The sequence below is a fragment of the Streptomyces sp. NPDC059816 genome (assembly GCF_042732055.1).
Lineage (GTDB): Bacteria > Actinomycetota > Actinomycetes > Streptomycetales > Streptomycetaceae > Streptomyces.
Genome location: NZ_JBHWIQ010000001.1, coordinates 218,995 through 273,088 on the forward strand (window position 1 = coordinate 218,995; position 54,094 = coordinate 273,088).

Consider the following 54,094-nt stretch of genomic DNA (forward strand, 5'->3'; position numbering starts at 1 on the left):
GCTGGAACTCGGGCGCGACGGCGTCGACCTGCGCGCGATCGCGACCGTCAACGGACTGATCACCGGCCGACCGGGCGAGGCGGCGCGCATCCGCTGCCCGGTGTGGGCCGGGGTCGGGTCGGAGGACCCGATCATGCCGCCCGCACAGCGGGAGGCGTTCACCGCCGAGATGCAGGCCGCGGGCGTCGACTGGCGCCTGGTGGTCTACGGCGGCGCCCTGCACGCCTTCCACCACCCGCCGGTCGACCACACCGTGCTCCCCGGCGTCGGGTACCACCCACGGCATGCGCAGCGCGCCTGGCGTGACGCCGTCGACCTGCTCGCCGAGTGCCTGCCCGTGCCGGAGTGACCTGGCCAGTCAGCAGAAAGGGCCGTGCTGCGCTGCTCCGCGCGGGGCGGAAACCCCCGGAGCCGACCGTACGGTCAGCTCGTCGGCGTCTGCTGCCCCGTGATCTCCCACTCCTGGTGCGCGGTGCGGACCCGGTGCCACAGCGCCGACCGCTCGGGGGCGGCGACGTCGCTCAGGTTCAGATGGAACACGTCGGCCAGGACGCCGTACCAGTCGTCGGCCGACTCGATGGTCCGCTCGTACGTGCCTTCGGCGTCGATCCGGCGCAGCACGCAGCCGCGCAGCATGTCCACGCCCTTGGCGTCCCGGAGTTGGGCCTGAAGGACCCGGACGAACCCGGACTCGGGGGAGGTGGACAGCCGTTCGTGCTCCGCGGCGAAGGAGGACAGTTCCACGGGCTCCGGCGCGAAGACCATCGCCGTGAACGCGCCGCGGGGGTCATGGGCGAACCGCCAGCCGCCGGGCACCACCGTCGACGGCGCCATCCCGTAGGTGAACGGCCCCTGGGTGTAGGTGCCTTCGCGCAGCGGCAGGGGTTCGTACATTCCGCCGGCGAGACCGGTGTCGACGAACCACCGTTCACCGTCGAGCCCCACGGTGAGCGCGAGATGGTCGCCGCCCGGGCCCTCGGGGTCCTCCACCTCGTCCTGCACCCCGCCCCGGTGCAGGGTCACGTCGTAGCCGAGGGCCGTCAGCAACGCGGCGAAGGCTCCGTTGAGGTGGAAGCAGTAGCCGCCGCGCCCGCGCAGGACCCGGGCCACGGATTCGGCGGCGCCGATGCCCGACGGCCGTCCCAGCTGGTTGTCGAGGGTCTCGTAGGCGACCCGCTCCACCTGCGCCCGGTGCAGCGCCCACAGCGCCTCGGTGCTCGGGCCCGCCGGCCGCTCCACCCCCAGCACGGCCAGGTACCCGTCAACGTCCATCATGCGATCAGCCTAATCGCCGGTGCCCCCCGCGCCCATGGGCGAACGCGCGGCGGCGGCAGCCCGGGCGCGCACCACCGGCTCCGTGGCGGCCCTCGCTCCCGACGGCGATCGACTGCGCGTCCGACAGGCCGGACCCCTCCGCCTCTGGGACCGCGCCGAAGAGGTCCTCGCCGCGCACGCCGTGGCGGGCCACCCCGGCCCGGAGGCGTTCCGGCTCACCGTCGACGCGGCCGGGCAACACCACCTCCGGCACCCCGAGATGCCGGTCGTCACGTGGGGTGCACGCCCCTGCTAAGAGGGAGGGGGCTCCTGCCGCTCGTGACCCGTGCGGCGGACGTGCACCGTGCCGGTGTCCAAGTCCACCCGGAAGGGCGGGTCCTGCGCCGGCCTGACGTTCTTGCGCACGCGTTCCTGGTCCATGGCCCGCTTGACGGCCTGCGCCCCTGGGTCGCCCTCCTGGATGAGGTCCACGCCGATGGACGACAGCCCCTTGGTCTTACGCCAGTAGATCCAGCCGCGGGCCTCCATCGCCAGCAGCACCCGGTCCGCCAGGAACCCGGCCAGACCGAGCCCGACGACCACTCCCGCAACCACCCACACCGTGCCCACGGTCAACGCCCGCGGCTCGGATGCGATAAGAACGCGCCCATGGGCGGGAGCCTACCCGCTGGACCTCCGACCCCTCCGGGCGTCAGCCATCGCGACGCCGAGCGCGTACCCGCACGGACACAGCGAACTCAGCGCACGGCCAAGGTCGTTGGGGCTGCGCCCCGCCAAGCACCCCGTCCGTTCGTTGCTCCCCGTCACGGGCGGACGGGGCCACACACGCCCGCTGACTGCCGTGCGGCAAGGCCCTGCAACCTCATGCAACATCGTGGCGACCCGGTGTCGCCACGTCATATCGTCTGTGCACACCGAACCACCCGGCGCCTGCGGCCAAACGGAGGAGTGATGTCACACCCGGTGCTTGATGGGCTGGCCCGGGCCCGGCACTCCGCCGTGCACCTGGAGATGCGGGACGCGTACCAGCCCGACGACCCGGAGTTCCGGGCGTGGCAACACGGCAAGCGCCTCGACCCGGCCGCCGATCGGTCCACGTGGTGGAGGCCGTTCCTGAACGTGGTGGTCGACACGACGGCCCGCGGCGTGGCCATGCGGAGGGCCAGGATCGTGTCCGAGCCGGTGACGGACTACATCCGCTACGAGTACGACGTGACGTTCCCGAACGTCGAGGCGGGCGAGTCGGTCCGCTGGCTGCCCCGGCGCGACGCATCGAACATCGCCCTCCCGGCAACGGACCTGTGGATGTTCGACGACGAGACGGTGTTGTTCACCCACTTCTCCGGAGTCGGGGAGGTGGTCGACCGCGAGCTGCGTACCGATGCGGCTGTGGTGGACCTGGTCCGCAGCGCATTCGAGAAGGTCTGGGAACGAGCGATCCCGCACGCCGACTACCAACCCCCTCAGGGACCCGACCGGAATCGAGCAGCTTCCCCCGCTCCCGCCCGTGTTCCCGCCGCCCACGGTCACCCCGCCGGCGACTCTGCCTTATGAAGGAGGCACATCATGTCCTTGCGCTTCATTGGTAAGGACCCCGAATCCGGGGACCACGGATCGCCCGCGGTGTGGGTGGACGAGAGCGTGAAGGACCTCGTCATCCAAGGGCTGACGGCGGACGAGGAGACCTCGACCACGTGTGCAGGGGACGTTCCCCTCCCCAGCCACGAAGCGGTCATCAGGGTTCCGAAGCAGATGATTCCGCTCCTCCGGGAGGCGCTCGGTGTCGCAGAGTCTGACTGACTTCTCCGACCTCATTCGCTCGGCTCGGGAATCCGCCGTCCATCTGGAGCTTCGAGACGAGTACCGGGTGGAGAACGAGGTCGACCGGTTCGCTGCATGGCAGCGGGGGCATCGTCTCGACGTGGACGACCGCGCTTCGTGGTGGCGGCCGTGGCTCGACCTCGTGCAAGAGGTCACGGCGAAGGGAGTGGCCGTCCGGAGGGCCCGGATCGTCTCGGAGCCCGTCAGCGAGTACATCGCCTTCGAGCACTCCGGGACGTTCACCAACGTCGCCGCAGGTGAGGAGGTCCGCTGGCTTCCTCGGAGTCGGGCCTCGGACCTGCTGCTGCCGGGCAACGACTACTGGCAGTTCGACGGGCGACTCGTCCAGTTCAACATCTTCGACGGCTCCGGCAACTGGGTCCGCACGGACCAGACGGACGATCCGGTCATCACGCGACGGTGCGCGAGCGCGTTCGACGTTGTCTGGGAACGTGCCGTCTCCCACGAGCAGTTCACCGTCTGAGTACTGACCAGCCAGCTCATGTCCTCCTCACCACTTTCAAGCGCCCGGGCTGCGAGGCAAGCAGTCGCGGTGCGTCTGCACGAGCTGATGCAGGACGCCGGACTTTCCGGGCACGAGCTGGCTGGTCGGTGCGGCTGGCACCGGTCCAAGTCGTCGCGCATCGCACGAGGCGTCACACCACCCTCGGACGCTGACATCCGTGCCTGGTGTGCGGCCTGTGGGGCCGATGACCAAGCATCCGACATCATCGCGGCCTCGCGTCATGCCGACTCCATGTACGTCGAGTGGAAGCAGATCCACCGGGACGGCATGCGGCGTGTACACGAGAGGACCGTTCCCCTCTACCAGCGAACGCGCACCTTCCGTGTCTACGCATCGAACGTGATGCCCGGCATGATCCAGACCGCCGGATACGCCACCGGACTGCTCCGGTCCATCACCGACTTCCAAGGGACTCCGGACGACGTGTCCGATGCGGTCCGAGCGAGATTGGACAGGTCCCGCGTCATCAGGAATGGCGATCACCGCTTCGCGCTCCTCATCGAGGAGGCCGTGCTCTACTACCCGGTCTGCCCGGATGAGGACATGGCGGAGCAGCTCGACCATCTGCTGACCGTCATGAGGCGGCCGAACGTCTCGCTGGGCGTCATTCCGAAGCGGTCCCCCAGGACAGTGTGGCCACTCGAAGCGTTCTACGCGTTCGATGACCAACGCGTGGCCGTCGAAACGCTCACCGCGGAGATCAACCTGACCGCTCCCGGCGAGATCCACACGTACCTACGGGCCTTCACCGAACTGTCGCGGATCGCCGTGCACGGCTCCTCGGCGCGCGACCTGATCCGAGAGGCGATCGCCGCGCTCGGGTGAATGTCTGCAACTCCGTGCAACACGGTGGAGCACCCGCGAACCCCCTCCGTAGCGTCATCGGCACACCGAGCGACATGGAGGTTGCGACATGGTGCAGACCGGCACGACGACATCCGACGACTTGTACGAACTCTCCATCGAGGGAGCCGAGTTCACTGCGGCGTGCGGCGGCAACACGCATCCGGACGGCGAGTCTTGCGTGACGCTCGCCCGCATCGGCACGGACGCCTGGGCCGTGGGCGACAGCAAGCGGCCGGACGCGCAGCCGCTCCGCTTCACGACGGCGGAACTGGACGCGGCCGGCATCGACCCGGCCAGGTTCGGCCTGTCCGCCTGAGCGGTTCCCCGATCGCCCCGCCCCGATGCAGCGCCGTCCTGCTGCGTCCGGGCGGGGCGACCACTTCCCCGGAAGGGAGCGCCCGTGCACGTCCACGGCTACGCGTGGCTCGGAGAGAAGGCCGTGTTCGACAGGGAGAGCCTGCGACGGCCGCCGGGCGAACCGCCCTCGCCGACCAGCCCCCAAGACCTGCTGGAGCGGCACCGCCGGGCAGCGGTCGAGTTCCCCACGACCGACGTTCCGCCGATCCAGACCGCCCACTGGCTGACGAAACCCCCGTCGATGGTGCGGGGAACCTGGCAGGAGCCCAAGGAAGCCGCCGAGTGGCTCGGACGACAGTTGGCGGAGTTCGCTCCCCGCTTCGCGTCCGAGGCCGAGCGGGAGGAAGCCCGGCTGACCCTCCTGGTGAAGGCAGCCGCCGAGCGCGTCATGTGCGGCGACGACGTGTCCCTGGGGCACTACCTCAAGGGCACGGTGTTCCACTCGGTCGCATTGGTGACGTGCTCCCCGAACCGGGCCGGCCCCGAACTCCCCTGCCCGACCCGGTGACCGGTGCTCCCGCTCAGGCGCGGCGGGCCCGCCAGAGCCAGGCTGCCGCGCCGGCCATCAGGGCGAACATGCCCAGGTTGGCGAGGAGCGCCGGAGTGCCGACCTCCGGGCCGCCGCCGGAGAGGTTCGCCGCGCCGAAGACCACGCTCGGCAGGACGGCGACGAGCAGCACGCCGGTGGTCTTCTGGACGGCGTTCCAGTGCACCGAGGTGCAGAGCAGCACCGCGCCGGTGATGCGGAACAGGACGCCGAGCACCGGCCCGGGCTGGTCGGGGAAGACCAGGATGAAGGGCAGCGACAGGGTGAGCATCAGCAGCGGGACCAGGGGGTGCACCTTGCCGCGCCGGGCGGGTGCGTCGCCGGTGCCCGGCACGCCCGGTGCGGCCGGGGTCCCGGCGGACCCGTGCCCCGCCTCCGCCAGCGCCGTCGCGGCGATCGTGCGGGGGTCCCCCAGTTCCGTCAGGATCTCGCTGATCGACGCGTCGGGGCGTTCCGCGAGCGTCACCTCCACGTGTTCGATGAGGTCGGCGAGGAGTTCCTGGCGGCGGTCGGCGGAGAGGGCGGAAGCCTCGCGTTCGACGACGGACAGGTAGTCACGGACGGGGTCGGCGGTGGTCTTCATGCGAGGTCTCCGGTGGCAGGGTGCGGGGCGGCCGGGGAGGCCGGGGCGGTCAGGAAGGCGTCGACGGCGTTGCGGAAGCCGGGCCAGACGCGGGTGAACTCGTCGAGTGCGGCCCGACCGCTGTCCGTGAGCGCGTAGTAGCGACGGGGCGGACCGGAGAGGGACTCCTGCCAAGTGGTGGTGACCAGGTCGTCGCGGCGCAGCCGGGAGAGCAGCGGGTAGACCGTGCCCTGACTGGTGGCGAGGGCGCCGGACTCCTCCAACGCCTGGAGGAGTTCCACGCCGTAGCGGGGGCGGTCCCGCATCAGGGCGAGTACGCAGTACTCCAGGACCCCCTTGCGCAGCTGGGCGGCTGCCCGGGCCTGCTTGGTCGACTCACCTGGTTCCATGCGATGCAAGATACCTGGTTCGGCAAGTTAACGCGAAACCGTACTCCGGAGCGCACCCGTACGGACCGTCTAGCGCAACGGTCAGGCCACGAGGAGGCGCAGGCCCAGCTCCGCCGCGTCGAGGCCGACGAGCTCGCGATTGCGTTCGGCCCACCGGCCCGAGGCGAGGTCGTCGCGGAGCCGGCCCACCGCCCGGTGCTCGGCCTGCGGCCCGACCCTGGTCCACGCCGACACCGCACGGCGCACGTGTTCCTCCAGATACGCCTCGGGTCGGCGCCAGTAGGCCTCCAGGAAACCGTCGGCGCAGTCCCACGGGACGAGCACCGGCTCCAGGCGGGCCCCGATCGCGCCGGCCAACTCGTCCATCGGGGGCCGGCCGGCGACCAGGCCGGCGATCTCGGGCAGGTAGTCGCGGGTGAGCCAGAACCGGTGGCGCCACCCGGTGTCACTCGCGTCGTGCGTGAACACCACCACCCGGCGGGCCACCCGCCGCATCTCGCGCAGCCCGGCGATCGGATCCTGCCAGTGGTGGACGGTGCTGAAGGCCATCGCGGCGTCGAAGGTCCGGTCGGCGAACGGAAGCCGTTCCGCACGCGCGGCCACGCACGGCGCCGCGTCCGCGGGGCGTTGCGCCCGCATCACCGCCGACGGTTCCACCGCCGTCACCTCCCGGTCGGCGGGCTCGTAGGAACCGGTACCGGCCCCGACGTTCAGCACCGTGCGGGCGTCCCCGAGCGCTGCCCAGACCTGCGCGGCGATCCGCGGCTCGGTGCGCCGCGTCGCCGGGTAGTCGGACCCGATGGCCTCGTACAACTGCGCCCCGAACGGCTTCAGTTGGTCCTCCGGTGTGGTGTTGATCCCCATGGCCCGTGCCTCCAGTTCTCGATCCAGAGCGGTCACCATGGCGGCGGCCCGGTCGCGCTGGTCCAGCAGCAGGCCGCGGAGCCGGTGCAGGTGGGCGACCGCGTCGGTGGTCGGGTCGTCCACCAGGTCCGCGATCTCGCGCAGGCCGAAGCCCAGCCGCCGGTACGCGAGCACCTCCCGCAGCCGCTCCACGTCGCCCGCCGCGTAGGCCCGGTACCCGGCCGCGGTCCGCGCGGACGGCCGTACGAGGCCGATCTGGTCGTAGTGGTGCAGCGTGCGGACGCTCACCCCGGCCAGCTCGGCCACGCGTCCCACGGTCAGGTGCCCTCGCCCTCGCATGGCACCGACGATGCGGCATGACGTCACGTGAGGGTCAACCGCTCCGCCCCCGACGACGAAACGAACAAACGGGGCGACCGCGCACCGCACCCCCCACTACCGTGCCCCGCATGACTCCCGCATCCCGCCCGCAGGCACGCCCCGCGCGCCCCGCGCTGCTCGTCATCGACATGCAGAACACCCTGGTGGGCATCGCGCACCGCCCCGTGGAGACGGTGACCGCCATCGCGGGGCTCCGTGCGCGGGCCAGGGCGGCGGGCGTGCCGATCGTGACCGTGCAGCACCAGGACGGCGAGCTGGTGCCGGGCACGGACGGCTGGCGGATCGCACCGGAGCTGACGCCCGGGGACGACGAGGTGGTCGTCCCCAAGTCCACCCCGGACAGCTTCCTCGGTACGGAACTCGACCGGACGCTGCGGCAGCTGGACGTCACCGAGGTCGTCGTCACCGGGTTCGCCACCGAGATCTGCGTGGACACGACCGCCCGCGCGGCCCTCGGACTCGGCTACGACCTGTTGTTGGTCGAGGACGGGCACACCACCTCCGTCCGACCGGACACCGGCCCCTACGCCGCGCCGGACCCGTCGATCGCGCACCACAACGAGATCTTCCGGAACCTCCACTACCCGGGCCGCCGCAGCCGGGTGCTGCCCGCCGCACGGGTCGACTTCGACGCCCGTTAGTCTGATCCGCCCAGGTCAGTGACCGCCCCCACGCGCTCGGCCGCCCTGGAAGCGTTCCGAACCGAGGGGGCCGTCCGTATGCGACGCACCGTTTTGACCACGCTGAGCTGTCTGCTGCTGGGCACCGCCCTGGCCGGCTGCACCGACACCGTGCCGGAGAAGATGGAGAAGGAGCGCTCGGCGCGGCAGCTGCTGGACGAGGCGAACGAGACGATGACCGCGCTGGACTCGGTGACCGTCACCATGGACACCTCGATGACGAGCGGCATAAGCGTCACCGGTCATGTCACGACCGACCTCAAGCGGCGGTGCACGGGCGGGACCGACTTCGGAGCGGGCAAGCACCTCGAAGAGATCCGGATCGACAACACCGGCTACTTCCGGCCGAACCGCGCGTACCTCAGGGAATGGGCCGAGGAGCGGGGCATGGCCGACGTCGCGGGGAAGAAGCCCTGGGTCAAGGCCGCGGCCGACGGCACGGGGGGCATCACCTGCACCCGGGAGTTCGCCTTCTTCGGAAAGGCGAAGAAGGGCGAGCCCGGCGAGGTGAACGGGGTCCCGACGATCACCCTGGTGGTCACCGACAAGGCCGACAAGGGCGGGGCCTACACCTTCCACGTCGCCACGGAGGGCAAGCCGTACCTGCTCAAGGTGGCGTACGAGGGCGACGACTACCGCAGCACCACCACGTTCAGCGACTTCGACGAGCCGTTGGACGTACGGCCCCCGAACCCGTCCGAGGTCATCGACCCGACGTCCCGCCGTTAGCCATCCCTTCGGACCCGCGGCGCCGAACCTCCGGCCGCCCGCTCAGATGAAGTTGTTCGGCCAGATCATGGTGCGCCACATGTGGGCCACCGGGGAGTCGTCGAAGCCCAATCCCTGCGCGGGCTGGGCGAAGTGGCGGCCCACCACGTCCTCGAACTCTTCGAACTCGATGTCGACCTCGGAGTCGAAGGTGTACACGTCGTTGATGGTGACCATGCGGGCCGACATGTACCAGCGGTGGCGGCGGGCCTTCGCGTAGGCGGCCCGGGTGTGGGCCGGCGGCTGATAATCGGCCCCGAAGAAGTCCCGGTACGCCTCCGGGTAGCCGTATCCCACGCTCTCGTCGGGGAAGTAGCGCAGGACCTCGTGCTGACGGATGGCCCAGGCCACTTCCTCGTCGACGTACGGCCCCACCAGTTGGGCCCCCCAGTGACCGTGCTGGCTGCGCAGCAGACCGGCGAGCGCGATGTCGTGCAGGAGGCAGGCCAGCACCACCTTGTCGCCCATGCCCTGCTCCCGGGCCCGGCGCGCACTGTGCAGCATGTGCCGCACGGCGAACGGGTCGAGCGCGAACCGCAGCCGGAAGAAGTCGGCGAGCGTCGGCCGTTCGGGCATCACGGGGAGGGCGGGGTTGTCTCCCATCATGAACACCTGTCCCGGCCGGCGCGAGGACAGCCACTCGCTGCCGGAACGGTGATCGTCGGTGCCGAGGGTCGCGACGGCCGGCGGACAGATGACGCGGAGGTGCTCGGGCTGACCCTGGGACATCTACGACCTTCCTGAGGGGGGCACCGGGCCCGGGCACCGGGCACCGGAGCTCCGATCCCATCAGGCGGAACCGCGCGCAGCGCTCCGCGTTCACCCGTGCGGCGGAGCGTGCGACGGGAAAGCCCCCGGCGCGGTGGAGCCCGGGACGCGCGGGTGCGCCACGCCGCGCCCTACTCCCTACTCCCTACTCCGCGTACACCGAAGTGTTCTGATTGGCCGTCAGCAGCCACCTCCCGTCCTCCTGCTTGGTCATCACGTAGAGCGGGCTGCCCTCCTGCGGGCCCTCCGCGTGGTGGTAGACCTGCTTGACCTTGACGGCCGCCACGTCGGGCCGCAGGAACTGGAGGTGCACCACCTCGTAGGTGACCTCGCCGTCCTGGGGCGCGCCGGGCAGCACGGAACGGGTGAACTCGGCGATCGTGTCGAACCCGATCAGGACCTTGCCGTGTCCGGTGGTCCACAGGGCGTCGGGGTGGAAGAGCGCGAGGAAGCCCTCGACGTCCCGGGCGCGCTGGGTGCGCTCGACGGTGGCGACGACCTGCTCGATGGCCTTGATGTCTTCGGTTTCCGTGGTCATGGGCATCAGCCTGCTCCCTCAGGTTTGGTTGAGGTCAAGCCCCGGTCCAGAACGAGGTACGGCTCCGCAACCACCAGGAACAATCACCCATAAGGGTTGCATCTGCGGCGTGATTCTCCATAACGTGGCGCACATGCCGTCGTACACCATCGGGCAGGCCGCCCGTCTCCTGGGCGTCAGCCCCGACACCGCCCGCCGCTGGGCCGACGCCGGGCGCGTCGCCACCCACCGCGACGAGAGCGGGCGCCGCCTCGTCGACGGCGTGGACCTGGCCGCCTTCTCCGTCGAGCTGGCCCAGGGCACCGGCACCGACGAGGAGGTCCCGTACACCTCCGTCCGCAATGCGTTCCCCGGGATCGTCACGGCCGTGAAGCTCGGGGACGTCGCCGCACAGGTGGAGATCCAGGCGGGGCCGCACCGGCTGGTCTCCCTCCTCACCCGCGAAGCCGTCGAGGAACTGGCCCTGGAGGTCGGCGCGCAGGCCACCGCCCGGGTCAAGTCCACCAACGTCCACATCGACCGCACCTGACGCCCCCTGCGCCGCCCCTCGCCCACCGCACCCCACCCTCGTCCAAGGAGCCCCATGTCCCGCGCCGCCCGCGCCCCGCACCCCCGGCCGCTGCGCACCCGCGCCCGGATCGCCGGACTCACCGCGACCGCCGCCCTGCTCGTCCCGCTCCTCGCGGCCTGCGGAAGCGACGACAAGAACGACGGCGCCGGCGACAAGAAGGACGGACAGGGCGGCGGCAGCGCGGGCCCGGCCTCCTCCAGCAAGCTGACCGTCCTCGCCGCCGCCTCCCTCACCGACGTGTTCAAGACGGTGAAGACCGCGTACGAGGACACCCACCCCGGGGTGAAGCTCACCTTCTCCTTCGCGGGCTCCCAGGAACTCGCCGCCCAGGTGCGGCAGGGCGCACCCGCCGACGCGATCGTCACCGCCGACACCAAGACCATGGACGGACTGCGCGCCGAAACCGGCACCCCCTCCGTCATCGCGAAGAACCGCCTGGTCATCGCCACCCGCGAGGGCAACCCCGACGACGTCAAGACCCTCAAGGACCTCGCCGACCCGAAGCTGAAGGTCGTCCTCGCCGCCGAAGAGGTCCCCGTCGGCCGCTACAGCCGCCAGGTGCTCGACGCGCAGCAGGTCGACGTCAAGCCGGTCTCCGAGGAGCCGAACGTCCGGGCCGTGCTCAGCAAGGTCGAACTCGGCGAGGCCGATGCGGGCATCGTCTACAAGACCGACGCCGACACCAAGCCCGACAAGGTCGACGCGATCGCCATCCCGGACGGACAGAACGCCGTCGCCCAGTACCCGGCCGCCGTCCTCAAGGAGTCCGGCGACAGCCCCTCCGCCCAGGCGTTCGTGGAGTGGCTGTCCTCGCCGCCCGCGCAGAAGATCCTGCGGGACGCGGGCTTCCAGAAGCCGTGACCGGGGCCGCCACCCGGCCCGCCCGTCCGCCACTGGCCCTGGCCCTCCTCGCCCTGCTCGCGGTCGCGTTCCTGCTCGTCCCCCTGCTGGGCGTGCTGGTGCGCACCCCGTGGGACGACCTGGGCACCCACCTGACCGCACCGGAGTCCGTCACCGCGCTCAAGCTGTCCCTCGTCGTGTCGCTGAGCGCGCTCGGCGTCTCGCTGGTGCTCGGCGTGCCGCTCGCCTGGCTGCTCGCCCGGGTCCCGTTCCGCGGCAAGGCGCTCGTCCGCTCGCTGGTGCTGCTGCCGATGGTGCTGCCGCCCACCGTCGGCGGGGTCGCCCTGCTGCTCGGCTTCGGCCGGCGCGGGCTGCTCGGGCCCTGGCTGGAGGACTGGTTCGGCGTCACCCTGCCCTTCCACACGGCGGGCGCGGTGGTCGCCGCCACGTTCGTCTCGATGCCGTTCCTGGTCATCAGCCTGGAGGGCACGCTCGCCGCGCTCCACACCCGCTACGAGGAGACCGCCGCCTCGCTCGGCGCGAGCCCGCTGCGGGTGTTCCGCACGGTCACCCTGCCGATGGTCGCCCCCGGCCTGGCCGCCGGGGCGGCGCTCACCTGGGCCCGGGCGCTGGGCGAGTTCGGCGCCACGATCACCTTCGCGGGCAACCTCCCGGGCACCACCCAGACCCTCCCGCTCCAGGTGTACCTGCTGCTCCAGGACGACCCCGAGGCGGCGACCTCGGTGTCCCTGCTGCTGCTCGCCGTCGCCATGGCCGTCCTGATCGCCCTGCGCGGACGCTGGACCACCGCCCCCACCAAGACCGCACCGGCCGGGGCCGCCCCCGCCGAGGCCCCCGCCCCGCAGCCCCCCGCTCCCCGGAAGACGGCGGACGACCCGCCGCGCCGCGCCCCCTCGGCCGCGCGCCTCGACGCCCGCCTCACCGGCTACACCGACCTCGCGCTCACCGCGCCCGGCGGCACCACCCTCGCCGTGGTGGGCCCCAACGGCGCCGGGAAGACCACCCTGCTGCGCGCCCTGCTGGGCCTGCCCACCCAGTCCGCCGCCCGGCTCGCCCTCGGCGGCACCGACCTCTCCGCCGCGCCCCCGCACCGCCGCGACACCGCCTGGGTGCCACAGGACCCGGCCCTCTTCCCGCACCTCACCGCCCTCGCCAACACCGCCTACGGCCCCCGCGCCCACGGGGTGCCGCGCGCCGAGGCGCTGCGCACCGCGCGGGAGTGGCTCGACCGGCTGGAGGTCGGCCACCTCGCCCACCGCAGGCCCGGCGAACTCTCGGGCGGACAGGCCGGCCGGGTCGCCCTGGCCCGCGCGCTCGCCTCGCGCCCCCGGCTGCTCCTCCTGGACGAACCGCTGGCCGCCCTCGACCAGACCACCCGCGGCCGGGTCCGCCACACCCTGCGCCGCCATCTGGACGCGTTCGACGGGGTCTGTCTGATCGTCACCCACGACCCGGTGGAGGCGGTGTCCCTCGCCGACCGGGTGCTCGTCCTGGAGGACGGCCGCACCGTGCAGGACGCCCCGCCCGCCGAGGTGGCCCGACACCCCCGCTCCGCCTGGGTGGCCCGGATGCTCGGCGCCAACGCCTGGCCGGGCACCGCCACCGCCGACGGACTGGTCACCGCCGCAGGGACCCGGGTGATCGCCGCCGAACCCCTCGCCCCCGCCGCGGACGCGCTCGCCGTCTTCGCCCCGGAGGCCGTGGCCCTGCACCGCGAGCACCCCTCGGGCAGCCCCCGCAACGTCTGGCCCGGCACCGTGCGGGAACTGACCGCCGTCGGCAGCCGGCTCCGGGTCCTGGTCACCTCCGACGGGGCCCCCGACCTGGTCGCGGAGGTCACCCCGGGCGCCGCCGCCGACCTCGGGCTGCACGACGGCAGCGCCGTGTTCACCAGCGTCAAGGCCACCGAGATCACCCTCGTCGCCCGCTGAAGCACCCGACCGGCGGGGCACGGCGCCTTTCCCCGGGGCGAGGGATGACAAACCGTGACCCCGGCCGCCTCCTGACGTTGAAGGGGGCGTGCGGACGTCATTCCCCCCGACACCCCGCACGGACCACCGCACAACCCAACTGAAGGAGTACGTGATGTCTCGCATCGCGAAGGCGGCCGTCCTGGCCGTCAGCTCGGGCGCCGTGATGCTCGGTGGCGCGGGCATGGCCACCGCCGACGCGGGTGCCGCCGCCGAGGCCATCGGCTCGCCGGGTGTCCTGTCCGGCAACATCGTGCAGATCCCCCTGCACGTCCCCGTCAACGTCTGCGGCAACACCATCGACGTGATCGGCATCCTGAACCCGGCGTTCGGCAACACCTGTGTCAACGGCAGCGGCCCCGCCGGCTACGGATACTGAGCACCGCGTACGGAGACCTCCGTCCCCGTAACGCACCCGCCCCCGTCAGCAGGCCGGCCGACGGGGGCTCCGCCGTTCCCGCGGCCCGTCACGCGTAGCGGTAGATCCCGCCGTGCTCCTCCAACGAGGCCGGGGTGACGTCCCAGGGCGGCATCCGCTCGTTGCGGGCGACGATCCGACCGCGCTCCAGCGAACCGAACCCGGGCGGCTCGGCCGGCTCGTACGCACCGTCCGGATGCGCCTTGCGCCAACGCGACCACAGCAGGTCGACGAACGAGTGGTGCAGCCAGAACACCGGATCGTTGACGGACGCACCACCGAGCATGGTCCCGCCGACCCAGCGGTGCACCCGGTTGTGGTTGCGCCACCGGCCGTCCCCCGTCCGGGCGCCCGTCCAGCCCTCCAGGCCGTTGCGGAAACCGGACGACACGGTGGAGTTCCAGGGCTCCACGTCGTACACCGACTCCCGCATCGCCAGGGCGAGTTCGTCCTGCGAGGGCAGGGGGAACGGGTTGGACGGACGCCCCAGGTCCCGGACCAGGAAGTCGTCGTCCGTGATGTTCTCGCGGACGATCCAACCGTTGGCCCGCGCGAACGGACCGGTCGCCACCTGGCGTTCGGTGCCCCGCCCGGTGCCGCCGAGGAGGTCGTCCGTCCACGGGGACCCCACCGGGGAGCGCGCCGCCGTCCAGTCCCAGTACGGGACGGTGACCCCGGGGGCCTCCCGCTGGAGTGCGCGTTCGAACTCCAGCAGGAACCTGCGGTGCCACGGCAGGAAGGACGGCGCCATGTGGGCGACCCGGCGGTTGGTGTCCCCGTCGGCGACGTAGTAGTCGATGTGGACGCGGACGAACTCGTCGTAGCGGCCCTTGCGTTTGAGCGCGAGGACCGCGTTCACGAACCGTTTGCGCTCCGCGCTGCTCAACTTGGTCACGTTCTTGCGGGTGTACACCACGTGCGTTCCCTCTCCGAAGGCCGGTGCCGGTGCGTTCAGGCGCGGTGCGTCGGGGAGGCGGAGAGGTGGGCGGCACCCAGTTCGTCCACCGCGGCCCGGGCCGCCGCCAGCGGAGTCGGGTACGAGACGTAGTGGTCGACCACGGTGAGGTAGCCGCCGTCCGCGCGGCGCATCAGGTGCAGCGGGCGTCCGTCCACGGTGACGCGCACGGTGTCCGGCCCGGTGCGGGTGCCGGTGCCGTGCGCGGCCGGGGAGCCCGTGCGGCTGCCCCGTAGGCGCCGTCCGCGGTAGGTCTCGTCGAACAGGACCTCGCCGCGGAGGGCGCCGGGGGCGCCGGGGGCGCGGGGCGCGCGGGGGCGGCGGGCGTTGCGGTCCGCGGTGAGGACGGGAGTGAGGGCGGCGGCTGTTCCTCCCGCCAGGGCGGTGAGGAACAAGGCCCTCAGCAGGGCGCGGCGGGTCGCTCGCAAGGGGGGCCTCCCGGGTCGGTCTGCGCGTTGTCGTGCCCAACGCGTGAGGGGGCGTGAGGGCACGCGTCCCTTTGGCGGGGGCGTTCCGGTTGTCCTCGGGGTGCGATGTCCCGTGCGGGTGCGCCGTGGTTGCTCGCGCAGTTCCCCGCGCCCCTTTCGGTACGTCCACCTGCGGGTGCGCTGTACTGGTGCCGTACGCACGGGGGTTGCGCAGTTCCCCGCGCCCCTTTCGGTACGTCCACCTGCGGGTGCGCTGTGTTGGTGCCGTACGCACGGGCGTTGCGCAGTTCCCCGCGCCCCTGGGGTTCGTCCGGCTGGATGTGCGTTGTCCGGCGGGGGCGGACCGGCATCGGAGTGCCCCGATAGGGGGCGCGGGGAACTGCGCGAAACCGGGACGCACCCCGCAGGACAGCGCACCCACAGGTGGACGCACCGATAGGGGGCGCGGGGAACTGCGCGAAAGCGGGACGCACCCCGCAGGACAGCGCAGGCCCAGCAGGACGCACCTGTTGAGGGGCGCGGGGAACTGCGCAACACCGGGACGCACCCCGCGGGTGGACGCACCGATCAGGGGCGCGGGGAACTGCGCGAAACCGGGACGCACCCCGCGGGACAGCGCGCGTGCAGGTGGACGTACCGCGGGAGGGGACCGTCAGGTGAGGTGGAGCCAGGCGGCGGGGGCGGTCTGGAGGGGAGCCGTACGCAGCCCGGCGACGGGCAGCGCGGCGCGCGGCAGCCCGAACGAATCGGGCCGGGGCCCACTGACCGGCGCGTCGAACGACACCCCGGGCGTACCGACGACCGCATCGGGCCCCCCGACCACCGCAGACGCCCGATCGGCCCCGCCCCCCACCACATGGGGCACCAGCGACTGAGCCGCGACCCCGGGCAACGGCACGCTGAACGGCACGACCGGAACCAGCCCGGCCGGCAGCAACCGCCCCTCCACGTACCGGGGCCCGTCCACCGCCCCGGGCACCGGAACCGGCAGCTGCGCCCCGACCCTGGGCGCCGAGATCCCGAGCGAGTGCTCCACGCCCTCCATGGGCACGGAGACGGGCACCCGCTCCCCCGCCACGGCGGACCCGGCTCCCGCGGCGACGGCCGCACAGGCCAGGAGCGCGGCGAGGCTTCCACGCGTCGGTGACTTCATGTCAACGGTCCCCTTCGGGGTCGGCAGGTCTGGACATCCGGTTAACGAGGGAGTCCGGGCGACCGCCGCGCAGTTCCCCCGCAGGGGGCAATCGGCGGGTTGTCGGACCGGCGGAGGGAGCCCCGTCCCCGACGGGCGGCCCTCAGGTGCGCAGGCTGCGCGCGGGCAGCAGACAGTGCGCGGCCCCCGCCAGCATCTCCTCGTCCCCGGCGAACGCGGACAGCGTCGCCTGGGTCATCTCCACGCCGGGCGAACCCTCGGGCCAGGGCCGGGTGGCGAAGATGAAGTACGCGTGACCGCGCTCCCGGACCGCGGCGAGCCACTCCGGCGGTACGAGGCACTGGGCGTTCAGATGGGGCATGTTGACGACGGCCTGCCCGGCTTCGACGAGGAGCGAGACGGGGAAGCTGGGGCGCGTCGTGGCGTCGACGACGGGTCCGCCGACGGGCAGCCTGGTGTTCTCCAGCAGGGTCCGCACGGCGGCCGACGTGCCCTCGGCACCGCCGGGCCCGTCACCGAGCGCGTAGGCGAGCAGGAAGGCCAGGTCGCCCCGTTCGTCGGGGTGTTCACCGCTCCAGGCCATGACGGCGAGGGTGCCCAGTTCGGCCGGGTGGAAGGGACGCTTGTCGGTGGGGGTTGAGGTCACCACGGCACCGTAGCGACATACGGGGAGCACCCGGATGCCCGTGTCACTCGTCCGGGCGACCCGTGCTCCCGGATCACACGATGGGGGCCGCGCACGCGGCGCGGGGAGGGCGCGGGGCCGGTCCGCGCGCCGGTGGGCGGGACGCACCGTCGCACGGACCGCCGGGCGGCCTACTTGCCGACCGGGAGTCCGCCGAGCAGCGGGGCGGCCTTGGCTCCACCGGCGTTCATCTGGTCGGCGGTGGTCTGCACGCTGTTCAGGAGGGTGCCCTCCTTCTCCGTGTCGAGCGCATTGCTGTGCAGGGGCTGCGCGTCGAGCGTGGACTGGGTGGTGAGCGTCTCCAGAGCGCCGTTCAGGCTGGTGGGCGTCGGGGTGGTGGCGAACGCCGGTGCGGCGGCACCGACCAGGGCGAAGGACCCGGCGACGACTGCGGCAGCCTTGAGGGGCTTCATCGTGTTCCTTTCTTCGGCGGCCTCCGGCGACCGCCTGTGGGAAGGCGTACTACCGCGTTGGCTAACGACCTCCGCCCGCACCGGAAACCCCCGGTACGTGAATTCCACACAACCCCCACCCGAAGGAGTTCCGGCACCGTTTCCCGGGAGGATCAGAAAAACCTTGGCAATCATCTTGTATGAATAATTCCCGGACTGGGGATCACCTATTCCGTCCGGTGGGAATTCCCGCGTCCGGGACCGAAAAACCCGTCGGGGCCAGCCCGAGGTGGGCCGGCCCCGACGGGCCTTCGCGGGCGTGTCAGCCCTGTGGCGCCGGAACCAGCGGGAACGGCAGCGTCGAGGGGGCCCCGCCCTGGTTGAACAGCGACTCCAGGGAGGCGAGCGGCGTCAGCTCGGTCGCCGGGTCGGGCGCGGCCGGCGGCTGTGCGGCGCCGTCGAGCCCGAGGGAGGCGGCGTGCGCGGTGGCCTGCTCCACCAGTACGGAGGTCTGCGCGGCGAACGCGTCCGAGTCACCGGCCACGGCAGCTGCGACCAGGGCCTCCAGGGTGCTCTGGACCGCCTCGGGCGTGACCTCCTCCGTGGCGTCCTTGTCGTGGTCGGGTACGGGTGCCCCGCGGGCCGACCGGTCCGGGGCGGACGGGGCGGCGTCGGAGGCGTACGCAGGAGCGGCGGCGCCGGCGAGGAGAGCGGCGCACAGCGCGGTGGTCCCGAGGCGTCGCGCCAGAAGAGCGCGCATGAGGATGTCCCTTTCGGTGGGGGATGGAACTCCCCCACCGTCGAATCCCCGGCACCCCGCCGCAACCGCTCGGTGCACGGGCGCACCCGGTCCGCGGCGGGTCACGACGCGTTCCCGCTGTTCGGCGCGGCGGTTCGCGGTCCGGGTGACCCGGCGCCCGTTCGGGTCACCGCACCGGGCCGCCCCGCCCCACGGACGAGCCGCCCGTACCCCGGGCGGGGCAGGGCGGCTCGCGCGGCGGTGGAACGTCAGTCGTTGACGCAGGTGTTGCCGAAGGCCGGGTTCAGGATGCCGACCACGTCGATGGTGTTGCCGCAGACGTTCACCGGGATGTGGACCGGGACCTGGATGACGTTGCCCGAGAGCACACCGGGGGACCCCACGGCGGCACCATGGGCACCGGCGTCGGCAGCGGCGATCCCCGAGGTGCCGGCGACGGCCGCGGCGGCAACGGTGGACAGGACAAGAGCCTTCGCGGTACGCGACATGAGAAGTACTTCCTAGGTCGTTGGGTGACGCACCGGGCGGGGATGCCCGGCCCAAGGACCAACGCCCGACAACGCCGCGGGTTCCGCGCCCGAAAGGGTGATCTCTCGCCGCGTCGGCTCGGCAACACCCGGAGGAGTGCCGAACGGAATCGCGGATACGCATTAGTCCGACACACTGACTTCCGCGGTATCAGCAGCAAATAAGCTCGGCGGTTAGAGTGGCCTTCCTCGCCAGCTCGGCCGAATCACCCGCGAGCGTCACACGGTATCGAAGTGCGATGGTCATACTGCCTTTCGACGGGTTCAGTAGGCTTATCTCCCGAAAGGGCAATACCGGTCATGCGCAATTCCCTCGGTTCCGTTCTCCGGCGGCTCGTACCGCCCCGCACGTCGGTGTGCGTCCTTTCCCTCTGTGCCGTGACGACGGCGGGGGGCATCGCCGCCGCCCCGCACGTGCACGGCGCGCCGCCGTCCGACCACGGCGCGGGGGTCGAGACCCCCGCGCTGCCCGCTTCCGTACCCACCGCCCTGCCCGCCTCGCCCACCCGGAGCGAGCACGCGGAGGAGGCCGAGGAGGTGCCGTTCACCCAGCGGTTCCACGCCGTGCAGCACGGCGGTATCGTCCGCGCCGCCAACGTGTCGATCACCTGCCGGGGCGCCGAGTCCACGAGCACCCCGACCGACGGCGGCGAGGCGGTGTCCTGCGCGGACGCCCGCGCCGGGAAGGCCGCCGCCACCAACGACGAGTTCGACATGTTCTACACGGACGTGGACTCCGACGCGAACACCTACAACTCCAGCCGCGCCGAACTGCGCGTCCCCAGCGGCTCCAAGGTCTCGTACGCCCGGCTGTACTGGGGCGGCAACCTGCGGGCGGGCGAGCAGAAGCCGGCCGTCGACAACGACCGGGTGCTCGTCGCCGAACCGGAGGGCCAGTACAAGGAGGTGCTCGCCGACAGCGTCGTCGGGCACCGGACCGCGGGCGGCGCCGACGCGTTCCAGGCGTCGGCCGACGTGACCGCGCAGGTCCGCGCGGGCGGCTCGGGGCAGTGGACGGTCGGCCAGCTCAATGTGGCCATGGGGACCTCCGGCGCCGGGGCCTGGGGCGGCTGGACGCTGGTCGTCGCGTACGAGAAGCAGAGCGAACCGCTGCGGCAACTCGCCCTGTGGGACGGCTTCGCGTACCTCGGCGAGGGGCACCACGAGGCCGCGGTGCGGCTGGACGGGGTGACCGTACCGGCCGGCGGCGGGGGCACCGCCGGGTTCGTCGCGTACAACGGCGATGCCGGGACCACCGGGGACGCGCTGACCGTGTCGGTCGGCCGGCGCGAGGGGAGCACCCTCAAGGACGCCCGCAACCCGGCCGGCGACCTCCTCAACTCCACCGTCAACGAGCCCGGCACGCAAGGGAGTCGCAACCCCTCGTACATCGGGACCCTCGGGTACGACTCCGACGTCTTCGACCTCGGCGACGCCGTGGCCGCGGGCGGTGGCCGCCTCGACGTCCGGCTGACCTCCGAGAAGGACGTCGCCTGGGCCGGGGTCCTGTTCGCCGCGGTCGACACCGACGCCGATGCCCGCTGAACCGGCCCCCGCGCTGACGTCCGAAGCGGTGGCCTCCGAAACGGCGGCGCCCGCACCGGCCGGGTCGCGGTCCACGGGCCCGCCGCTCGTGCTGCACGTGGTCCAGCCGGTCGACGGCGGGGCGGCCCGGGTGGTCATCGACCTGGTGCGCGCCCAGTGCGCCGGGCCGGACGCCGTCCGGGTGGTGGTCGCCTGCCCGCCGGACGGTCCGCTGGCCGAAGCGGTGACCCGGGCCGGGGCCTGCTGGCTCAGTTGGCCGGCGACCCGCTCCCCGGGTCCGGCACTGGTCGGCGAAGTGCGTGCGTTGGCACGGCTGTTGGACGCGGTCCGGCCCGACCTGGTGCATGCGCACAGCGCCAAGGCCGGACTCGCCGCACGGCTCGCGGTGCGCGGTCGGGTGCCCACCGTGTTCCAGCCGCACGCCTGGTCCTTCGAGGCGGTCGGCGGCCCGCTCGCCCTGCTCGGCCGGTGCTGGGAGCGGTACGGGGCGCGGTGGGCCCACCGGATCGTGTGCGTCAGCGAGGCGGAGCGGGTCACGGGCGCGGCGGCCGGGGTGCGGGGGCGGTGGACGGTGATCCCCAACGGGGTGGACACCGGCCGTTTCCGACCCGGGCCGGCCGCCGATCCCGTATCTGTGTCCGCATCCGTATCCGCATCCGCTCCGGCGGAGCCGCCCGCGGCAGCGGAGCCGACGGCGTCAGCGGGTGCGTTGCCCGCGCCCCGGGGCACGCGCGACCTGCGTCGCGCGCTCCCCGCGCTGGCGGACACGGCTCCCGACGCACCCCTCGTGGTGTGCGTGGCGCGGCTGTGCCGGCAGAAGGGGCAGGACGTCCTGCTCCGGGCGTGGCGGGAGGTGGCACGGGTCGTCCCCGAGGCCCGACTCCTTCTTGTGGGGGACGGCCCGGACAGTGCCGCGCTTCGCGCCTCCTCACCCGAAGGGGTGATCTTCGCGGGCGCCGTCGACGACCCGCGCCCCTGGTACCGGGCCGCCGACCTGGTCGTCCTGCCCTCCCGGTGGGAGGGCATGGCCCTCGCCCCGCTGGAGGCGATGGCCTGTGGGCGCCCGGTGCTCCTGACCGATGTGGACGGCGCGCGCGAAAGCCTGCCGCCCGGTCATGCGCCGTACTGTCTCGTGCCTCCCGGGGACCCCGGCGCGCTGGCGCGCGCGACGGCCCGGCTGCTGCTCGACGCGCCGCGGCGCACGGTGCTCGGCCAGGAGGGTCGCCGGCACGTCCTCACCACCCACGATGTGCGGCAGTCCGCCGACGCCGTCGCGGCCGTGTACCGCGAACTGCTCGGCGTGGAGCGCACCCAGTGCAGGGAGTCCATCAACTCGTGACCGCGGACAGCATCGTTCCTCCGCCCGTGGGACAGCCACGGGCGGGACGCGGCGTCACCTCCCCACCGCCGCCCGCCCCGTTCCGACCGACGGCCCCGACCCAACCCACGGCACCCACCCGCCCCACGGCATCCACCCGCTCCACCACGTCCGTCCGATCCACGACATCCGTCCGGTCCACGGCGTCCGTCTCGGTGCTCGCCCCGCGGCAGCCCGGCGGCGGCGGGGTCGGCAGCAGGACGGGGGCCGGAACCCGCCGCGCACGCCCCCGCCTGGACGTTCCCCTGCTCGCGCTCGACGCGGCGGCGGGCCTGCTGGCCTCGTTCGCGCTCACCGCACCGCAGCGCCACCCCCTGCTGGTGGCGGGGCTCGCCCTCGGGATCGGCGGCTGGCACGCGCGCGCCGCACTGCGCCGGCGCGCGGTGACCGTACCCGCCGCCCTGGAGGAGGCGCCGTCGCTGGCCGGGCGGACCCTCGTCGGCTGGGCGCTCCTCGGGGCGTTCCTGGCCGCCCTCTCCCCCGGACACGCACTGACGCTCGGCGCCCTCACCCTCGGGTGCACCGGGCAGGCGCTGGTCTCCTGCGCGGGGCGCGCCGCCGTGTACGCGCGCCGTCGTGCACAGCTCGTGCGCCAGCCGCACGCCGCCCTCGTCATCGGGGACGGCCACACCGTGCGCAGGGTGACCTCGGCCCTGATCCGGCAACCGGGCTGCGGGGTGCGCCCGGTCGGGATCGTCGCCGCCGGACCCGTACCCGCGTCGGAGGAGCCGGAGGCGGAGGCGGCGACGGGGCCCCCGGTCCTGACCACCACCGAGGAGGTGCGCCGGGCCCTCGTCCAGAACGGGGTGCGCCACGTACTGATCGCCGGGCCCGAGGCGCACCGCACGCACGCCCCGCTGCTGCGGACGCTCGCCGGACTCGGCCACCGGCTCTGGTGCGTCGCCCCCGACGCGGACGCCCCCGGGCGCACCGGCCCCCGGCTCGCCGGTTTCGTCTGCGCCCCGCTCCCGCCGGGCGGCGCCCGGCGCGTACCCGTCCGCAAACGCGCCCTCGACATGACGGTGGCCGGTGCACTGCTGCTGGCCGGCTCACCGGTCCTGGCAGTGTGCGCGGCCCTCATCCGGATCACCGACGGCCCCGGCGTGCTGTTCCGACAGGAGCGGATCGGCCGCGGCGGACGACCGTTCACCCTGCTGAAGTTCCGCACCCTGCGCCCCGCCGACGCCCGCGAGGCGGCGACCCGGTGGAGCGTCGCGGACGACAGCCGGGTCGGCGCCCTGGGCCGGTTCCTGCGCCGCACCTCGCTGGACGAACTCCCCCAACTGTGGAACGTGTTCCGCGGGGACATGAGCCTCGTCGGCCCGCGCCCCGAACGCCCCTACTTCGTACGGCAGTTCTCCCGTACGTACGAGGGTTACACGGAACGGCACCGGATGCCGACCGGGATCACCGGCCTCGCCCAGGTGGAGGGACTGCGCGGGGACACCTCCATCGAGGACCGGGCCCGCTTCGACAACGCCTACATCGACACCTGGTCGCTCTGGCAGGACATCTGCATCCTGCTGCGCACGGCGGCCGTCCTCGTCCGACCGACGGGGAGCTGACCCGTGACCGAGACCACCGCCCTCGCCACCACCCGGGGCCCCGCCCCCGCCGTGACCGGGCCCTCCCCCGCCGCCGCGTTCCTCGCCCTGCTCGGCCGGTACGCGCCCGTGCTGCCGGTGCTCGCCCTCATGGCGCTGCTCACCCTGCCGGTGTCCGGTGCGGGGGCCGCCACCACCGGGCGGGGCGGCGACGGGTGGACCCCCGCCGACGCGATGTCCGGGGTGCTGGTGCTGATCGCCGTCCTCGGCGCCGTCCGACGGGCCCGGCGCCCCTTGAGCCGGACCGCCGCCCTCGTCCTCGGGCTGCCGGTCGTCGCGATCGCGGTCGCCGCGACCGGGGCGGCCGACGTCACGGCGGGCGTCACCGGACTCGGGCGCTACCTCCAGGTGTTCGTCCTGGTCCCGCTGGCGGTGCTGCTGCTGGTCCGGGACCGGGCCGACCTGCGGGTGGTCGCCTGGGCGTTCATCGGACTCGCGCTGTTCCAGGGCGGCATCGGGGTCCACCAGTACGCCACCGGGACGGGCGCCTCGTACATGGGCGCGGACGTCCGGGCGGTCGGCACCTTCGGCCCGACCGACGTGATGGGCATGGCGACCGTGGTCTCCTACGGGGTGCTCTGCGCGGTGGGGCTGGCGCTCGACGCGGGCCGGGACCCACGGGGCGCGACGGTCCGGCGGGGGGTCGCGCTGCTGTGCGCGGTGCTGCTGCTGGTGCCGCTGGCGCTGTCGTTCAGCCGGGGCGCGTGGATCGCCACCGCCGCCGCGGTCACCGCACAGTTGCTGTTCGCCGGGGTGCGGCGGGCCCTGGCGGTGTTCGCCGTGGTGACCGCCACCGCGATCGTGCTGGTCGGCGGGGCGGGGCTCGGCACCGCGATGCTCCAGGAGCGGGTCGGCAGCATCACCCGGGTCGCGGACGCCCCCGACCAGTCGGTGACCGACCGGTACACGATGTGGGCGGCGGCGGTCGGCATGTGGCGCGAACGGCCGGTGACCGGGGTCGGGCTGAAGAACTTCCCCGCGCACCGCGACAGCCACGCCTCGCTCGCGCTGTCCTCCGGCAGCGACACGGCCGGCGCGGGCTCCGCGTACCTGCGTCAACCGCTGCTGTCCCCGCACAACATGTACCTGCTCGTCCTCAGCGAACAGGGGCTGCTGGGGCTGCTCGCCCTGGTCGGCGGCTGGGCGGCGCTGCTGGTGCTCACGGTGCGGCGGTTGCTCGCCGCGCGGCGCCGGGGGCGGGTCGCGGACTGTGGGTTGCTCGCCTGCGGGCTGCTGGTCTGGCAGTTGGTCGACTTCGGGTACGCGGACATCGGTGGGCCCTCGACCGTGCTGACCGCGGTCGCGCTGGGCGTCGTCGCCTGGTGGGCGCTCGGGGCTGACGCGCGGTGACCCCACGCAGCGGTCCCGTGGGGCCCACGGGACCGGTCAGCGCGGTGGGACCGGCGGGTGCGGTGGGCCCGGTCGGTCCCGTCGGACCGGTCGGCCCCGTTGGCCCCGTTGGCTCCTCGCGATCGGTGGGACCAGTGGGACCGGTCAGCGCGGTGGGCCCAGCGGGTGCGGTGGGCCCGGTAGGACCGGTGAGCTCCGTGAGTTCGGTCGGCCCGGTGAGCCCGGTGGGACCAGCCGGCCCGGTGGGACTGGTGAGCCCGGCGGGCCCGGTTGGCCCCTCGGGACCGGTCAGCCCGGTTGGCACGGTCGGCCCCGTCGGCACCGTCGACCCGGTGGGACCAGTGGGACCAGTGGGCTCAGTTAGCCCGGTGGGACTGGCGGGTGCGGTGGGCCCGGTCGGCGGCGGAACGGGCCCGACCGGCAGCGCAGTGGGCCCGACCGGCCTGGTGGGCCCGGTCCAGCCCGCCGGACCCGCCGGACCCGCCGGACCCGCCGGAAGGGTTCCACTGGTCGGACCGGTGGCGGCGGTCGAACCGGTCGGACTCGGGACAGCCGTACCCGCCGGGACCGTGGCGACGGTCGGGACCGCCAGAGTGAGCCGGACCCCGGGACAGGCCGGAACAGGCGGACGGGTCGGACCCGCCGCGACACCCAGCACCGTGGCGACGGCCGGACCCGCCAAGGCGAGCGGAACCCCCGGACAAACCGGCGCAGTTGGACCCACCGGACCCGGGACGGTCGGACCCGCCGGAACGGCCCAAGCCGGGGGACGGACCGGACCTGCCACAGCAGCCGCACCCGGACCGCTGGCCGGACCCGCAGGGCCGGACCGACGTGGAGGCTTCGGCGAGCCACCCTCCGGACCCCCGCCGGCACCACTGGCACTACCGGCAGCGCCAGCAGCACCGGCCCCACGGACACCCGCCGACCCACCAACGCGCCCCCCAACGCGCCCGGCGACACCCCCCGCCGGGCGCCCCAGCGGCGGGTTCCTGGCCCGGGCGGCACTGCTGACCGGAGTGCTCACCGCGGCGGGCGCCCTGCTCGGGCTGTTGCGGGACCAGACCCTGGCCCACCTCTTCGGCGCGGACGGGTCCACCGACGCGTTCCTGGTCGCCTGGACCGTCCCGGAGTTCGCCTCGACGCTGCTCATCGAGGACGGTATGGCCCTCGTACTCGTCCCGGCGTTCAGCATGGCGCTGGCCCGCCGCGCGCGGGGCGCGCACGCCGGCCCCGATCCGGTGCGTGCGCTGGTGCGGACCTCCCTGCCCCGGCTCGGCCTCGCGCTCGCCGCGATCTCGGTGCTGGTGATCGCGGCGGCACCGGTACTGGTGGGCCTGCTGGCGCCGGGGCTGCCCGATCCGGGCCTCGCCGTGGACTGCACCCGGCTCACCGCGACCTGTCTGCTCTCGTTCGGACTGAGCGGCTACTGCGGCGCCGCACTGCGCGCCCACGGACGCTTCCTGGTGCCGGCGGCCATCTACATCGCCTACAACACCGGGATCATCACCGCGATGTTCGTGCTCGGCGGCCACTGGGGGGTGCGGTCCGCCGCCGTGGGCGTGGCCGTCGGCGGGCTGCTGATGGTCGTGGTGCAGGCGCCCTCGCTGTGGCGCCGGCTCCGGGACGTCCCGCCCCCCGGACGACCCCCACAGGACCCGAGCGCCCCGAGCACCCCCCACGTCCCGGGCACCCCCCACACCCCGAGCACCCCACACACGCAGGACACCCCACACGCGCCGGGCGCAGACGCGGGCGCGCGGTTGGCGGGGGGCGCCCTCATCGTCTCCGTCCTGCTGTTCGGCGTGTGCCGACAGTCCCAGGTCCTCATCGAACGCTTCCTCGGCTCCTCGCTGCCCGCCGGAGCCATCTCGCACCTCAACTACGCCCAGAAGGTGGCGCAGATGCCGATGGTGCTGTCGTTGATGCTGTGCACCGTCACCTTCCCGGTGGTGGCGCGGGCACTCGCCGACGGCGACACCGACACCGCCCGGCGCCGCGTGGAGCGGGACCTCACCCTGGCCTCGACGGTGGTCCTGTTCGGGGTCGCCGCGCTCGTCGCCTGCGCCCCCGCCCTCGTCGCGCTCCTCTTCCAACGGGGCGCGTTCACCGCCGACGACACCGCGGCGACGGCGGGCGTGATGCGGGTGTACGCCCTCGGACTGCTCGGGCACACCCTGGTCGGCGCGCTGGTCCGCTCGTACTTCTCGGCCGGGCGCGCCACCTGGTACCCGCTGGCCGCCATGGTCCTCGGGGCCGTGGTGACCGCCGTGCTGGGCGCCCTCGCCGTCGGGCCGCACGGGGTGCGCGGCATCGCCGCCGCCAATGCGGTCGGCATCAGCCTGACCGCCGTGCTGCTGCTGTGCGGAACCGGGGAGCGCAACGTCCCGGTGCGCCGGTGCCGGATCGCCCGGCAACTGGCCCGGACGGTGCTCGCGGCGGGCTGCGCGGCCGGGGCGGGGGCACTGTGCGCCGCCTGGGCCGAGGGGCCGCGCGCCGCGATCGGCGGGACCGGCGGGGCGCTGTTCGCCGTGCTGGCCGCCTCGTTGACGGTCGCCGCGGTGTTCGCCCTGGCGTTGCGGCTGCTGGGGGGCCTACCGGGACACGAGGACGGCACCCCGCCGGCCGAGCGGCCCGCCGCCTCCCAGGCACCGCACGCCCGGACCGCACCCGCCCGCCCGGACGGGCACCGTGCCGCCCGGGCCGTCCGCACCCTCCGTTCCGTCACACGAACACGAAAGGGCACCGATGCGCGCTGACCCGACCCGTCCCCGGCCGAACCCCCCGCGCCGCACCGCACCCGTGGCCCCCGGCGCGGCCACCCTCGCGGCCCCCCGTCCCCGCCCCGGTCCCGCCGCCCTGCTGCGGGCGCCCGAGTGGATCGCGATGTACCACTCGGTCACCCGCGTCGGCGACGACCCGTACCGGATCACCGTGACCCCCGAACGGCTGGACGACCAGCTCGCGCGGCTGCGTCGGCGCGGTCTGCGGGGTGTCTCCGTACGGGAGTTGATGGCCGCCCGGGCGGCCGGCCGGGCGCGCAGGCTGGTCGCGCTGACCTTCGACGACGGGTACGCCGACTTCCTCGACCACGCACTGCCCGTACTGCGCCGCCGGGGGTGCGGGGCCACCCTGTTCGTCCTCGCCGGACGGCTCGGCGGCGACAACGCCTGGGACCCGCTGGGCGTCCGCAAGCCGCTGCTCACCGCGGACGGGGTGCGCGAGGCGGCGGCGGCCGGCGTCGAGATCGGCTCGCACGGGCTGACCCACCTCGACCTGACCCGCGTCGACGACGCCACCCTGCACGCCGAGACCCACGACAGCCGCGTCCGGCTGCGGGAGCTGACCGGTACCGAGGTGTCCGGCTTCTGCTACCCGTACGGGACCCTGGACGCCCGGGTGGTGGCGGCCGTCCGCACCGCCGGGTACCACTACGGCTGCGGCATCGCACCCGGCGCCCTGGCCGGCGAACTCGCCCTGCCCCGGGTGCACATCGGGCAGGAGGACACCGGGCTGCGGCTGGAGCTGAAACGTGTCCTCAGCCCGCTGCGCCGCCCCATGCCGTCCCCCGAGCAGGCGCCGGTCCGCGCCGGCAGACCCGGGGCCCCGCGCAGGGCCGTCCCCCGCATCGGCGCCCACCGGGCGCCCGCCGCCCCCGTCCGCCCGGAGTCACCGTGAAGGCGCTGCACATCATCACCGGCCTGGGCATCGGCGGAGCCGAACAACAGCTCCGCCTGATGCTCCGTCACCTCCCCTTCCCCTGCGACGTGGTGACCCTCACCAACCCCGGCCCGGTCGCGGAGGCCCTCACCGCGGACGGGGTCCGCGTCACCCACCTCGGCATGACCGGCAACCGCGACCTGCGGGCGCTGCCCCGGCTCGTCGCCCACATCCGCTCCGGCGGCTACGACCTCGTCCACACCCACCTCTACCGGGCCTGTCTGTACGGCCGGATCGCCGCCCGGATCGCCGGGGTGCCGGCCGTGGTCGCCACCGAACACTCGCTGGGCGACGGGCAGATGGAGGGCCGACCGCTCACCCCCGGGGTCCGGGCGCTGTACCTGGCCGGCGAACGCCTCGGCCACGCCACCGTCGCCGTCTCGCCCACCGTCGCCGACCGGCTGCGCCGCTGGGGGGTGCCCCGGCAGCGCATCCACGTCGTGCCCAACGGCATCGACCCGGACGCCCTGCGCTACGACCCCGAGGCCCGGCGGCGGGTGCGCGCCCGGTACGGACTGCCCGAGGACGCGTACGTCGTCGGCGCGGTCGGCCGGCTGGTGCGCGGCAAACGCTTCGACCAGCTGGTCACCGCGCTCGCCGCGCTGCCCCCCGACGTCCGGCTGCTGATCGTCGGCGCCGGGCCCGAGGTGACCGCGCTGCGTCGCACCGCCCTGCGGGCCGGGGTCGCCGACCGGGTCGTCCTCACCGGCGAGGCCCGCCCCGCCGCCCCGGACGCATCCGCGGCGTCCGCCACGTCCGACGGCGGCCCTGACGACGCCGGCACCTGCGAGCCGCCCGCGCTACCGGCCCTGCTGTCCGCGATGGACGTGCTGGCCTCCCCGTCGCCCGAGGAGGCATTCGGGCTCGCCGTACTGGAGGCCCTGGCCGCCGGTCTGCCCGTGCGGTACGTGAACTGCCCCGCACTGGACGACCTGCCGCCCGGCTCGACGGGCGACGCACGACGCCTCGCCCCCGGCGCCGAGTCGTTCGCCGCGGCCCTCGGTCGGCTGCGGGACGCGGGCCCCCGCGAGCGGACCGTCCCCCCGGCCGTCGCGCACTACGCCATCGCCCGCAGCGCCGAACGCCTCGCCGGGGTCTACGCCTCGATCGTCCGCCCCTGACGCCCCTGACCGCCCCGACCACCCCCGTGGCCGTTGTCCACCCCGCCCCCGGGCCCCGCCCGGGCACCGACCCCCTACGGAGACACCGATGACCGACACCCCCGGCGACGACCAGACCCCCCGCCGTCCGCGGCGGCTCACCCGACTGCGGTGGCTGCCCGCCTGGCTCCTGCTGCCCGGCTGCGTCCTGGCCGGCGCGGCGGCCGGCGGCGCGTACGGAAAGCTGAAGCCGGCCGAGTACACGGCCACCAGCTACGTCATCGCCGTACCGACCGAGAAGTCCGACCCGGCGACCGCCCTCGGTTTCGCCCAGGCGTACGGCCGCGTCGCCACCCAGCTCGCCGTCCTCGGGGACGCCCAGGTCGCCGCCCGCGTCCCGGTCGCCGAACTGCGGCGCAGCGTGCAGGCGGCGACCTCGCCGGACGCCCCGATGGTCGCGATCTCCGCGACCGCCGGCCGACCCGCGCGGGCCGCCGACATCGCCAACGCCGTCTCCCGGGCCCTGACCATCAACGCCAACCAGACCGAGGACCGCACCCATGTGCAGCTCCTCCAGTTCACCCGGGCCATGAAGCCCGGCGCCCCCAGTTCGGCCACCCCGATCGTCACCACCCTGGTCGGGGCCAGCGCCGGCGGACTGCTCGGCGGGCTGGCCCTCTTGGTGCGTCCGCGCCGGCGCACCCCGGCGCCCGTCGTGACCGTGCCCGTCCCCGCCCCGGCCCCGGCGGCGGACCTGAAGCGGTGACCCCCGCAGCCGAGGCGCCCGGCGCCGTCCTCCCGGCCGCCCCGCCGCGGGCGGCCGGCCCGGCCGGCGACCCGGGGCCGACCGTCGAACTCTGCCGCGACCCGGACGGGTTCGCCGCCCTCGCCGGCGCGTGGCAGCGGCTGTTCGACCGCTGCCACGCGGCCACCCCGTTCCAGCACCACGCCTGGTTGCACTCCTGGTGGCAGTCGTACGGCCGGCCCGGTCGGCTGCGGGTGGTGCTGGTGCGGGAGGCCGGGGAACTCGTCGGGGCGGCCCCCCTGACCCTGGTCCGGCGCCCGCTCCCGGCGCTGGTCCCGCTCGGCGGCGCCCTCTTTGACCACGGCGACGTCCTGTTGGACGACGCTCGGGCTGCCCCCGCCGCGAGTGCCCTGGCCCGCGGCATCGCCGGGGCGGCCCGGGGCGCCGTGGTGGACCTGCGCGAGATCCGCCCCGGCGCCGCGGCCGAGCAGGTGTACGCCGCCTGGTCGGGACCGAAACGACGGCTCGCCGACTCGGTGTGCCTGGAGCTCCCGGCGGCCCCGCTGGAGGAGCTGGTCGGACGGCTCGCCCGCCCCCGCGCCCAACGGGTGCGCGCCAAGCTCCGCAAGCTCGACGCCCTCGGCGTACGGAGTCGGGTGGTGACCGCCGGGGAGGTCCCCGGGGCGCTGGCCGCCCTGGTCGCCCTGCACCGACTCCAGTGGCAGGGCCGCAAGGTGACGCCGGAACACCTGCGCCCCCGGTTCGCCGCGCACCTGGAACGCGCCGTCGTGCCCATGGTCAGGTCCGGCCACGCGGCGGTCACCGAGTTCCGTCTCGACGGGGAGGTGGTCGCCGTCGACGTGACGCTGCTCGCGCCCGGGTTCGCCGGGGCCTACCTGTACGGGGCGCACCCCGGGTTGCGGGAGCGGAAGGCGGACGTGGCGACGATGCTGCTGCGCTCCGGCGCCCGACTGCCGACCCGGGACGGTACGGGCGGACCCGGGGTGCTGAGCCTGTTGCGCGGCGACGAACCGTACAAGCACCACTGGCGGCCCACGCCCGTCGTCAACCAGCGGTTGTTGCTGGCCCGCCGGCGGGGCGGCCCCTTGTTGACCACCGCACTGGCCGGCGCCGGGGCGCGCGAGCTGGTGCGCCGGGTGCGCCGGGCCCACCGCGAACGCGCCGGGGCACGGGACGGTACGGATGGTGGAGGGGGCGCACGTGACGGCGGCGGCGCATGACAGCACCGCCGCCATGCGCCGCCGCTCGGTCGGCCCGGCCAGCCCAGCCAGCCCAGCCAGCAGGGCTACGGGCGCCGCGCCCAGCCGGCCAGGTCGGTGAGCCCCGGCGGGCTCCACGGCCGGGACCCGTCCCGCGGCGCCAGCGGATGCCAGGGCTCCGCCGGCGCCGCGGACCGTGCGGGTTCCGCTTCACCGCGGCCCTGCGGGACGCACAGCCCGTCCAGCCACTTCCCGAGCACCCCGCCGAGGCCCACCGGGGTGCACTCCGGTGCCGCGGGCGCGGGGGACGCAGGGGCCGCGGCGGGCTCCGTCGCGCTCGGCTCGACCGGTGCCACGGGCTCGGTCGGCTCCACCGGCACCGCCGGCGCGACGGGGTCGACGGGCTCCACCGGCTCGGGTTCCAACGGCAGCTCGGTCGACGGACCGTCCGACAGCAGCTCCCGGTAGACCGCCGCCGCCTGAGGATTCGCCCCGCACTGCCACACGCCGTGCGGGCAGTAGTCGGAAATCGTGTGGTAAACGGGCCGGTGCCGTTCCACCCACTGGATCATGCGTCGCATGTAATCGGCGTTGTCGCCGTTTCGGAACAGCCCCCATTCCGGATACGAAATAGGCTTGCCGCGGGCCCGTGCGAAATCCACGTGATGCTGGAGACCGTACGGTTCACTCACCTGCTCATCGAAGGTGAGACCGCTCGGTTGGTCATACGAATCCATTCCGATGATGTCGACCGTGTCGTCACCCGGATAGCACGCCGTCCACCCGATGGCGTCCTTTCCTCGACTCGGCGCGAAATCGAAACGGAACTCCTGACCCGACACGGAACGCATGGTGGTGACGATCCTCTTCCAGTACCTCTTCCACGCGCCCGGGTCCGGCGCGCAGCGATGGCTGTACGTCGTCCCGTTCATCTCCCAGCCGAGGACCAGGACGGTGTCCTGGAGCCCGAGCCGGACCAGCCGCTCCGCGAGCTTGCGGAAGTGCCCGTCGTACCAGCCGAACGCACCGCGCCACAGGTCCGAGCGGACCTGGAAGTCGCTGAGCGGCTGCTCGTTGCGGGCGGACATCGGCACGTTCAGCACGAACATCCGGTCGCGGTCGGCGCTGCGCCAGCCCGCCCAGTCCGCCAGGAACCCGACCTCGCCCTCGATACCCGCCCAGCTGTCCCCGGGCAGGTAGCTGTGCCCCACCTTCAGCTCCGCGCCGCCGAGCCACTGGCTCAGCTCCGCCATCCGCTCCACGCCCCGCGGCCCGTAGTCCAGGTACGCCCCGAACGGCGACCGCTCACCGTCGGGCGCCGGCTCGGCCTCGGGCACCGGCCCGGGCACCGCCTCGGACGCGGGGTCGGGGGCCGGTTCGGCGGCGGGCTCGGTGGCCGCCGGGGCGGACGGTACGGGGTCCGGGTCCGGCCCGGCGGCGTGCGCCGTACCGGAGACGAACGCCACCCAGGCGACGGCCGACACCGCCAGCGAGCGGAACCGTCCACGGGCCGCCCGTCCTCGAACCGTCCGGCATTGCTGAGGGACCATGCGCCGCTCCTAGCGAATTCGTCTTAGCGCGCCTTCCTTGACCTTCTCGACCCTGTCGCCCGAGAAACGGGGTCACAAGTATCCCTAGTGCGCCGAACGGGGGTTCAACCTCCTGCGCGCGACCGTCCGCCCACTTGGGTGAGTGAATGTGGAGGCGTTCCGTGTCGATACTGGACCCCGGGGTTCCCGCCGTTCTGCTGCGCATCGACCCGAACCCCTTCCACCACGGCACCCTCGGAGCCGTACGGTCATTGGGCCGGGCGGGTGCCGAAGTGCACGTCATCGCGGAATCCGCGGCCAGTCCCGTACCGAAATCGCGTTATCTGCACCGCACGCACCGCCCGCCGCCGCCCGACGCGGACCCCGCCGCCGTCACCGAGGTGCTGCACCGGGTCGCCGCGCAGATCGGTCGGCCGGCCGTGCTCGTCCCGCTGGACGACGCCGGCGCCATCGCCGTGAGCCGGGCGCACCAGGACCTCGCCGGGCCGTACCTGCTGCCGGGCCGCCCCGGCGCGCTCGCCGAACGGGTCGCCGACAAGGCCCGGCTCGCCGAGGTCTGCCGCACCCTCGGCATCCCGCACCCGCGGACCGTGCAACCCGACAGCCCCGAGCGGGCCGCCACCGCGGCCGAACGACTCGGACTGCCGGTGGTCGCCAAGTGGAGCCGCCCCTGGCTGGTGCCCGCGGAAGCCGGACTGCGCTCCACCCTGCTGCTGCGCTCCCCCGCCGAGGCCGCCGCCCTGCACCGCCGCTCGACGGAGGCGGGCAGCCCGCTGCTGCTCCAGGCGTACCTGGCGCCCGGGCCGCGCCGCGACTGGTTCTTCCACGGTTACGCCGACCGCAACGGAACGGTGCGCGGCGGCGGCTCCGGGTGCAAGGACCGGGCGTGGCCGCCGGGCGCCGGGCTCACCTCGGTGGGCCGCTGGGCGCCGAACCCCCGACTGCACGAGACGGCCCGCGAACTGGTGCGGGTCCTCGGCTACCGCGGCGTCCTCGACCTCGACTTCCGCCACGAACCGGGCACCGACGCGTACCACCTGCTCGACTTCAACCCGCGGCCCGGAGCGCAGTTCCGGCTCTTCGCGGACGGCCACGGCATCGACGTGGTGCGCGCCCTGCACCTGGACCTGACCGGCCGTCCGCTGCCCGACCCCAGGCCGCTGCCCGGGCGCTCCTACGTGGTGGAGAACTACGCACCGCTGACCGCCCTGGTCGCCCCGTGGCGCTCGGCACCCTGCGAACTCGCCTGGTGGGCCCGCGACGACCCCGGCCCCGGCCGGGCGATGGCCCGACTGTGGCCCCGGCACGCGGCGCTGCGCGCCCTGCGCCGACTGACCGACCGTCGCCGGCACGCCGGCACCGACACCCCCCACGATCCGCACGAGAAAGCGAGCAACCGCTGATGGACGACCTCTTGGTGGTGGGGGCGGGCCCCTACGGCCTGTCGATCGCCGCGCACGCCGCCGCGGCCGGAATGGACCTGAGGGTCTTCGGCCGCCCGATGGCCTCCTGGCGGGACCACATGCCGCCCGGCATGTTCCTCAAGTCGGAGCCCTGGGCCTCCCACCTCAGCGACCCCGACCGCCGGCACGGCCTGGACGCCTACTGCGCGTCCCACGGCCTGCCCGCCCGACACGGCGTGCCGCTCCCGGTGCGCACGTTCGCCGAGTACGGGCTCTGGTTCGCCGAACGGGCGGTGCCCGCGGTGGACGAACGGACCATCGGCTCGGTCACCACCTGCCCGGGCGGGTTCCGAGCGGTGACCGAGGACGGCGAGTCGCTGTACGCCCGCGCGGTCGCCCTGGCCGTCGGGGTGCTGCCGTTCGTCGACGTGCCGGCCCCGCTGCGCGGCCTCGGCCCCGAACACGTCAGCCACAGCAGCCACCACGCCGAGCTGACCCGCTTCCGCGGCGGCGATGTGACGGTGATCGGCGCGGGGCAGGCGGCCCTGGAGACCGCCGCGCTCCTCGCCGAGCAGGGCACCCGGGTACGGGTCCTCGCCCGGGCCGGGGCGCTGGCCTGGAACGGTCTGCCCCCGGCCTGGGAACGCCCCTGGTGGCAGTCGGTCCGCGCCCCGCACAGCGGCCTCGGCCCCGGCTGGCGCAACTGGTCGTACAGCGAACTGCCCGGCGCGTTCCGCCGGTTGCCGGAGGCCACCCGCTCCCGGGTCGCGAAGACCGCACTGGGTCCCGCCGGCGCGTGGTGGCTGCGGGACCGGTTCGAGTCGTCCGTGGATGTCCTGCTCGGCCACGAGGCGGTGGGCGCGCGCACGGCCGGCGGCCGGGTGCGGCTGGAGGTGCGCGGGCCGTCGGGCGTGGTGGAGCCGCTGCTGACGGACCACGTGATCGCCGCGACGGGTTTCCGCGCCACCTGCGACCGGCTGCGGGTGCTCGCCCCCGATCTGCGGGCGGCCCTGCTGCCGTGCGCGGACGGTTCGCCGGACGTGGGACGGGACTTCGAGTCGAGCTGGCCCGGGCTGTTCCTGGCGGGTCTGGTCACCGCGTCCGCGTTCGGCCCGTCGATGCGCTTCGTGCACGGGGCCTCGTACACGGCGCACGGGCTCGTCCGGGGCGTGCGCCGGCACCTGCGGCAACGGCCCCTCGTCGAGCCGGTGGTGGTCCCGGCACCAGGCGGTCCGGTCACGGCCGCCGCGGTGAGCGGGACCCTTCCGCGCTGAGCCGGGCGGCGGGCGGTCCACCTGCGAGAATGCGCCGGTGAACGACGAGACGCGCAACCGGTTGTTGGCCGCGGCGGTCGCCCTGCGCGAGGGCGGCCGTCGTGAGGAGGCCCGCGCCCGGCTGGTGGAACTGGCCGCCGCCCGCCCGGGCGACGCGGAGGTTGCCTACCAGACGGCGTGGGCCCACGACGTGCTGGAGTTGGAGGCGGCGGCGGTGCCGCACTACGAACGGGCGCTCGCCCTGCCGGGACTCACCGAGGAGGACCGCCGAGGCGCCTTCCTGGGCCTCGGCAGCACGTACCGGGTGCTCGGACGCTACGAGGAGGCCGTCGCGACGCTGCGGACGGGCGCGGACGAGTTCCCGGCGGACGGCGCCCTGCGCACCTTCCTGGCGATGGCGCTGTTCAACACCGGCGCCCACCACGAGTCGGCGCGCCTGCTGTTGGAGCTGGTCGCCACCACCAGCGAGGACCCGTCGGTGCGGGCGTACCGGCGGGCCATCCAGCACTACGCCCAGGACCTCGACGCGGTGGTCTGAGGTCCTGGGCGCAGCCGCGTCCCCTCGGGGGCGGGGGTGTCAGCGGCGGGCGGCGCGGGCCGCCCGCCGGTACAGCACGCCGCCGCCGACGAGCAGCGCGGCGGAGGCCGCGGCGATGCCGAGCGTCGCCGCACCGGCACCGGTGTCCGCGAGGGCGGGGGCGCCGGGCGTCGCACGGTGTTCGTGCGCGGGGGCGATGCGCGGCGGCGAGGTGCTCTCCGGCGAGCCGGGCCAGCCGGGTGCACCGGGGTGTCCGGGCGTCCAGGGCGAGCCGGGGGTCTGGACGTGCGGCGCCTCGCGCGGCGGGTCGACGGAGACCGAGGGGCCGGTCGGGCGCTGCGGCGGGACGGTCACCCGGGGCGGCGGGTTGTGGGTGGCCCCCGCGGTGTTGGCGCAGACGGTGCCGAACACCGGGTTCAGCAGGGCGATGACGTTGACGGTGTTCCCGCACAGGTTGACCGGGACGCTCACGGGGAGCTGACCGAGGTTGCCGGCGAGGACGCCGGGCGATCCCACGGCCGCGCCCTCGGCGGAGCTGCCGCCCGCCCGGGTCACGGGAGGCACCGAGCGCAGTCGGTCCGCGGGGGCGTTCGCCGCGTGTTTGGCCGTCTTGGCGTGCTTCCCGGACTTGGCGGGCTTCGCCGCCTTGGCGGGGGTCGCCTTGGCCGAGGTCGCCTTGGCCGGGGTGCCCTTGGCGGAACCGGTCCTGCCGGGGGCGCCCTTGCCGGGGGCCGCGTGCTTGGCGGACGCTGCGTGCTTGGGCGCCGTGCGCTTGGGAGCGGCGTGCTTGGCGCTCTGCCCGGACTTGCCCGACCCGGCGGAACGGGCGGGGGCCGACTCGGGTGCGGGCGCCGACCTGCTCGTGGGCTCCCCGGGCGCCCGGGCCGGACGGTGCTGGGGTGCGGCGGCAGCGCCGCCGGGCCCGCCGTGGGCGTACGGGTCGTACGGCGAGCCGACCGGGTAGTCGACGGCCGCCGGGTGCGGTGCGTCGGCGACGGAACCGTGCCCGGTGGTGTTGGCGGCGCCGTTCCCGAAGGTCGGGTTCAGCAGCGAAGCGCCGTTCACGCTGTTGCCGCTCACGTTCACCGGCACCGTGATCGGCGCGGAGACGGTGTTCCCGGAGACGACCCCGGGCGAGCCGACGGCCGCGGCGTCCGCGTCGGCGGCGAGGGCCTGACCTCCTGGCAGGGACAGGATGCTCGTCGCGGCTGCCGCCGTGAGCATGCCCTTGCTGAGGGCCTGTCGCATGGGAGGGGTCTCCTGTTCGCCGTAGGGACGGGGCGCACACGGCACCCGAAGAGGGGGCGCCGGCCCCGGGACCGTCGACGGACGGTCCCGGGGGCCGGCACAGGCACGGTCCCTCGGGGGGTCCGTGCCGAGCGCGTCAGTTGTTGACGCAGACGTTGCCGAAGGTCGGGTTCAGCAGCGCGATGATGTTCACGCTGTTGCCACAGATGTTGATGGGGACGTGGACCGGCACCTGGATCACATTGCCGGAGAGCACACCGGGGGAACCGATCGCGGCACCGTTGGCGCCCGCGTCGGCGAGCGCCGGGGATGCGGCACCCAGGGCAAGGAGCACTCCGGCGACCGCGGCCGCCGTCTTCTTGAGCTTCACGCGTTTTCCCTTCTCTGCGGTCAGGCCGAGATGTCGGTAGGAACCGAGCGGGTCCGGTTCTCGGGACCCGCGCCATGACCGGTGGCCTGTCAAACGACCACGGTCGGGGGAAGAAACCGAGAGCCGTGCTCTTTCCTCCGGCATTCACCCGAACAACCTGAATCACCCGGACCGCGGAAGGGTTCTCGGGAGCTGTCGGAATCGGATGGTCCCCATCGGTTCGAGGGAGGAGAACCGGTGCGGGGAAAGGAGGGGGGAATTCCCCTGGACGGCCGGTGGAACGGACCGTACGGCCGGGCGGCCCCGCTCACGAGGAGCGGGAGGGGGGTCGCCCGGAGCCGAACGGCCCGTGCGGTGACCGTGCCGGGGCCGGTCAGCTGTTGCCGACGCCGTTGCCGGACAGGACCGGGATGTCGCTGAGGATGTGCGACAGCGGCTCGTCGCCCTTGATCTGCGAGGAGTTCTCGGCGCACTGCTGGTTCTGCGGCGAGGACAGGACGTTGACGTCCTGGACGGTGATCGGGATCAGGCCGATCAGCGAGCCCACGTTCGCCTTGACGGGAACGCCGAGGCAGAGCTTGTTCAGCGACCCCTGGACGGCCCCGAACTGCGGGCTGCCGTCACCGTGGGTCTTGGCGTTGCCGTACGCCTGGGTCGAGCCATTGCCGTTGACGGTGGTGGTGCCACCGTCGTTGCCAATGGCCATCGCGGGAGCGGCAGCGGCGGCGGTGAAGCCGACCACGGAGGCAGCGACACCGGCCGCGGCCATGACCTTCTTGAGCATGCGAGAGTTCCTTTTCTGACCAGGTTGCTGGTGCCTGCTGGACAACTGCCGCGCACCGAAATGGTTGCGGGTCTTCACCCGGTCGGCTCGTGTCGCCCGCCCGGGCCAACGGATCGGCGTCCGCGGGGCCGTGCGACGGGTTGACCACGGAATTCGGAAACCAGCGCGTCAGATACCCCGCACGGTGAGTATCTGATTATCCTTTCGGCCCGGTTCTGTTCAGAACACTGCGCCGCCCGGGCGCCTTCTCCATGTGCGCGGAATACTCGGAATGCCCCGAGCACACCGAGCACTCGGAGTACACCGAGCACTCGGGTTTCCTCCCGGACCACCGGGGGCGTTCCTCCCGCGGCGGGCGCTGAAAGGATTCCGTGAAGCGCGTGATCAGCAAGCCCGACCAGCCCGGCGGACCCGAAGGCGACACCGGTCGGGTCGCCGCCCGCCCGCCGCGCGCGTGGTCGGAGCGGGAACTACGGCTCGTGGACCGGCTCGCCACCCTCCACGAGGAACTCGACGCACTGCACCGGGAGCGGGCCGCCCTCGTCGCGTACGTGTCGCGGCTGCACGCGGGCCGGATCACCGCCCCCGACCCGACGGGCCGGCGGACCGTGCAGGTGGACACCGCCGTGGGCCGACTGAGCTGGCGGATCTCCCCCGAGGACGTGGACCTCGTCGCCGAGGACGGGGCCGGCGGGCGGGGCGGACGCGCGGCGGGCGCCGGGGACCGGGACACCGTCACCCGGCTGTCGTTCCTGCACCTGCACCGCCGTCCGAACCGTCCGACGCGGCTCGCCCCGCGGCGGCGCGCCCGGGGTCAACACCCGGACGGCGCCGCACCGGGTGCGCTTAACCCGTCGGAGTGAAGCGCAGCAACCAAGACCTGCGGCGGCAGTTGGGCAGGGCGCTCCGGGACGGGCAGAGCGCCACGGGACCGGCGTTTCCCGGGGAGCGGCCCGCACGGGCATCCCGGGGAGCGACACAGCGAAAAACGCCGCACAGCAAGCGAAGTACGAAGGGGATATCCCGTGTTCAAGAAGGTCATGGCCGCCGCGGCCATCTCCGCCTCCGTCATCGGTGCCTCGGCTGCCGCCGCCGCTCCCGCGATGGCCATCGGCAACGACGCCGGCACCACCACCGTCAACGGCAACGCCGCCACCCAGGCGTACGGCAACTCCGCCACCCACGGCAAGTTCAGCCCGCAGTTCGCGCTCATCCAGGGCTCGCTGAACAAGCCCTGCATCGGCCTGCCGGCCAAGGTCAACGCCGGCTCGCTGATCGGCCTGATCCCGATCACCGTCCAGGACGTCAACGTCCTGTCCTCGCCGCAGAACCAGCAGTGCGTCGAGAACTCCTCCCAGGTCAAGGGCGACGAGCCGCTGTCGCACCTGCTCAGCAACATCCCGGTGCTCTCGGGCAACGGCGTCGGCAACAACTGATCCACCGCACCGACCGGCGGTGCCCTCCGGGGCGCCGCGACGAACGGGCCGCCGTGACTCCACGGCGGCCCGTTCCGCGTGTTCGGGCCTCCGGATCACCGGGGCCAGATCTCGCGCCGCACCAAAGACTCCCACTCCGGGTCGGGACGGCCCGGCACCGTGCGGCCCTCGCGCCGCCAGGTCTCTTCGAGCCGCCGGTACTCGGGTTCCGGTGCGCCCGTGTGGCGGGGCGTCGGCCCGGCGGGCCCCGGAGCCACCCGGCCGGGCGCCCGGCCGGCCGGGACGTCCCCGCGGGCGGTGCGGTCGGGAGCGCGGTCGGGGGCCCGCCGGCTCACCGGAATGAATCCCTGTCTCTTCCAGCCACCCTGTGCGTCAGCCATGTCCGGTCCAACGCCCGGACCGGCGTCCCTGTCATGGGCAGCGCTCCCACTGCGCCCGAGCGCTCCGCCATTCGGGTCAACTGCCGCAACCCCCGGCTCGAACACGCAGTTGATCATCATGCGGTTCCACCACGGGAGCCCGCTTTCGAAAGGGTGAGAATCATGAAGAAGCTGTGGGCAGCCGCGGCTGTCGCCGCCTCCGTCGCCGGAGTATCGGCCGCCGCCGCCCCCGCCATGGCGATCGGCAACGACGCCGGCACCACCACCGTCAACGGCAACGGCGCCACCCAGGCGTACGGGAACTCCGCCACCCACGGGGACTGGAGCCCGCAGTTCGCGCTCGTTCAGGGCTCGCTGAACAAGCCGTGCATCGGCCTGCCGGCCAAGGTCAACGCCGGCTCGCTGATCGGTCTCATCCCGATCACCGTCCAGGACGTCAACGTCCTGTCCTCGCCGCAGAACCAGCAGTGCGTCGAGAACTCCTCGCAGGTCAAGGGCGACGAGCCGCTGTCGCACATCCTGGAGGACATCCCGATCCTGTCCGGCAACGGCGCGGGCAACAACTGATCGACCCCGCACCCGAGGCCCGCGAAGGGGCCGACCGACGTACCGGTCGGCCCCTTCGCGCTGCCCGCCGTCCGGCGGGTCCGGCACGCCCATGCGTTAAAAAGGCGTCAAGGATCCATCGACACGGGGGCGCCCATGACGGACGAGAACGGGACCGCGCGCAGGGCACCCGCCCCCGCCGCGGCCGAGGACGCACGCGGCGGGATACCCGCCCACCTGCTCGACCTGGACGGATACGCCCGCACCCTCGCCGACGTCGCCACGACCGGCCGGCGGCTGACCCGGGACGAGCTGAGCCGGCGGCGGTCCCTCGGCGAGCAGGCGGCCGAGGCGGGCTTGCGGATCAGGCCGCTGATCTCCGCGCACCTCGCGGCCACCCGTGAGCACTGGCCGCTGGCCACCGGGTCGCCGGACCGGGTCCTCGCCGCCGTCGAACAGGCCGTCGACGCGGTCGCCGAGGGCCATGAACGGGCCCAGCGGATCGCCGTCCGGCAGGAGGCGGCGGCCCGGCGCGAATTCGTCGACGACCTGCTGTACGGGCGCAGCGACGTGGGACGGCTGGCCGCCCGGGCGGAACGCTTCGGACTGCGGTTCTCCTCCGCCCACGCGGTGGCCGTGGCGGCCGGCCCGACCGCGTACGAAGAGGGGGACAGCGTGCCCCGCCGGGTCGAACAGGCCCTGATCGCCCGCTTCGGGGACCGCACCGTCCTCGTCACCACCAAGGACGGACTGCTGGTGTGCGTGGCGCCCGGCGACCAGGACGACGCACTGACCTACTTCGCGAAGCAGGCGTACGCCGCCACCGGGGGCTCCCGGGTCGCGGTGGGACGCCCGCAGCCCGGGGTGGGCGGCGTGGTGCACTCGTACGAGGAGGCGCTGAACGCCCTCGACCTCGCCGAGCGGCTCGGCCTCGAAGGGCCCGTGCTGCGCGCCGCCGACCTGCTGGTGTTCCCGGTGCTGACCCGGGACCGGCAGGCCATGACCGAGCTGGTGCACCACACCCTGGGCCCCTTGGAGCAGGCCCGGGGCGGGGCGCGTCCGCTGCTGGACACGCTGACCGTCTACTTCGACGCCGGGTGCGTCACCGCCGAGGCGGCACGGCGGCTGTCGCTGAGCGTGCGGGCGCTGACCTACCGACTGGCCCGCATCCACCAGCTGACCGGCGCGGACCCGGCCGACCCGGTGCACCGGTACACCCTCCAGACCGCGGTGATCGGCGCCCGGCTGCTGGACTGGCCGCACCGCCCGACCGCCCCCTGACCCACGTGATCACGACCGAACTCACGCGCTTCACACGGACGTTCGTGCACACTGGGGGAATGGAGTTCGTCTTCTTCGCGACCTTGCCGGGGCTGGTCGTCCTGCTGACCGCGATCGCGATCGTGGACCAGGTGCTGCTGCACGCCGGGCGGGCCGGCATCCTGCCCTGGCGGGGTCCGGGCCGGGCGGGCCAGGTCTCGGCGACCGGGTTCGAGCAGCTCCACGGCGCGCTGTCGCCGGGCAAGCAGCACGAGCTGAAGGAGCGGGCCTCCTCCCTCGTGCTGCGCGACGACGAGGAGGACGGCGCCCCGCCGCACCGCACCCGGGTCGATCTGGACGGCGGCACGGCGATCGTCCGGCTGCCCGCCCGGGGTGGTCGCTAGACCGTTCGACCAGGTCGGGCCGGACCGGGCCGTACGGCGCCGGGCCCGCACAATGGGCAGCATGACTGACGAGATGCCCGACTGGGAGAAGCGGTTTCGTGCGGCCCGGGTTTCGCTGCCCGAGTGGGCCGAGGATGCTCCACAGCGGTCACTGTTCGCCTCGAACGCCACGGGGACGTTCGAGCTGTACGCCTGGGACCGGGACTCCGGGTCGCAGCGCAAGGTCACCGAGCGGGCCAACGGGACGACCGACGGGGTGCTGTCGCCCGACGGCGAGTGGATCTGGTGGTTCGACGACAAGGACGGGGACGAGTTCGGGATCTGGCGGCGGCAGCCGTTCGCCGGACACCCCGAGGGGCACACCGGGCCCGACGCCCCCGCGGTCCCCGGACTCGACGCCTCCTATCCGGCGGGCCTCGCGATCGGGCGGGCCGGCGGGCCGGTCGTCGTGGGCCGCTCCACCGATGACGACGGCTCCACGATCCATGTGGTGGGCGCGGACGGCACCCCGGTCGAGGTGTACCGACACCGTCAGTCCGCGGGGGTCGGGGACCTCTCGCACGACGGGACGCTGATCGCCGTCGAACACACCGAGCACGGTGACGCCATGCACGCGGCGCTGCGGGTGATCCGGCCGGACGGCACCACCGTCGCCGAGCTGGACGACACCGCGGGCGGCACCGAGGAGCTGGGTCTCGAAGTGCTCGGGTTCGCGCCCGTCACCGGGGACACCCGACTGCTTGTGGGCCACCAGCGGCGGGGCCGCTGGGAGCCGATGGTGTGGGACGTGGCCACCGGCCGGCAGCACGACCTGTTGCTCGACCTGCCCGGTGACGTGTCCGCCGAGTGGTACCCGGACGGGTCCGCGCTGCTCGTCGTGCACGGCTTCGAGGCCCGCAGCGACCTGTGGCGCTACGACCTGGGCTCCGGCGCCCTGGAGCGCATCGCGACCCCCCGCGGCACGGTCTCCGGGGCCACCGCCCGGCCGGACGGGAGCGTCGAGTACCTGTGGTCGTCGGCCGCCGAGCCGCAGGCCGTGCGCTCCACGTCCGGTGCGGTGGTCCTCGACCCGCCGGGCCTGCGCGCCCCGGCCTCGGTACCGGTCGAGGACGTGTGGGTGGAGGGGCCCGGCGGACGCATCCACGCCCTGGTGCAGAAGCCGGCGGGGGCCACCGGCCCGCTGCCCACCGTCTTCGACATCCACGGCGGCCCGACCTGGCACGACAGCGACGCGTTCGCCGCGGCGCCGGCCGCCTGGGTCGACCACGGGTACGCGGTGGTCCGGGTCAACTACCGGGGTTCCACCGGTTACGGACGGGAGTGGACGGACGCCCTGAAGCACCGGGTCGGACTGATCGAGCTGGAGGACGTCGCCGCGGTCCGCGAGTGGGCCGTGGCCTCCGGGCTCGCGGACCCCGACCGGCTCGTCCTCACCGGCGGCTCCTGGGGCGGCTACCTCACCCTGCTCGGGCTCGGCACCCAGCCCGACGCCTGGGCGGTGGGCATCGCCGCGGTGCCCGTCGCGGACTACGTCACCGCCTACCACGACGAGATGGAGGCGCTGAAGGCCATGGACCGGACCCTGCTGGGCGGCACCCCCGAGGAGGTGCCGGAGCGGTTCGCCGCCTCCTCCCCGCTCACCTACGTCGACGCGGTGAAGGCCCCGGTGTACGTATCCGCCGGCGTCAACGACCCGCGGTGCCCGATCCGGCAGGTCGACAACTACGTCGACCGGCTGCGGGCCCGCGACGCGGTCCACGAGGTCTACCGCTACGACGCCGGCCACGGGTCCCTCGTCGTCAACGAACGCATCAAGCAGGTCGGGCTCGAACTGGACTTCGCCCGGGCCCACCTGCGCCCGTAGGCCCTCTGGAGGGCGCCGGACGCACGGGCCGGCGCCCCCGGGAGGAGACCCCTGTGCGGGGGCGGGCGCCGGGCCCCCGTACCGTGGGACGGGTGTACCGGTTTCTGCTGACTCCGCGCTGGTGGGGGATCAACCTCTTCGTCGTGCTGGCGATCCCGTTCTGCCTGTTCATGGGCTCCTGGCAGCTGGGCCGGTTCGAGGACCGGGTCGAGGACCACCGGACTGCGACCGAACGCTCCGACTCCGAGTCCCGCGCCGAGGCCCGCCCGCTCGCCGAGCTGCTCCCCGTCACCAAGGAGACGTCCGGGGCCCGCGCGAGCACGACCGGCCGGTACGTCGAACAGTTCCTCGTCCCGGAACGCAAGCTGGACGGGACGAGCGGCCACTACGTGCTGGGGCTGCTGCGCGCCGGCGAAGGACCCGCGCTCCCGGTGGTCCGCGGCTGGCTGCCCGGCGAACCGGACCCCTCGCAGGTGCCCGCCCTGCCGGACGGCGAGGTGACCGTCACCGGCGCGCTCCAGGCGTCCGAGAGCCCGGGCAGCGACGGGGCCCGCACCGCGGGCGGACTGCCGGCCGGTCAGGTCGGGATGATCAGCGCGGCGACGCTGGTGAACCTCGTCCCGTACGAGGTCCAGAACGCCTGGGTGACCCTCGATCCGGCCGACTCCGGGATGACCGCCGTGCCCGCGGCGGCACCCCAGAACACCGGACTCGACCTAAAGGCGTTCCAGAACCTCGGGTACACCGGCGAGTGGTTCGTCTTCGCCGGGTTCGTGGTCTTCATGTGGTTCCGGCTGCTGCGCCGGGAGACCGAGGCGGCCCGGGACGTCGCCCTCGGGCTCACCGCCCCGGACTCCGTACCGGAAGCGGGTGCGGTTCAGGAGGCGGGCAAGGCTCCCGTGTAGTACACCGTCCCCGCGCAGGCGTCGGGGATCGTCGTCGAGGCCGAGGGGGCGCCGGGCTCCGCCGTGTGGGAGACCGCGACGCTGCCCTCCACCGGAACGCCCTCCTGGGCGCCGAGCTGCGGCGCGGCGCCGCCACCCGTCTCCGACTCCCCGCCGCCACCGGCCCCGGACGTGGTTCCCGAGGAGGTCGACGGGTCGGGGGACGGGCCGCCGGTGCTGCCGCCGCCCTCGGTGGGGCAGGACGCGGACGGCACCCAGGCGAAGCGCACCTCGTAGGCCGTGCCCGGCTTCAGGATCAGCTGCGCCGGTTCCGAGGACGGTGCCGGCAGGCCCGTCGCGGCGTCCCCGGCGGTGTGGGTGAGCGAGCCGACCTGCGTGGAGTCGGCCGCGCCCTGGGCGGCGACGACGACGCTGCCGCCGCCGTCGACCGTGCAGTTGCCGGTGGAGACGTTGGCCACCCGGAAGGAGCCGTAGACGGAGCCGTCGGGGCCCGGGGCTCCGACGTTGGCGCCCGCCGAGCCCAGGTCGGTGGGACCGCAGCTGGGCGAGGAGGCGTTGTCGGAACCGGTACCGGGGTCGGTGCCCGGGTCGGAACCGGTGGGGCCGCCGCTGGTCGTGCCGCCGGGGCCGCCGCCGGTGGTGGCTCCGCCGCTGGTCGCGCCCTGCACCGGCTCGCCCGGGCCGCCCGTGCGTTCGCCCTTCTCGGTACGGCTCGGCTTGCCGGACGGCTCCCGGCTGCCCGGCCGGGACGGGGTGCTCGACTGCTTCTCCGACTGGACGCCGTCGCTGCCGCGGGTCTCCTGACCGTGTCCCACGTGGGACACGGTGGTGTCCGTGGTGCCCGGCGAGTTCGCCATGTGGACGAGTACGGGGACCGCGGTGCCGATCAGGACGGCCGCCGCGGCGACGCCGACGACGGCCTGCCGCTTGCGGGCGCGGCGGGCCGGGACGGCGCGGCGCAGGTGCTCCAGGGTGCCGTCGGTGGGCTCCAGGTCTCCGACGCTCCCGTGCAGCAGCGCCCGCAGGTCGAACTCGTCGCTGCCGCTGCCGCTGCCACTGCCGGCGTCGCCGGGGCGGTGCGTGAGGTCCATGAGGTCCGTGCGGCCGGTGGTGTCGGTGGCTCCGGGGTGCGGGGCCTCGGATGCGCCGTCCGTACAGCCGGTGTCCGGGCCGCCGGCGTCCGGACCGCCGGTGCCGGTCGCCCGGTCCGGAGTCGACGAGCCGTCGTCGGGTCCGGTGGAGGGGCTGTCGTTCACAGTTGCGTTCCCAGCGTCTCGCTCGTACTCGTTCCGGGCCCGACCGCCGCCGCCGTTCACGTCGTCCGGCTGGTCAGCGCGCGACGACTCGGCGGGCGGGCCGTCGTGGCCCCGGCGTTCGCCGCTCACTTCTTGGCCCCCATGGCGACCCGTAGGGCGGCTATCCCCCGGGACCCGTACGCCTTCACCGAACCGAGGGAGACGCCGAGCGTCTCGGCGACCTGGACCTCGGTCATGTCCGCGAAGTACCGCAGGACGAGGACCTCGCGCTGACGGCGCTGGAGGCCCTTCATCGCCTGGATCAGGGCGTCTCGCTCCAGCAGGTCGTACGCGCCCTCCTCCGCGCTCGCCATGTCCGGCATCGGCTTCGAGAGCAGCTTGAGCCCGAGTATGCGACGGCGCAGCGCGGAGCGGGAGAGGTTCACGACCGTCTGGCGCAGGTACGCGAGGGTCTTCTCCGGGTCCCGGACGCGCTTGCGCGCGGAGTGCACGCGGATGAACGCCTCCTGGACGACGTCCTCGCAGGACGCGGTGTCGTCGAGGAGCAGGGCGGCGAGGCCGAGCAGCGAGCGGTAGTGCGCGCGGTAGGTCTCGGTGAGGTGGTCGACGGTGGTGCCCTCCGCGGGCACGTCCTCGGCGCCCTGGCGCGAGGAGGACACCGGCGTGGGACGGGTCGCGGGCACGGGCGCGATCACCGGCATGCCGCCGGGCGCGGCGACCGCGCGGGGGCGCCGGGGCGGTCGCAGGACACTGCCGCGAACCTGGACCGCTGTGAAATCGAGTACCTCTGCCACGCCAGTTGGACACGCTCCCCCGGGTGAGGGTTGTACGCACCGGGCCTCGGATTGTTTCCGGGCACTCTGTCTGACATGGCGTCATCTGCCCACATGCGTACCAGCTCTTCCCTTGACCCCGATTTGTCCGCGCCCCCCGCGCCCACCTGGTAGGCCCTGACGCCCCCGAGGGCGTACGCGCGAAGACGCGGACCGCGGTGCGCTTGGTTGCGCGCCGCGGGGGAGGAGATCCGGTGAGCCGTGGTGGTCCTGTGAGACTTACGGTGATCCTACAAATGAAATCGGGCTTGAACAGGTGTGATTTTTTCTGACCGGTCGTGCCTTGGATGGTTTTGGGCTCCGGGTGGGATCGTCCGCAGGCCCGGAGCGGGTGCCCGGAGGCGTTCAGTGCGGTGGCGGGTGGTCCGCGAGGCGGTCGTCCTCGGCGATGTGGTGGGGGCAGGTGTGGTGGGTGACGGGTGTGGTGCTGGTGCCGGTGCTGTCGTGGCCACTGTGGTTGGTGTAGCCGAGGACGACGGGGGCGGTGGTCCAGTGTCCGCAGACGTAGCAGTGGGCGCCGGTCTCGGGGGGTGGGCCGTTGAGGAGGGCGTCGCGAAAGCTGTCTTGGCGGAGCCCCGGGTGGACCGCTGTAACGGTCCGCCCGGGGCGTTTGCGTGTGTGGTGGGTCAGGGAAGCGTTCGGCGGTGGTCGGTCGTCCCCGACGACAGCGCCAGGGCCGCGAAGTCGGACCAGTGGGGGGTGCGCCAGCGGGGCAGGGGGAGGTCGGGACCGGGCTCACGTCCCGGTTTCAGCCAGGCGGTGAGCACGTACCGCTCGGCGTGGTCCGCCGCGACGACCCGGACCGCGCCCCCGACCCGCAGGCGCCGCACCGTCGGACCGTGGTCCTCGCGCAGCGCCCAATGGCGAAGACGGGTCGGGGCGTCGTGGGGCAGGTCGTGGTCCGGGAACGGGACGACGTCGAGGGCCGTGGGGCGGATGGGGCCCACGGCCGGGTCGGGGTCGAGGCCGTCCGCGATGCGGAACGCCTGTTTCCGCAGCCACCGCAGTACGCGGCCGGGGTAGGGGCTGTCGAACGCCCCCAGAACGATCCGGGTGTCCCACCTCCCCGCCGCCGACGACCACTCCGCGACGACCCGCGCCTGATAACGGGCCGCGGATTCGAGGGGCCGCCCCGTCACCGTCGCCCCCTTCCCGGGTCGGCGGGCACGGCGAGCGTGCACCAGGTCTTCGTACCGTCGGGCCCGACTCCCCACGCGGAGGCGAGCGTGGCGACGATGAGCATGCCGCGTCCGCTCTCGTCCTCCGGACCGGCCGTGGTGAGGTTTGCCCGGCGGCCGGGCGAGCCGTCGTCCACCTCGATCGTGACCAGGTCATCGGCGAACAGGAGCCGACAGGTGACCCGTTGGCTGTCCCCGTGCCGGAGCGCGTTGGTGACGAGCTCGCTGACGAGGAGCTGCGCGTTGTCCATGAGATCGGCCAGCCCCCAGAAACGGAGTTGGGCACGGCAGACGCCACGCAGGTGGCCGACCCAGCGGTCGTCGCCCGTGCTGGACGAACGGCCACCGATCTGGGGACTTCGGCGGAGGGACAACGTCGCCTCGCCGCGCACCCCTTCGGGAACGGTGTCGAGAGGGTGGTGCTCGGTGGGGCTTTCTGCGGTGACGTTCTGGCGCATCGCGGCCTCGGCTCGTTGAGGAGGGGGAGCGGACCGCCGCGCCCGACGGGGAGATCGGGACGGCGGCCCCGGCCGGAGGAGATGGGGGGTCGACCGGCCGACCGACAGGCAGCAGCGACCACGCAGGGCGCGAAGCATCACCGTGAGTCAGGTCACGGTGACTTCCTGTCGGGCATAGCTTGCTCCCATCGAGACCTATTGCGCAATATCGAGCATAGAGATGTCGAATCGATCGAACGGGTTGCCGTATCGCGGTCACTCCTCTCGACTGTCAGAATGCTCCTCATGACGCAAAAGAAGCTCCCTCCACCGGTCTTGAGGCGTCGCGTTGGTAGCCTGCTGCGCGATTACCGTGAAGCGGCGGGTCTCCAACCAGGCGTTGCCGCCAAGCGACTTGGCTGGGACTCCACGCGGCAAGGACGCATCGAGCGCGGCGTCTACCGCGTCACCGCTGACGACATCCGCAACATGCTTGAGATGTACGGCATCCATGACGACGAGGAGGCGGTGCGCGAGATGGCCGCAGCCTCCAACGAGCCTCTGCGCTCGGGTTGGTGGGCCTCCTACATGGGGCACATCTCCGACGCGCTACTTGAGTTCATCACTCTCGAATCGAAGTCGATGGAAATCCGGATGCAGCACCCGGCGATCATTCCGGGCCTGCTCCAAGCGCCTGGGTACGTTCGGGAGATCGTCAACAGCCCGCTTCACCCAGACAACCGCGATAAGGCCGACATGCTGAGTGCCATCCGCATGGCACGTCAGCAAGTTCTTTACCGGCCCGGGAATCCGGCCCGCCTCCACGCGCTGATCTCCGAGTCGGCCCTCCTGCACCGCTTCCCCAATGCGCCGGGAGTGATGAGGGAGCAGCTTCGCAAGTTGCTCGACGACACAGAGCGGTCCAACATCACCATCCAAATCGTCCCGACCACCGCACCCGCCTACACAGCAGCGAACCAGGCCATGACCATCATGAGCTTCCAGCACCCCTGGCCCACGGTGATCTCCATCGATAACTCCCTGGGCGGCAATTTCCTGGAATCGCCCACCGACGTGAGTGCCCTCTCGATCGTGTTCGACAAGATCGCAGACCTCGCACTCTCCGTGAAGGAGTCGCGGGAACTCATCAACGCCCGCTTGGAGGAAAAGTTCTGATGCCCCGATACAGCTACCGCGATGAGAAGACCGGCCTGACATGGCGAAAGTCGTCGTACAGCGGCGGCGACCAAGGCCAGTGCCTGGAGATCGCCGAAACGGCCAGCGCAGTTCATGTCCGGGACTCGAAGAACCCCGAATCCGTCGCGCTGACCTTCACCACCGCCCAGTTCACCGCCTTCGCACGGTTCGCGTCAGAGCCTGGCGCGTAACCTCAGCCGGACTCAACGACCGATCAGGATGTGGCTTTCTCTCGTGCCGATGGGGGAAGTCATACGGAAGGCGCAGCAAATCCAGCTCCTGGAAGCCAGGTTCAACGTCCACGGCTCCATCGTCCTTCCCGTGGCCAAGTCTCAGGATCGTCTCAACGAGTATCTGAAAGGAGTACATACGTGACCACCATGAACACACGGGCACTCACCGTCACCCTCGAAGGTGCCGTCTGGCGGAAGTCGTCTTTCAGCGGAGGTAGCCAGGGGCAGTGCGTTGAGGTCGCCGACATCCGCAGCCATGGGGGTGTCGCCGTACGCGACTCGAAGAACCCGACGGGCCCCGTCCTCCTGATGGCCCCCGAAGCGTTCGCCAGCTTCCTCACCAGCGCGGCCCACGGAGCCTTCGACCGGCTCTGACATGGCAGAAACAGTCGCCTTCCTAGAAGCTGAGTTCGACGCCATCGAGTCCATCGCTCTTCCCGTGGACGAGTCACGGGAACTGATTGCCGAGTATCTGGAAGGAGTGCGCAAGTGACCGTGAGCAAAGGGGAATTCCTGATGGCGCCAGAGGTCGAGGGGCCCATCTGGAAGAAGTCGTCCTACAGCGGCAGCAGCCAAGGCCAGTGCGTTGAGGTCGCCGACATCCGCCGCCACGGGGGTGTCGCCGTACGCGACTCGAAGAACCCGACGGGCCCCGTCCTCCTGATGGCCCCCGAAGCGTTCGCCAGCTTCCTCACCAGCGCGGCCCACGGAGCCTTCGACCGGCTCTGACCGCGGCACCCCAAGCGCGGGACCCGCCGTCCCCAGCCCGGTCCGGGGACGGCGGGCCACTCTCCCGTTCAGTGGTGCTGAATCACTTCGACCTCGCCTCGAACGGCACGGCGACCGACGCCGTGGTGTCGGACGCCATGGGCTCGGCACCGCTTCCGCCGCGTTCGTGACCGGCGTGTGAAGCACGCGGAGCCGCAGGACGCGGTCCCCCCGTCACGCCGGCAGGGCCCGCTCACCCCTGGGCGATGAGCTCCGCGATCTGGACGGTGTTGAGCGCGGCGCCCTTGCGCAGGTTGTCCCCGCAGACGAAGAGCTCCAGGGCGGCCGGGTCGTCGAGGTTGCGGCGGACGCGTCCGACCCAGGTGGGGTCCGTGCCGACGACGTCGACGGGCGTCGGGAACTCGCCGGCTCCGGGGTCGTCGAAGAGGACGACGCCCGGCGCGGTCGCCAGGATCTCCCGGGCCCGGTCCACGGTGACCTCGTCCTCGAAGCGGGCGTGCACCGTCAGGGCGTGCGTGGTGACCACCGGAACCCGCACGCAGGTCGCGGTGACCTTGAGCTGCGGCAGGTCGAGGATCTTGCGGGACTCCTCCCGCACCTTCATCTCCTCCGAGGACCAGCCCCCGTCCCGTAGCGAACCGGCCCACGGGACGACGTTCAGCGCGACCGGCTCGGGGAACGGTCCGGTGCGGTCCCCGACCGCGCGGCGGACGTCGCCGGGTGCCGTGCCCAGTTCGGTGCCGGCGACCAGGGCGATCTGCTCGCGCAGCGTCTCGACGCCCGCACGGCCCGCGCCGCTGGCCGCCTGGTAGGCGGAGACGATCAGCTCGCGCAGGCCGAACTCGGCGTGCAGCGCACCGATCGCGACGATCATCGACAGGGTGGTGCAGTTGGGGGTGGCCACGATGGCGCGCGGACGGACCCGCACGGCGTGCGGGTTGACCTCGGGGACGACCAGCGGGACGTCCGGGTCCATGCGGAAGGCCGCCGAGTTGTCGACGACCACCGCGCCCTTGGCAGCGGCGATCGGCGCCCAGCGGGCGGCGACCTCGTCGGGCACGTCGAACACCGCGACGTCCACCCCGTCGAGGGCCTCCTCGGTGAGCGCCACCACCTCGACCTCCTCGCCGCGCACGGCCAGCTTGCGGCCGGCCGAGCGCGGTGAGGCGATCAGACGGATCTCGCCCCAGATGTCCGCGTGTTGGGACAGGATCTGGAGCATGACCGAGCCGACGATCCCGGTCGCCCCCACGACCGCGAGCGTCGGACGGCCGGTCATCGCCCGGTGCCCCCGTAGACGACCGCTTCGTCCGAGTCGGAGTCGAGGCCGAAGGCGGTGTGCACGGCCCGGACGGCCTCCTTGACGTCATCGGCGCGGGTGACCACCGAGATGCGGATCTCGGAGGTCGAGATCAGCTCGATGTTCACCCCGGCGTCGCTCAGCGCCTCGAAGAACGCGGCCGTGACCCCCGGGTTGGTCTTCATCCCGGCGCCGACCAGGGAGATCTTCGCGACCTGGTCGTCATAGCGCAGGGAGTCGAAGCCGACGCCCGCCTTGGTGGACTCCAGGGCGTCGATCGCCTTGCGGCCCTCCGCCATCGGGAGGGTGAAGGAGATGTCCGTCAGACCGGTGGACGCGGCCGACACGTTCTGCACGATCATGTCGATGTTGATCTCGGCGTCGGCGACGGCACGGAAGATCGCGGCCGCCTCGCCCGGCTTGTCGGGCACCCCGACGACGGTGATCTTCGCCTCTGAGGTGTCATGGGCGACACCGGAGATGATGGCCTGCTCCACGTTGCGCTCCCCCTTGCCAGGGTGTGGTTCGTTGTTGCTGACCCAGGTGCCCTGGAGTCCGGAGAAGGACGAACGGACGTGGATCGGGATGTTGTAACGGCGGGCGTACTCCACACAGCGGTGGAGCAACACCTTCGAGCCCGAGCTGGCCAGCTCCAGCATGTCCTCGAAGGAGATCGAGTCGATCTTGCGGGCCTTCTTCACGACGCGCGGGTCGGCGGTGAAGACACCGTCCACGTCCGTGTAGATCTCGCAGACCTCGGCCTCCAGGGCCGCGGCGAGGGCCACGGCCGTGGTGTCCGAACCGCCCCGACCGAGCGTGGTGATGTCCTTCTTGTCCGCCGAGACGCCCTGGAAACCGGCGACGATGGCGATGTTGCCCTCGTCCAGCGCCGTCCGGATGCGGCCCGGGGTGACATCGATGATGCGGGCCTTGTTGTGGACGGAGTCGGTGATGACGCCGGCCTGGCTCCCGGTGAACGACTGGGCCTCGTGACCCAGGTTCTTGATCGCCATCGCCAGGAGCGCCATGGAGATGCGCTCCCCGGCGGTCAGCAGCATGTCGAACTCACGCCCGGCGGGCATCGGCGACACCTGCTCCGCGAGATCGATCAGCTCGTCCGTCGTGTCGCCCATCGCGGAGACCACGACAACCACCTGGTTGCCGCTCTGCTTGGCCTCGACGATCCGCTTGGCGACGCGCTTGATGCCCTCGGCATCGGCTACGGAGGAGCCTCCGTACTTCTG

61 protein-coding genes and 1 pseudogene (2 of these 62 running past the window's edge) are annotated in these 54,094 nt (G+C 73.3%); 37 read left to right on the top strand and 25 right to left on the bottom strand.

Translation table 11 applies throughout. The features are described from left to right. A protein-coding gene (locus ACFV88_RS01010; protein WP_385484520.1) for a dienelactone hydrolase family protein crosses the window boundary here: on the top strand, positions 1 to 349 show its 3' portion. 377 nt of this gene lie to the left of the window's left edge; the window shows 349 of its 726 coding nt (coding positions 378-726); its start codon lies beyond the left edge, outside the window; its stop codon occupies positions 347 to 349. A gap of 74 nt (positions 350 to 423) precedes the next feature. Here ACFV88_RS01010 and ACFV88_RS01015 read toward each other — a convergent pair whose 3' ends face one another. Further along, positions 424 to 1,275 (bottom strand): arylamine N-acetyltransferase, encoded by an 852-nt coding sequence (locus ACFV88_RS01015; RefSeq protein WP_385484523.1) that lies wholly within the window; start codon positions 1,273 to 1,275, stop codon positions 424 to 426. 19 nt (positions 1,276 to 1,294) lie between these two features. Between ACFV88_RS01015 and ACFV88_RS01020 the strand changes: the two genes are divergently transcribed. After that, entirely contained in the window at positions 1,295 to 1,570 is a 276-nt protein-coding gene (locus ACFV88_RS01020; RefSeq protein WP_385484526.1) for a hypothetical protein, read from the top strand. On the opposite strand, the gene ACFV88_RS01025 is transcribed toward ACFV88_RS01020, so the two are convergent. Next, on the bottom strand, positions 1,567 to 1,884 hold the full coding sequence (locus ACFV88_RS01025; protein WP_385485166.1) for a hypothetical protein: 318 nt from the start codon (positions 1,882 to 1,884) through the stop codon (positions 1,567 to 1,569). The two genes, ACFV88_RS01020 and ACFV88_RS01025, sit on opposite strands and share 4 nt — an antisense overlap. A 342-nt stretch (positions 1,885 to 2,226) precedes the next feature. Here ACFV88_RS01025 and ACFV88_RS01030 point away from each other — a divergent pair. From ACFV88_RS01030 to ACFV88_RS01055, 6 genes and pseudogenes are all read left to right on the top strand, one after another. Then, positions 2,227 to 2,733: pseudogene (locus tag ACFV88_RS01030) on the top strand (DUF6879 family protein); the annotation flags it as partial. 108 nt (positions 2,734 to 2,841) lie between these two features. Then, on the top strand, positions 2,842 to 3,075 hold the full coding sequence (locus ACFV88_RS01035; RefSeq protein WP_385484529.1) for a hypothetical protein: 234 nt from the start codon (positions 2,842 to 2,844) through the stop codon (positions 3,073 to 3,075). Next, positions 3,056 to 3,580 (top strand): DUF6879 family protein, encoded by a 525-nt coding sequence (locus ACFV88_RS01040; protein WP_385484532.1) that lies wholly within the window; start codon positions 3,056 to 3,058, stop codon positions 3,578 to 3,580. Before ACFV88_RS01035 ends, ACFV88_RS01040 begins: the two co-directional genes overlap by 20 nt. 18 nt (positions 3,581 to 3,598) lie before the next feature. Then, entirely contained in the window at positions 3,599 to 4,447 is an 849-nt protein-coding gene (locus ACFV88_RS01045; protein WP_385484535.1) for a helix-turn-helix domain-containing protein, read from the top strand. 88 nt (positions 4,448 to 4,535) lie between these two features. Beyond that, positions 4,536 to 4,784 carry a DUF397 domain-containing protein gene (locus ACFV88_RS01050; RefSeq protein WP_385484538.1) on the top strand — a complete coding sequence of 83 codons (249 nt, stop codon included), beginning with the start codon at positions 4,536 to 4,538 and terminating at the stop codon, positions 4,782 to 4,784. An 84-nt stretch (positions 4,785 to 4,868) separates the two neighbouring features. Beyond that, complete coding sequence (locus tag ACFV88_RS01055) at positions 4,869 to 5,333, top strand: hypothetical protein (RefSeq protein ID WP_385484541.1); 465 nt, start codon at positions 4,869 to 4,871, stop codon at positions 5,331 to 5,333. Positions 5,334 to 5,346: 13 nt separating this feature from the next. Here the strand turns inward: ACFV88_RS01055 and ACFV88_RS01060 are convergent, their stop codons facing one another. The 3 genes from ACFV88_RS01060 to ACFV88_RS01070 form a co-directional block, all read right to left on the bottom strand. Further along, positions 5,347 to 5,955, bottom strand: coding sequence for an HAAS signaling domain-containing protein (locus tag ACFV88_RS01060; RefSeq protein ID WP_385484544.1), 609 nt, complete (start codon positions 5,953 to 5,955; stop codon positions 5,347 to 5,349). Continuing rightward, complete coding sequence (locus ACFV88_RS01065; RefSeq protein ID WP_385484547.1) at positions 5,952 to 6,344, bottom strand: PadR family transcriptional regulator; 393 nt, start codon at positions 6,342 to 6,344, stop codon at positions 5,952 to 5,954. Before ACFV88_RS01065 ends, ACFV88_RS01060 begins: the two co-directional genes overlap by 4 nt. Positions 6,345 to 6,425: 81 nt before the next feature. Continuing rightward, positions 6,426 to 7,547 (bottom strand): MerR family DNA-binding transcriptional regulator, encoded by a 1,122-nt coding sequence (locus ACFV88_RS01070; RefSeq protein WP_385484549.1) that lies wholly within the window; start codon positions 7,545 to 7,547, stop codon positions 6,426 to 6,428. A 110-nt stretch (positions 7,548 to 7,657) separates the two neighbouring features. On the opposite strand from ACFV88_RS01070, the gene ACFV88_RS01075 reads away from it, so the two are divergent. Both ACFV88_RS01075 and ACFV88_RS01080 read left to right on the top strand, forming a co-directional pair. Then, positions 7,658 to 8,230 (top strand): isochorismatase family protein, encoded by a 573-nt coding sequence (locus ACFV88_RS01075; RefSeq protein ID WP_385484552.1) that lies wholly within the window; start codon positions 7,658 to 7,660, stop codon positions 8,228 to 8,230. Positions 8,231 to 8,308: 78 nt separating this feature from the next. Next, positions 8,309 to 8,998 (top strand): hypothetical protein, encoded by a 690-nt coding sequence (locus ACFV88_RS01080; protein ID WP_385484554.1) that lies wholly within the window; start codon positions 8,309 to 8,311, stop codon positions 8,996 to 8,998. A 42-nt stretch (positions 8,999 to 9,040) separates the two neighbouring features. Here the strand turns inward: ACFV88_RS01080 and ACFV88_RS01085 are convergent, their stop codons facing one another. Together ACFV88_RS01085 and ACFV88_RS01090 are read right to left on the bottom strand one after the other, a co-directional pair. After that, positions 9,041 to 9,766 carry a hypothetical protein gene (locus tag ACFV88_RS01085; protein WP_385484557.1) on the bottom strand — a complete coding sequence of 242 codons (726 nt, stop codon included), beginning with the start codon at positions 9,764 to 9,766 and terminating at the stop codon, positions 9,041 to 9,043. Positions 9,767 to 9,950: 184 nt separating this feature from the next. Beyond that, a complete protein-coding gene (locus ACFV88_RS01090; protein WP_385484560.1) occupies positions 9,951 to 10,343 on the bottom strand; it encodes an SgcJ/EcaC family oxidoreductase in 393 nt (130 codons plus the stop codon). A 133-nt stretch (positions 10,344 to 10,476) separates the two neighbouring features. Here ACFV88_RS01090 and ACFV88_RS01095 point away from each other — a divergent pair, with 133 nt between their 5' ends. The 4 genes from ACFV88_RS01095 to ACFV88_RS01110 all read left to right on the top strand — a co-directional run bounded on the left by ACFV88_RS01095 (position 10,477) and on the right by ACFV88_RS01110 (position 14,124). Continuing rightward, positions 10,477 to 10,872, top strand: a complete 396-nt coding sequence (locus ACFV88_RS01095; RefSeq protein WP_385484563.1) for a molybdopterin-binding protein — start codon at positions 10,477 to 10,479, stop codon at positions 10,870 to 10,872. A gap of 54 nt (positions 10,873 to 10,926) precedes the next feature. Then, positions 10,927 to 11,775: a molybdate ABC transporter substrate-binding protein gene (gene modA / locus ACFV88_RS01100; protein WP_385484566.1), complete on the top strand. Its 849-nt coding sequence runs from the start codon at positions 10,927 to 10,929 to the stop codon at positions 11,773 to 11,775. After that, complete coding sequence (locus ACFV88_RS01105; protein ID WP_385484569.1) at positions 11,772 to 13,706, top strand: ABC transporter permease; 1,935 nt, start codon at positions 11,772 to 11,774, stop codon at positions 13,704 to 13,706. The genes modA and ACFV88_RS01105 overlap by 4 nt, the downstream gene beginning before the upstream one ends. A 154-nt stretch (positions 13,707 to 13,860) precedes the next feature. Continuing rightward, positions 13,861 to 14,124 (top strand): chaplin, encoded by a 264-nt coding sequence (locus ACFV88_RS01110; protein WP_385484572.1) that lies wholly within the window; start codon positions 13,861 to 13,863, stop codon positions 14,122 to 14,124. An 88-nt stretch (positions 14,125 to 14,212) separates the two neighbouring features. Here ACFV88_RS01110 and ACFV88_RS01115 read toward each other — a convergent pair whose 3' ends face one another. From ACFV88_RS01115 to ACFV88_RS01145, 7 genes are all read right to left on the bottom strand, one after another. Next, complete coding sequence (locus tag ACFV88_RS01115) at positions 14,213 to 15,079, bottom strand: tyrosinase family protein (protein WP_385484575.1); 867 nt, start codon at positions 15,077 to 15,079, stop codon at positions 14,213 to 14,215. Between the two features lie 35 nt (positions 15,080 to 15,114). Continuing rightward, the gene (locus ACFV88_RS01120) at positions 15,115 to 15,546 is read right to left on the bottom strand and encodes a tyrosinase family oxidase copper chaperone (protein WP_385484578.1); all 432 of its coding nucleotides are present in this window, start codon (positions 15,544 to 15,546) and stop codon (positions 15,115 to 15,117) included. A 652-nt stretch (positions 15,547 to 16,198) separates the two neighbouring features. Continuing rightward, complete coding sequence (locus ACFV88_RS01125; protein WP_385484581.1) at positions 16,199 to 16,699, bottom strand: hypothetical protein; 501 nt, start codon at positions 16,697 to 16,699, stop codon at positions 16,199 to 16,201. Positions 16,700 to 16,841: 142 nt separating this feature from the next. After that, positions 16,842 to 17,345: a DUF5949 family protein gene (locus ACFV88_RS01130; RefSeq protein ID WP_385484584.1), complete on the bottom strand. Its 504-nt coding sequence runs from the start codon at positions 17,343 to 17,345 to the stop codon at positions 16,842 to 16,844. A 170-nt stretch (positions 17,346 to 17,515) separates the two neighbouring features. After that, the gene (locus tag ACFV88_RS01135) at positions 17,516 to 17,797 is read right to left on the bottom strand and encodes a hypothetical protein (RefSeq protein ID WP_385484587.1); all 282 of its coding nucleotides are present in this window, start codon (positions 17,795 to 17,797) and stop codon (positions 17,516 to 17,518) included. A gap of 301 nt (positions 17,798 to 18,098) precedes the next feature. Beyond that, positions 18,099 to 18,536 carry a hypothetical protein gene (locus ACFV88_RS01140; RefSeq protein WP_385484590.1) on the bottom strand — a complete coding sequence of 146 codons (438 nt, stop codon included), beginning with the start codon at positions 18,534 to 18,536 and terminating at the stop codon, positions 18,099 to 18,101. A gap of 248 nt (positions 18,537 to 18,784) precedes the next feature. After that, entirely contained in the window at positions 18,785 to 19,024 is a 240-nt protein-coding gene (locus ACFV88_RS01145; RefSeq protein ID WP_385484593.1) for a chaplin, read from the bottom strand. A gap of 339 nt (positions 19,025 to 19,363) precedes the next feature. Between ACFV88_RS01145 and ACFV88_RS01150 the strand changes: the two genes are divergently transcribed. The 9 genes from ACFV88_RS01150 (at position 19,364) to ACFV88_RS01190 (ending at position 31,746) form a co-directional block, all read left to right on the top strand. Further along, positions 19,364 to 20,608 (top strand): DUF3344 domain-containing protein, encoded by a 1,245-nt coding sequence (locus tag ACFV88_RS01150; RefSeq protein WP_385484596.1) that lies wholly within the window; start codon positions 19,364 to 19,366, stop codon positions 20,606 to 20,608. Next, complete coding sequence (locus tag ACFV88_RS01155) at positions 20,598 to 21,947, top strand: glycosyltransferase (RefSeq protein ID WP_385484599.1); 1,350 nt, start codon at positions 20,598 to 20,600, stop codon at positions 21,945 to 21,947. Before ACFV88_RS01150 ends, ACFV88_RS01155 begins: the two co-directional genes overlap by 11 nt. A 194-nt stretch (positions 21,948 to 22,141) precedes the next feature. Continuing rightward, entirely contained in the window at positions 22,142 to 23,551 is a 1,410-nt protein-coding gene (locus ACFV88_RS01160; protein WP_385484602.1) for a sugar transferase, read from the top strand. A gap of 3 nt (positions 23,552 to 23,554) precedes the next feature. Next, the gene (locus tag ACFV88_RS01165; RefSeq protein ID WP_385484603.1) at positions 23,555 to 24,940 is read left to right on the top strand and encodes an O-antigen ligase family protein; all 1,386 of its coding nucleotides are present in this window, start codon (positions 23,555 to 23,557) and stop codon (positions 24,938 to 24,940) included. Between the two features lie 1,010 nt (positions 24,941 to 25,950). Continuing rightward, complete coding sequence (locus ACFV88_RS01170; RefSeq protein ID WP_385485168.1) at positions 25,951 to 27,699, top strand: lipid II flippase MurJ; 1,749 nt, start codon at positions 25,951 to 25,953, stop codon at positions 27,697 to 27,699. Further along, entirely contained in the window at positions 27,689 to 28,618 is a 930-nt protein-coding gene (locus tag ACFV88_RS01175; RefSeq protein ID WP_385484606.1) for a polysaccharide deacetylase family protein, read from the top strand. Before ACFV88_RS01170 ends, ACFV88_RS01175 begins: the two co-directional genes overlap by 11 nt. After that, a complete protein-coding gene (locus ACFV88_RS01180) occupies positions 28,615 to 29,781 on the top strand; it encodes a glycosyltransferase (protein WP_385484609.1) in 1,167 nt (388 codons plus the stop codon). Before ACFV88_RS01175 ends, ACFV88_RS01180 begins: the two co-directional genes overlap by 4 nt. An 88-nt stretch (positions 29,782 to 29,869) precedes the next feature. Continuing rightward, a complete protein-coding gene (locus ACFV88_RS01185; RefSeq protein ID WP_385484612.1) occupies positions 29,870 to 30,526 on the top strand; it encodes a lipopolysaccharide biosynthesis protein in 657 nt (218 codons plus the stop codon). Then, on the top strand, positions 30,523 to 31,746 hold the full coding sequence (locus ACFV88_RS01190) for a GNAT family N-acetyltransferase (protein ID WP_385484615.1): 1,224 nt from the start codon (positions 30,523 to 30,525) through the stop codon (positions 31,744 to 31,746). The genes ACFV88_RS01185 and ACFV88_RS01190 overlap by 4 nt, the downstream gene beginning before the upstream one ends. Positions 31,747 to 31,811: 65 nt before the next feature. Here ACFV88_RS01190 and ACFV88_RS01195 read toward each other — a convergent pair whose 3' ends face one another. Further along, a complete protein-coding gene (locus ACFV88_RS01195) occupies positions 31,812 to 33,275 on the bottom strand; it encodes a glycoside hydrolase family 26 protein (RefSeq protein WP_385484618.1) in 1,464 nt (487 codons plus the stop codon). A gap of 161 nt (positions 33,276 to 33,436) precedes the next feature. Here ACFV88_RS01195 and ACFV88_RS01200 point away from each other — a divergent pair, with 161 nt between their 5' ends. From ACFV88_RS01200 to ACFV88_RS01210, 3 genes are read left to right on the top strand one after another with little or no spacing between them, the layout of a single operon-like run. Continuing rightward, entirely contained in the window at positions 33,437 to 34,678 is a 1,242-nt protein-coding gene (locus tag ACFV88_RS01200; protein WP_385484620.1) for an ATP-grasp domain-containing protein, read from the top strand. Next, positions 34,678 to 35,952: an FAD-dependent oxidoreductase gene (locus ACFV88_RS01205; RefSeq protein WP_385484623.1), complete on the top strand. Its 1,275-nt coding sequence runs from the start codon at positions 34,678 to 34,680 to the stop codon at positions 35,950 to 35,952. The genes ACFV88_RS01200 and ACFV88_RS01205 overlap by 1 nt, the downstream gene beginning before the upstream one ends. A gap of 37 nt (positions 35,953 to 35,989) precedes the next feature. Further along, positions 35,990 to 36,490 carry a tetratricopeptide repeat protein gene (locus tag ACFV88_RS01210; RefSeq protein WP_385484626.1) on the top strand — a complete coding sequence of 167 codons (501 nt, stop codon included), beginning with the start codon at positions 35,990 to 35,992 and terminating at the stop codon, positions 36,488 to 36,490. 39 nt (positions 36,491 to 36,529) lie between these two features. On the opposite strand, the gene ACFV88_RS01215 is transcribed toward ACFV88_RS01210, so the two are convergent. The 3 genes from ACFV88_RS01215 to ACFV88_RS01225 form a co-directional block, all read right to left on the bottom strand. Then, positions 36,530 to 37,738, bottom strand: coding sequence for a chaplin family protein (locus tag ACFV88_RS01215; RefSeq protein ID WP_385484629.1), 1,209 nt, complete (start codon positions 37,736 to 37,738; stop codon positions 36,530 to 36,532). Positions 37,739 to 37,874: 136 nt separating this feature from the next. Then, positions 37,875 to 38,132, bottom strand: a complete 258-nt coding sequence (locus ACFV88_RS01220; RefSeq protein WP_385485169.1) for a chaplin — start codon at positions 38,130 to 38,132, stop codon at positions 37,875 to 37,877. Positions 38,133 to 38,481: 349 nt separating this feature from the next. Next, the gene (locus tag ACFV88_RS01225; protein WP_385484632.1) at positions 38,482 to 38,892 is read right to left on the bottom strand and encodes a rodlin; all 411 of its coding nucleotides are present in this window, start codon (positions 38,890 to 38,892) and stop codon (positions 38,482 to 38,484) included. Between the two features lie 380 nt (positions 38,893 to 39,272). Between ACFV88_RS01225 and ACFV88_RS01230 the strand changes: the two genes are divergently transcribed. Further along, positions 39,273 to 39,755 (top strand): hypothetical protein, encoded by a 483-nt coding sequence (locus tag ACFV88_RS01230; protein WP_385484635.1) that lies wholly within the window; start codon positions 39,273 to 39,275, stop codon positions 39,753 to 39,755. A 162-nt stretch (positions 39,756 to 39,917) separates the two neighbouring features. Then, positions 39,918 to 40,328 carry a rodlin gene (locus ACFV88_RS01235; RefSeq protein ID WP_385484638.1) on the top strand — a complete coding sequence of 137 codons (411 nt, stop codon included), beginning with the start codon at positions 39,918 to 39,920 and terminating at the stop codon, positions 40,326 to 40,328. A 95-nt stretch (positions 40,329 to 40,423) separates the two neighbouring features. Here ACFV88_RS01235 and ACFV88_RS01240 read toward each other — a convergent pair whose 3' ends face one another. Beyond that, positions 40,424 to 40,708, bottom strand: coding sequence for a hypothetical protein (locus ACFV88_RS01240; protein WP_385484641.1), 285 nt, complete (start codon positions 40,706 to 40,708; stop codon positions 40,424 to 40,426). A gap of 159 nt (positions 40,709 to 40,867) precedes the next feature. On the opposite strand from ACFV88_RS01240, the gene ACFV88_RS01245 reads away from it, so the two are divergent. From ACFV88_RS01245 to ACFV88_RS01265, 5 genes are all read left to right on the top strand, one after another. Next, the gene (locus ACFV88_RS01245) at positions 40,868 to 41,275 is read left to right on the top strand and encodes a rodlin (protein ID WP_385485171.1); all 408 of its coding nucleotides are present in this window, start codon (positions 40,868 to 40,870) and stop codon (positions 41,273 to 41,275) included. Positions 41,276 to 41,410: 135 nt separating this feature from the next. Beyond that, a complete protein-coding gene (locus ACFV88_RS01250) occupies positions 41,411 to 42,535 on the top strand; it encodes a PucR family transcriptional regulator (protein WP_385484644.1) in 1,125 nt (374 codons plus the stop codon). 59 nt (positions 42,536 to 42,594) lie between these two features. After that, positions 42,595 to 42,918, top strand: coding sequence for a DUF6191 domain-containing protein (locus ACFV88_RS01255; RefSeq protein WP_385484646.1), 324 nt, complete (start codon positions 42,595 to 42,597; stop codon positions 42,916 to 42,918). A 61-nt stretch (positions 42,919 to 42,979) separates the two neighbouring features. Continuing rightward, positions 42,980 to 44,782 carry a prolyl oligopeptidase family serine peptidase gene (locus ACFV88_RS01260; protein ID WP_385484649.1) on the top strand — a complete coding sequence of 601 codons (1,803 nt, stop codon included), beginning with the start codon at positions 42,980 to 42,982 and terminating at the stop codon, positions 44,780 to 44,782. Between the two features lie 92 nt (positions 44,783 to 44,874). Further along, complete coding sequence (locus ACFV88_RS01265) at positions 44,875 to 45,687, top strand: SURF1 family protein (protein WP_385484652.1); 813 nt, start codon at positions 44,875 to 44,877, stop codon at positions 45,685 to 45,687. On the opposite strand, the gene ACFV88_RS01270 is transcribed toward ACFV88_RS01265, so the two are convergent. The 4 genes from ACFV88_RS01270 to ACFV88_RS01285 all read right to left on the bottom strand — a co-directional run bounded on the left by ACFV88_RS01270 (position 45,660) and on the right by ACFV88_RS01285 (position 49,412). Further along, the gene (locus ACFV88_RS01270; RefSeq protein ID WP_385484654.1) at positions 45,660 to 46,943 is read right to left on the bottom strand and encodes a hypothetical protein; all 1,284 of its coding nucleotides are present in this window, start codon (positions 46,941 to 46,943) and stop codon (positions 45,660 to 45,662) included. The two genes, ACFV88_RS01265 and ACFV88_RS01270, sit on opposite strands and share 28 nt — an antisense overlap. 125 nt (positions 46,944 to 47,068) lie before the next feature. Then, positions 47,069 to 47,737 carry a SigE family RNA polymerase sigma factor gene (locus tag ACFV88_RS01275; protein WP_385484657.1) on the bottom strand — a complete coding sequence of 223 codons (669 nt, stop codon included), beginning with the start codon at positions 47,735 to 47,737 and terminating at the stop codon, positions 47,069 to 47,071. A gap of 665 nt (positions 47,738 to 48,402) precedes the next feature. Then, positions 48,403 to 48,915 carry a hypothetical protein gene (locus ACFV88_RS01280; protein ID WP_385484660.1) on the bottom strand — a complete coding sequence of 171 codons (513 nt, stop codon included), beginning with the start codon at positions 48,913 to 48,915 and terminating at the stop codon, positions 48,403 to 48,405. Continuing rightward, positions 48,912 to 49,412: an ATP-binding protein gene (locus tag ACFV88_RS01285; protein WP_385484663.1), complete on the bottom strand. Its 501-nt coding sequence runs from the start codon at positions 49,410 to 49,412 to the stop codon at positions 48,912 to 48,914. Before ACFV88_RS01285 ends, ACFV88_RS01280 begins: the two co-directional genes overlap by 4 nt. Before the next feature lie 285 nt (positions 49,413 to 49,697). Here ACFV88_RS01285 and ACFV88_RS01290 point away from each other — a divergent pair, with 285 nt between their 5' ends. From ACFV88_RS01290 to ACFV88_RS01305, 4 genes are all read left to right on the top strand, one after another. Continuing rightward, positions 49,698 to 50,567, top strand: a complete 870-nt coding sequence (locus ACFV88_RS01290; RefSeq protein WP_385484666.1) for a helix-turn-helix domain-containing protein — start codon at positions 49,698 to 49,700, stop codon at positions 50,565 to 50,567. Beyond that, entirely contained in the window at positions 50,567 to 50,779 is a 213-nt protein-coding gene (locus ACFV88_RS01295) for a DUF397 domain-containing protein (RefSeq protein WP_385484669.1), read from the top strand. Before ACFV88_RS01290 ends, ACFV88_RS01295 begins: the two co-directional genes overlap by 1 nt. Before the next feature lie 189 nt (positions 50,780 to 50,968). Continuing rightward, complete coding sequence (locus ACFV88_RS01300) at positions 50,969 to 51,196, top strand: DUF397 domain-containing protein (protein ID WP_385485173.1); 228 nt, start codon at positions 50,969 to 50,971, stop codon at positions 51,194 to 51,196. A 120-nt stretch (positions 51,197 to 51,316) separates the two neighbouring features. Then, positions 51,317 to 51,550: a DUF397 domain-containing protein gene (locus ACFV88_RS01305; protein ID WP_385484672.1), complete on the top strand. Its 234-nt coding sequence runs from the start codon at positions 51,317 to 51,319 to the stop codon at positions 51,548 to 51,550. A 232-nt stretch (positions 51,551 to 51,782) separates the two neighbouring features. On the opposite strand, the gene ACFV88_RS01310 is transcribed toward ACFV88_RS01305, so the two are convergent. Together ACFV88_RS01310 and ACFV88_RS01315 are read right to left on the bottom strand one after the other, a co-directional pair. Further along, entirely contained in the window at positions 51,783 to 52,829 is a 1,047-nt protein-coding gene (locus ACFV88_RS01310) for an aspartate-semialdehyde dehydrogenase (RefSeq protein WP_385484675.1), read from the bottom strand. Further along, positions 52,826 to 54,094: the 3' portion of an aspartate kinase gene (locus tag ACFV88_RS01315; RefSeq protein ID WP_385484678.1), read on the bottom strand. It continues 15 nt past the right edge of the window; the window shows 1,269 of its 1,284 coding nt (coding positions 16-1,284); its start codon lies beyond the right edge, outside the window — the gene reads right to left on this strand; its stop codon occupies positions 52,826 to 52,828. Before ACFV88_RS01315 ends, ACFV88_RS01310 begins: the two co-directional genes overlap by 4 nt.

What these genes read in the sequence shown, in the direction of transcription:
- ACFV88_RS01260 (WP_385484649.1), top strand. Translation starts at nt 42,980, where the DNA reads ATGACTGACGAGATGCCCGACTGGGAGAAGCGGTTTCGTGCGGCCCGG.
- ACFV88_RS01035 (WP_385484529.1), top strand. Translation starts at nt 2,842, where the DNA reads ATGTCCTTGCGCTTCATTGGTAAGGACCCCGAATCCGGGGACCACGGA.
- ACFV88_RS01140 (WP_385484590.1), bottom strand. Translation starts at nt 18,536, where the DNA reads ATGCGCGCTCTTCTGGCGCGACGCCTCGGGACCACCGCGCTGTGCGCC.
- ACFV88_RS01070 (WP_385484549.1), bottom strand. Translation starts at nt 7,547, where the DNA reads ATGCGAGGGCGAGGGCACCTGACCGTGGGACGCGTGGCCGAGCTGGCC.
- ACFV88_RS01310 (WP_385484675.1), bottom strand. Translation starts at nt 52,829, where the DNA reads ATGACCGGCCGTCCGACGCTCGCGGTCGTGGGGGCGACCGGGATCGTC.
- ACFV88_RS01045 (WP_385484535.1), top strand. Translation starts at nt 3,599, where the DNA reads ATGTCCTCCTCACCACTTTCAAGCGCCCGGGCTGCGAGGCAAGCAGTC.
- ACFV88_RS01135 (WP_385484587.1), bottom strand. Translation starts at nt 17,797, where the DNA reads ATGAAGCCCCTCAAGGCTGCCGCAGTCGTCGCCGGGTCCTTCGCCCTG.
- ACFV88_RS01125 (WP_385484581.1), bottom strand. Translation starts at nt 16,699, where the DNA reads ATGAAGTCACCGACGCGTGGAAGCCTCGCCGCGCTCCTGGCCTGTGCG.
- ACFV88_RS01090 (WP_385484560.1), bottom strand. Translation starts at nt 10,343, where the DNA reads ATGACCACGGAAACCGAAGACATCAAGGCCATCGAGCAGGTCGTCGCC.
- ACFV88_RS01095 (WP_385484563.1), top strand. Translation starts at nt 10,477, where the DNA reads ATGCCGTCGTACACCATCGGGCAGGCCGCCCGTCTCCTGGGCGTCAGC.
- ACFV88_RS01155 (WP_385484599.1), top strand. Translation starts at nt 20,598, where the DNA reads ATGCCCGCTGAACCGGCCCCCGCGCTGACGTCCGAAGCGGTGGCCTCC.
- ACFV88_RS01225 (WP_385484632.1), bottom strand. Translation starts at nt 38,892, where the DNA reads ATGCTCAAGAAGGTCATGGCCGCGGCCGGTGTCGCTGCCTCCGTGGTC.
- ACFV88_RS01145 (WP_385484593.1), bottom strand. Translation starts at nt 19,024, where the DNA reads ATGTCGCGTACCGCGAAGGCTCTTGTCCTGTCCACCGTTGCCGCCGCG.
- ACFV88_RS01060 (WP_385484544.1), bottom strand. Translation starts at nt 5,955, where the DNA reads ATGAAGACCACCGCCGACCCCGTCCGTGACTACCTGTCCGTCGTCGAA.
- ACFV88_RS01285 (WP_385484663.1), bottom strand. Translation starts at nt 49,412, where the DNA reads ATGCGCCAGAACGTCACCGCAGAAAGCCCCACCGAGCACCACCCTCTC.
- ACFV88_RS01250 (WP_385484644.1), top strand. Translation starts at nt 41,411, where the DNA reads ATGACGGACGAGAACGGGACCGCGCGCAGGGCACCCGCCCCCGCCGCG.
- ACFV88_RS01295 (WP_385484669.1), top strand. Translation starts at nt 50,567, where the DNA reads ATGCCCCGATACAGCTACCGCGATGAGAAGACCGGCCTGACATGGCGA.
- ACFV88_RS01080 (WP_385484554.1), top strand. Translation starts at nt 8,309, where the DNA reads ATGCGACGCACCGTTTTGACCACGCTGAGCTGTCTGCTGCTGGGCACC.
- ACFV88_RS01255 (WP_385484646.1), top strand. Translation starts at nt 42,595, where the DNA reads ATGGAGTTCGTCTTCTTCGCGACCTTGCCGGGGCTGGTCGTCCTGCTG.
- ACFV88_RS01205 (WP_385484623.1), top strand. Translation starts at nt 34,678, where the DNA reads ATGGACGACCTCTTGGTGGTGGGGGCGGGCCCCTACGGCCTGTCGATC.
- ACFV88_RS01175 (WP_385484606.1), top strand. Translation starts at nt 27,689, where the DNA reads ATGCGCGCTGACCCGACCCGTCCCCGGCCGAACCCCCCGCGCCGCACC.
- ACFV88_RS01085 (WP_385484557.1), bottom strand. Translation starts at nt 9,766, where the DNA reads ATGTCCCAGGGTCAGCCCGAGCACCTCCGCGTCATCTGTCCGCCGGCC.
- ACFV88_RS01015 (WP_385484523.1), bottom strand. Translation starts at nt 1,275, where the DNA reads ATGATGGACGTTGACGGGTACCTGGCCGTGCTGGGGGTGGAGCGGCCG.
- ACFV88_RS01110 (WP_385484572.1), top strand. Translation starts at nt 13,861, where the DNA reads ATGTCTCGCATCGCGAAGGCGGCCGTCCTGGCCGTCAGCTCGGGCGCC.
- ACFV88_RS01150 (WP_385484596.1), top strand. Translation starts at nt 19,364, where the DNA reads ATGCGCAATTCCCTCGGTTCCGTTCTCCGGCGGCTCGTACCGCCCCGC.
- ACFV88_RS01065 (WP_385484547.1), bottom strand. Translation starts at nt 6,344, where the DNA reads ATGGAACCAGGTGAGTCGACCAAGCAGGCCCGGGCAGCCGCCCAGCTG.
- ACFV88_RS01185 (WP_385484612.1), top strand. Translation starts at nt 29,870, where the DNA reads ATGACCGACACCCCCGGCGACGACCAGACCCCCCGCCGTCCGCGGCGG.
- ACFV88_RS01240 (WP_385484641.1), bottom strand. Translation starts at nt 40,708, where the DNA reads ATGGCTGACGCACAGGGTGGCTGGAAGAGACAGGGATTCATTCCGGTG.
- ACFV88_RS01300 (WP_385485173.1), top strand. Translation starts at nt 50,969, where the DNA reads ATGAACACACGGGCACTCACCGTCACCCTCGAAGGTGCCGTCTGGCGG.
- modA (WP_385484566.1), top strand. Translation starts at nt 10,927, where the DNA reads ATGTCCCGCGCCGCCCGCGCCCCGCACCCCCGGCCGCTGCGCACCCGC.
- ACFV88_RS01050 (WP_385484538.1), top strand. Translation starts at nt 4,536, where the DNA reads ATGGTGCAGACCGGCACGACGACATCCGACGACTTGTACGAACTCTCC.
- ACFV88_RS01075 (WP_385484552.1), top strand. Translation starts at nt 7,658, where the DNA reads ATGACTCCCGCATCCCGCCCGCAGGCACGCCCCGCGCGCCCCGCGCTG.
- ACFV88_RS01215 (WP_385484629.1), bottom strand. Translation starts at nt 37,738, where the DNA reads ATGCGACAGGCCCTCAGCAAGGGCATGCTCACGGCGGCAGCCGCGACG.
- ACFV88_RS01290 (WP_385484666.1), top strand. Translation starts at nt 49,698, where the DNA reads ATGACGCAAAAGAAGCTCCCTCCACCGGTCTTGAGGCGTCGCGTTGGT.
- ACFV88_RS01195 (WP_385484618.1), bottom strand. Translation starts at nt 33,275, where the DNA reads ATGGTCCCTCAGCAATGCCGGACGGTTCGAGGACGGGCGGCCCGTGGA.